54 protein-coding genes, 1 rRNA gene and 3 pseudogenes (2 of these 58 running past the window's edge) are annotated in these 57671 nt (G+C 32.4%); 18 read left to right on the top strand and 40 right to left on the bottom strand.

What is annotated here, in order from left to right; genetic code table 11:
- The 3 genes from EAG11_RS19990 to EAG11_RS19980 form a co-directional block, all read right to left on the bottom strand.
- Positions 1 to 1497, bottom strand: a 16S ribosomal RNA gene (locus EAG11_RS19990) (it extends 17 nt beyond the left edge of the window).
- Positions 1498 to 2244: 747 nt separating this feature from the next.
- Positions 2245 to 3480: an ABC transporter permease gene (locus EAG11_RS19985; protein ID WP_129540732.1), complete on the bottom strand. Its 1236-nt coding sequence runs from the start codon at positions 3478 to 3480 to the stop codon at positions 2245 to 2247.
- A 104-nt stretch (positions 3481 to 3584) separates the two neighbouring features.
- A complete protein-coding gene (locus EAG11_RS19980; protein ID WP_129540731.1) occupies positions 3585 to 4079 on the bottom strand; it encodes a YkgJ family cysteine cluster protein in 495 nt (164 codons plus the stop codon).
- 74 nt (positions 4080 to 4153) lie between these two features.
- On the opposite strand from EAG11_RS19980, the pseudogene EAG11_RS19975 reads away from it, so the two are divergent.
- Both EAG11_RS19975 and EAG11_RS19970 read left to right on the top strand, forming a co-directional pair.
- Positions 4154 to 4860 (top strand): annotated as a pseudogene (locus EAG11_RS19975) (class I SAM-dependent methyltransferase).
- A gap of 17 nt (positions 4861 to 4877) precedes the next feature.
- Positions 4878 to 5420 carry a YfiT family bacillithiol transferase gene (locus EAG11_RS19970; RefSeq protein ID WP_129540730.1) on the top strand — a complete coding sequence of 181 codons (543 nt, stop codon included), beginning with the start codon at positions 4878 to 4880 and terminating at the stop codon, positions 5418 to 5420.
- A 156-nt stretch (positions 5421 to 5576) separates the two neighbouring features.
- On the opposite strand, the gene EAG11_RS19965 is transcribed toward EAG11_RS19970, so the two are convergent.
- The 8 genes from EAG11_RS19965 to EAG11_RS19930 form a co-directional block, all read right to left on the bottom strand.
- Positions 5577 to 6209 (bottom strand): 7-carboxy-7-deazaguanine synthase QueE, encoded by a 633-nt coding sequence (locus EAG11_RS19965; RefSeq protein ID WP_129540729.1) that lies wholly within the window; start codon positions 6207 to 6209, stop codon positions 5577 to 5579.
- 101 nt (positions 6210 to 6310) lie between these two features.
- A complete protein-coding gene (locus EAG11_RS19960) occupies positions 6311 to 7978 on the bottom strand; it encodes a tetratricopeptide repeat protein (RefSeq protein WP_129540728.1) in 1668 nt (555 codons plus the stop codon).
- Positions 7979 to 7994: 16 nt separating this feature from the next.
- On the bottom strand, positions 7995 to 8915 hold the full coding sequence (locus EAG11_RS19955) for a PstS family phosphate ABC transporter substrate-binding protein (protein ID WP_129540727.1): 921 nt from the start codon (positions 8913 to 8915) through the stop codon (positions 7995 to 7997).
- A gap of 2 nt (positions 8916 to 8917) precedes the next feature.
- Positions 8918 to 9148, bottom strand: coding sequence for a hypothetical protein (locus EAG11_RS19950; protein WP_129540726.1), 231 nt, complete (start codon positions 9146 to 9148; stop codon positions 8918 to 8920).
- Positions 9148 to 9942 (bottom strand): energy transducer TonB, encoded by a 795-nt coding sequence (locus tag EAG11_RS19945; RefSeq protein ID WP_129540725.1) that lies wholly within the window; start codon positions 9940 to 9942, stop codon positions 9148 to 9150. Before EAG11_RS19945 ends, EAG11_RS19950 begins: the two co-directional genes overlap by 1 nt.
- A 39-nt stretch (positions 9943 to 9981) precedes the next feature.
- Positions 9982 to 10536, bottom strand: coding sequence for a biopolymer transporter ExbD (locus tag EAG11_RS19940; RefSeq protein WP_129540724.1), 555 nt, complete (start codon positions 10534 to 10536; stop codon positions 9982 to 9984).
- Positions 10537 to 10555: 19 nt separating this feature from the next.
- Positions 10556 to 11167, bottom strand: coding sequence for a biopolymer transporter ExbD (locus EAG11_RS19935; protein WP_129540723.1), 612 nt, complete (start codon positions 11165 to 11167; stop codon positions 10556 to 10558).
- Between the two features lie 45 nt (positions 11168 to 11212).
- Positions 11213 to 12034, bottom strand: a complete 822-nt coding sequence (locus EAG11_RS19930; protein WP_129540722.1) for a MotA/TolQ/ExbB proton channel family protein — start codon at positions 12032 to 12034, stop codon at positions 11213 to 11215.
- Positions 12035 to 12413: 379 nt separating this feature from the next.
- Here EAG11_RS19930 and EAG11_RS19925 point away from each other — a divergent pair, with 379 nt between their 5' ends.
- On the top strand, positions 12414 to 13928 hold the full coding sequence (locus EAG11_RS19925; protein ID WP_129540721.1) for a helicase HerA-like domain-containing protein: 1515 nt from the start codon (positions 12414 to 12416) through the stop codon (positions 13926 to 13928).
- 93 nt (positions 13929 to 14021) lie between these two features.
- On the opposite strand, the gene EAG11_RS19920 is transcribed toward EAG11_RS19925, so the two are convergent.
- On the bottom strand, positions 14022 to 15362 hold the full coding sequence (locus EAG11_RS19920) for an NAD(P)/FAD-dependent oxidoreductase (RefSeq protein ID WP_129540720.1): 1341 nt from the start codon (positions 15360 to 15362) through the stop codon (positions 14022 to 14024).
- A gap of 262 nt (positions 15363 to 15624) precedes the next feature.
- Positions 15625 to 18012 (bottom strand): penicillin acylase family protein, encoded by a 2388-nt coding sequence (locus tag EAG11_RS19915; protein WP_129540719.1) that lies wholly within the window; start codon positions 18010 to 18012, stop codon positions 15625 to 15627.
- 122 nt (positions 18013 to 18134) lie between these two features.
- On the opposite strand from EAG11_RS19915, the gene EAG11_RS19910 reads away from it, so the two are divergent.
- Both EAG11_RS19910 and EAG11_RS19905 read left to right on the top strand, forming a co-directional pair.
- Positions 18135 to 19697 (top strand): hypothetical protein, encoded by a 1563-nt coding sequence (locus EAG11_RS19910; RefSeq protein ID WP_129540718.1) that lies wholly within the window; start codon positions 18135 to 18137, stop codon positions 19695 to 19697.
- Between the two features lie 108 nt (positions 19698 to 19805).
- On the top strand, positions 19806 to 21605 hold the full coding sequence (locus EAG11_RS19905) for a hypothetical protein (RefSeq protein WP_129540717.1): 1800 nt from the start codon (positions 19806 to 19808) through the stop codon (positions 21603 to 21605).
- A 107-nt stretch (positions 21606 to 21712) separates the two neighbouring features.
- On the opposite strand, the gene EAG11_RS19900 is transcribed toward EAG11_RS19905, so the two are convergent.
- The 19 genes from EAG11_RS19900 to EAG11_RS19815 all read right to left on the bottom strand — a co-directional run bounded on the left by EAG11_RS19900 (position 21713) and on the right by EAG11_RS19815 (position 42610).
- Complete coding sequence (locus tag EAG11_RS19900) at positions 21713 to 22147, bottom strand: glycine zipper family protein (protein ID WP_129540716.1); 435 nt, start codon at positions 22145 to 22147, stop codon at positions 21713 to 21715.
- A gap of 170 nt (positions 22148 to 22317) precedes the next feature.
- On the bottom strand, positions 22318 to 23592 hold the full coding sequence (gene kynU / locus EAG11_RS19895) for a kynureninase (RefSeq protein ID WP_129540715.1): 1275 nt from the start codon (positions 23590 to 23592) through the stop codon (positions 22318 to 22320).
- Between the two features lie 140 nt (positions 23593 to 23732).
- A complete protein-coding gene (gene queA, locus EAG11_RS19890; RefSeq protein WP_129540714.1) occupies positions 23733 to 24782 on the bottom strand; it encodes a tRNA preQ1(34) S-adenosylmethionine ribosyltransferase-isomerase QueA in 1050 nt (349 codons plus the stop codon).
- A 129-nt stretch (positions 24783 to 24911) separates the two neighbouring features.
- Positions 24912 to 26141, bottom strand: a complete 1230-nt coding sequence (locus EAG11_RS19885) for a 3-phosphoshikimate 1-carboxyvinyltransferase (RefSeq protein ID WP_129540713.1) — start codon at positions 26139 to 26141, stop codon at positions 24912 to 24914.
- Between the two features lie 81 nt (positions 26142 to 26222).
- Entirely contained in the window at positions 26223 to 26549 is a 327-nt protein-coding gene (locus tag EAG11_RS19880; RefSeq protein WP_041518431.1) for a nucleotide pyrophosphohydrolase, read from the bottom strand.
- Positions 26550 to 26552: 3 nt separating this feature from the next.
- Positions 26553 to 28580, bottom strand: coding sequence for a DUF3857 domain-containing protein (locus tag EAG11_RS19875; RefSeq protein WP_129540712.1), 2028 nt, complete (start codon positions 28578 to 28580; stop codon positions 26553 to 26555).
- A gap of 3 nt (positions 28581 to 28583) precedes the next feature.
- Positions 28584 to 29924 carry a DUF3857 domain-containing protein gene (locus EAG11_RS19870; protein ID WP_242499209.1) on the bottom strand — a complete coding sequence of 447 codons (1341 nt, stop codon included), beginning with the start codon at positions 29922 to 29924 and terminating at the stop codon, positions 28584 to 28586.
- Positions 29906 to 30490 (bottom strand): DUF3857 domain-containing protein, encoded by a 585-nt coding sequence (locus tag EAG11_RS22500; RefSeq protein ID WP_242499208.1) that lies wholly within the window; start codon positions 30488 to 30490, stop codon positions 29906 to 29908. The genes EAG11_RS19870 and EAG11_RS22500 overlap by 19 nt, the downstream gene beginning before the upstream one ends.
- A 63-nt stretch (positions 30491 to 30553) precedes the next feature.
- Entirely contained in the window at positions 30554 to 31006 is a 453-nt protein-coding gene (dtd, locus tag EAG11_RS19865; protein WP_129540711.1) for a D-aminoacyl-tRNA deacylase, read from the bottom strand.
- Between the two features lie 111 nt (positions 31007 to 31117).
- Entirely contained in the window at positions 31118 to 32095 is a 978-nt protein-coding gene (gene rsgA, locus EAG11_RS19860; protein WP_129540710.1) for a ribosome small subunit-dependent GTPase A, read from the bottom strand.
- 263 nt (positions 32096 to 32358) lie between these two features.
- On the bottom strand, positions 32359 to 33441 hold the full coding sequence (locus EAG11_RS19855) for a bifunctional 3-deoxy-7-phosphoheptulonate synthase/chorismate mutase type II (RefSeq protein WP_129540709.1): 1083 nt from the start codon (positions 33439 to 33441) through the stop codon (positions 32359 to 32361).
- A 12-nt stretch (positions 33442 to 33453) separates the two neighbouring features.
- Positions 33454 to 34311: a prephenate dehydrogenase gene (locus EAG11_RS19850; RefSeq protein ID WP_129540708.1), complete on the bottom strand. Its 858-nt coding sequence runs from the start codon at positions 34309 to 34311 to the stop codon at positions 33454 to 33456.
- 222 nt (positions 34312 to 34533) lie between these two features.
- On the bottom strand, positions 34534 to 35679 hold the full coding sequence (locus EAG11_RS19845; RefSeq protein WP_129540707.1) for a pyridoxal phosphate-dependent aminotransferase: 1146 nt from the start codon (positions 35677 to 35679) through the stop codon (positions 34534 to 34536).
- 88 nt (positions 35680 to 35767) lie between these two features.
- Complete coding sequence (locus EAG11_RS19840; protein WP_129540706.1) at positions 35768 to 36607, bottom strand: prephenate dehydratase; 840 nt, start codon at positions 36605 to 36607, stop codon at positions 35768 to 35770.
- Positions 36608 to 36922: 315 nt separating this feature from the next.
- Positions 36923 to 37321, bottom strand: a complete 399-nt coding sequence (locus EAG11_RS19835; RefSeq protein WP_230728089.1) for a hypothetical protein — start codon at positions 37319 to 37321, stop codon at positions 36923 to 36925.
- Positions 37322 to 37768, bottom strand: a complete 447-nt coding sequence (locus tag EAG11_RS19830; protein ID WP_129540705.1) for a Panacea domain-containing protein — start codon at positions 37766 to 37768, stop codon at positions 37322 to 37324.
- Positions 37769 to 38015: 247 nt separating this feature from the next.
- Complete coding sequence (locus EAG11_RS19825) at positions 38016 to 40430, bottom strand: ribonucleoside-diphosphate reductase subunit alpha (protein ID WP_129540704.1); 2415 nt, start codon at positions 40428 to 40430, stop codon at positions 38016 to 38018.
- A gap of 278 nt (positions 40431 to 40708) precedes the next feature.
- On the bottom strand, positions 40709 to 41698 hold the full coding sequence (locus EAG11_RS19820) for a ribonucleotide-diphosphate reductase subunit beta (protein WP_129540703.1): 990 nt from the start codon (positions 41696 to 41698) through the stop codon (positions 40709 to 40711).
- 342 nt (positions 41699 to 42040) lie between these two features.
- Positions 42041 to 42610 carry a DUF3109 family protein gene (locus tag EAG11_RS19815; RefSeq protein WP_129540702.1) on the bottom strand — a complete coding sequence of 190 codons (570 nt, stop codon included), beginning with the start codon at positions 42608 to 42610 and terminating at the stop codon, positions 42041 to 42043.
- 256 nt (positions 42611 to 42866) lie between these two features.
- Between EAG11_RS19815 and EAG11_RS19810 the strand changes: the two genes are divergently transcribed.
- From EAG11_RS19810 to EAG11_RS19800, 3 genes are all read left to right on the top strand, one after another.
- A complete protein-coding gene (locus tag EAG11_RS19810; RefSeq protein WP_129540701.1) occupies positions 42867 to 43445 on the top strand; it encodes a MarC family protein in 579 nt (192 codons plus the stop codon).
- Positions 43446 to 43573: 128 nt separating this feature from the next.
- Complete coding sequence (locus EAG11_RS19805; protein WP_129540700.1) at positions 43574 to 43777, top strand: hypothetical protein; 204 nt, start codon at positions 43574 to 43576, stop codon at positions 43775 to 43777.
- Position 43778: 1 nt separating this feature from the next.
- Positions 43779 to 44384 carry an FAD-dependent oxidoreductase gene (locus EAG11_RS19800; protein ID WP_129540699.1) on the top strand — a complete coding sequence of 202 codons (606 nt, stop codon included), beginning with the start codon at positions 43779 to 43781 and terminating at the stop codon, positions 44382 to 44384.
- 120 nt (positions 44385 to 44504) lie between these two features.
- Here EAG11_RS19800 and EAG11_RS19795 read toward each other — a convergent pair whose 3' ends face one another.
- The 5 genes and pseudogenes from EAG11_RS19795 to EAG11_RS19775 form a co-directional block, all read right to left on the bottom strand.
- A complete protein-coding gene (locus EAG11_RS19795) occupies positions 44505 to 44816 on the bottom strand; it encodes a hypothetical protein (protein ID WP_129540698.1) in 312 nt (103 codons plus the stop codon).
- A gap of 33 nt (positions 44817 to 44849) precedes the next feature.
- Positions 44850 to 45215, bottom strand: a complete 366-nt coding sequence (locus EAG11_RS19790) for a nuclear transport factor 2 family protein (RefSeq protein ID WP_129540697.1) — start codon at positions 45213 to 45215, stop codon at positions 44850 to 44852.
- 16 nt (positions 45216 to 45231) lie between these two features.
- Positions 45232 to 46809 (bottom strand): S41 family peptidase, encoded by a 1578-nt coding sequence (locus EAG11_RS19785; protein WP_129540696.1) that lies wholly within the window; start codon positions 46807 to 46809, stop codon positions 45232 to 45234.
- Positions 46810 to 46890: 81 nt separating this feature from the next.
- A complete protein-coding gene (locus tag EAG11_RS19780) occupies positions 46891 to 47322 on the bottom strand; it encodes a dCMP deaminase family protein (RefSeq protein WP_129540695.1) in 432 nt (143 codons plus the stop codon).
- Positions 47323 to 47324: 2 nt separating this feature from the next.
- Positions 47325 to 47917 (bottom strand): annotated as a pseudogene (locus EAG11_RS19775) (HupE/UreJ family protein).
- A 192-nt stretch (positions 47918 to 48109) separates the two neighbouring features.
- Here EAG11_RS19775 and EAG11_RS19770 point away from each other — a divergent pair.
- A complete protein-coding gene (locus EAG11_RS19770; RefSeq protein WP_129540694.1) occupies positions 48110 to 48541 on the top strand; it encodes a TerB family tellurite resistance protein in 432 nt (143 codons plus the stop codon).
- A gap of 101 nt (positions 48542 to 48642) precedes the next feature.
- On the opposite strand, the gene fbp is transcribed toward EAG11_RS19770, so the two are convergent.
- Entirely contained in the window at positions 48643 to 49653 is a 1011-nt protein-coding gene (gene fbp / locus EAG11_RS19765; protein ID WP_129540693.1) for a class 1 fructose-bisphosphatase, read from the bottom strand.
- Positions 49654 to 49829: 176 nt separating this feature from the next.
- Here fbp and EAG11_RS19760 point away from each other — a divergent pair, with 176 nt between their 5' ends.
- Together EAG11_RS19760 and EAG11_RS19755 are read left to right on the top strand one after the other, a co-directional pair.
- The gene (locus EAG11_RS19760) at positions 49830 to 50303 is read left to right on the top strand and encodes a GNAT family N-acetyltransferase (protein ID WP_129540692.1); all 474 of its coding nucleotides are present in this window, start codon (positions 49830 to 49832) and stop codon (positions 50301 to 50303) included.
- Positions 50304 to 50334: 31 nt separating this feature from the next.
- The gene (locus EAG11_RS19755) at positions 50335 to 51594 is read left to right on the top strand and encodes an aspartate kinase (protein WP_129540691.1); all 1260 of its coding nucleotides are present in this window, start codon (positions 50335 to 50337) and stop codon (positions 51592 to 51594) included.
- Positions 51595 to 51670: 76 nt separating this feature from the next.
- On the opposite strand, the gene EAG11_RS19750 is transcribed toward EAG11_RS19755, so the two are convergent.
- Positions 51671 to 52018, bottom strand: coding sequence for a helix-turn-helix transcriptional regulator (locus EAG11_RS19750; protein WP_129540690.1), 348 nt, complete (start codon positions 52016 to 52018; stop codon positions 51671 to 51673).
- A gap of 153 nt (positions 52019 to 52171) precedes the next feature.
- Here EAG11_RS19750 and EAG11_RS19745 point away from each other — a divergent pair, with 153 nt between their 5' ends.
- The 3 genes and pseudogenes from EAG11_RS19745 to EAG11_RS22950 form a co-directional block, all read left to right on the top strand.
- Positions 52172 to 52369 (top strand): hypothetical protein, encoded by a 198-nt coding sequence (locus tag EAG11_RS19745; protein WP_129540689.1) that lies wholly within the window; start codon positions 52172 to 52174, stop codon positions 52367 to 52369.
- A 102-nt stretch (positions 52370 to 52471) separates the two neighbouring features.
- Positions 52472 to 52849 carry a hypothetical protein gene (locus tag EAG11_RS19740; protein ID WP_129540688.1) on the top strand — a complete coding sequence of 126 codons (378 nt, stop codon included), beginning with the start codon at positions 52472 to 52474 and terminating at the stop codon, positions 52847 to 52849.
- A 231-nt stretch (positions 52850 to 53080) separates the two neighbouring features.
- A pseudogene (locus tag EAG11_RS22950) lies at positions 53081 to 53271 on the top strand (aspartate kinase); the annotation flags it as partial.
- Between the two features lie 74 nt (positions 53272 to 53345).
- Here EAG11_RS22950 and EAG11_RS19730 read toward each other — a convergent pair.
- On the bottom strand, positions 53346 to 53585 hold the full coding sequence (locus EAG11_RS19730; protein ID WP_242499207.1) for a hypothetical protein: 240 nt from the start codon (positions 53583 to 53585) through the stop codon (positions 53346 to 53348).
- Positions 53586 to 54432: 847 nt separating this feature from the next.
- Between EAG11_RS19730 and EAG11_RS19725 the strand changes: the two genes are divergently transcribed.
- The 4 genes from EAG11_RS19725 to EAG11_RS19710 form a co-directional block, all read left to right on the top strand.
- Positions 54433 to 54585, top strand: a complete 153-nt coding sequence (locus tag EAG11_RS19725) for a twin-arginine translocase TatA/TatE family subunit (protein ID WP_129540686.1) — start codon at positions 54433 to 54435, stop codon at positions 54583 to 54585.
- 145 nt (positions 54586 to 54730) lie between these two features.
- A complete protein-coding gene (locus EAG11_RS19720; protein WP_129540685.1) occupies positions 54731 to 55363 on the top strand; it encodes a hypothetical protein in 633 nt (210 codons plus the stop codon).
- A gap of 163 nt (positions 55364 to 55526) precedes the next feature.
- Complete coding sequence (locus EAG11_RS19715) at positions 55527 to 56048, top strand: redoxin domain-containing protein (protein WP_129540684.1); 522 nt, start codon at positions 55527 to 55529, stop codon at positions 56046 to 56048.
- A 7-nt stretch (positions 56049 to 56055) separates the two neighbouring features.
- On the top strand, positions 56056 to 57671 hold the 5' portion of the coding sequence (locus tag EAG11_RS19710) for a peptidase domain-containing ABC transporter (protein WP_129540683.1). It continues 538 nt past the right edge of the window; only the first 1616 of its 2154 coding nucleotides appear in the window; its start codon is at positions 56056 to 56058; the stop codon falls past the right edge of the window.

Genomic DNA, 57671 nt, shown 5'->3' with positions numbered 1-57671 from the left:
CGCACCTTCCGGTACGGCTACCTTGTTACGACTTAGCCCTAGTTACCAGTTTTACCCTAGGCAGCTCCTTGCGGTCACCGACTTCAGGCACCCCCAGCTTCCATGGCTTGACGGGCGGTGTGTACAAGGCCCGGGAACGTATTCACCGGATCATGGCTGATATCCGATTACTAGCGATTCCAGCTTCACGGAGTCGAGTTGCAGACTCCGATCCGAACTGTGACCGGTTTTATAGATTCGCTCCTGGTCGCCCAGTGGCTGCTCTCTGTACCGGCCATTGTAGCACGTGTGTAGCCCAAGGCGTAAGGGCCGTGATGATTTGACGTCATCCCCACCTTCCTCACAGTTTGCACTGGCAGTCTTGTTAGAGTTCCCGACATGACTCGCTGGCAACTAACAACAGGGGTTGCGCTCGTTATAGGACTTAACCTGACACCTCACGGCACGAGCTGACGACAACCATGCAGCACCTTGTAATTTGTCTTGCGAAAAATCTGTTTCCAAATCGGTCAAACTACATTTAAGCCTTGGTAAGGTTCCTCGCGTATCATCGAATTAAACCACATGCTCCACCGCTTGTGCGGGCCCCCGTCAATTCCTTTGAGTTTCATTCTTGCGAACGTACTCCCCAGGTGGGATACTTATCACTTTCGCTTAGCCACTGAGATTGCTCCCAACAGCTAGTATCCATCGTTTACGGCGTGGACTACCAGGGTATCTAATCCTGTTCGCTACCCACGCTTTCGTCCATCAGCGTCAATCAATTAGTAGTAACCTGCCTTCGCAATTGGTATTCCATGTAATCTCTAAGCATTTCACCGCTACACTACATATTCTAGTTACTTCCTAATAATTCAAGTTTAACAGTATCAATGGCCGTTCCACCGTTGAGCGATGGGCTTTCACCACTGACTTATTAAACCGCCTACGGACCCTTTAAACCCAATGATTCCGGATAACGCTTGGATCCTCCGTATTACCGCGGCTGCTGGCACGGAGTTAGCCGATCCTTATTCTTACAGTACCGTCAAGCTGGTTCACGAACCAGGGTTTCTTCCTGTATAAAAGCAGTTTACAATCCATAGGACCGTCATCCTGCACGCGGCATGGCTGGATCAGGCTTGCGCCCATTGTCCAATATTCCTCACTGCTGCCTCCCGTAGGAGTCTGGTCCGTGTCTCAGTACCAGTGTGGGGGATCTCCCTCTCAGGACCCCTACCCATCGTAGCCTTGGTAAGCCGTTACCTTACCAACTAGCTAATGGGACGCATGCTCATCTTTTACCGTTGTGACTTTAATTATAAAATGATGCCATTCTATAATACTATGAGGTATTAATCCAAATTTCTCTGGGCTATCCCTCTGTAAAAGGTAGATTGCATACGCGTTACGCACCCGTGCGCCGGTCTCTACTTCCGAAGAAGCATACCCCTCGACTTGCATGTGTTAAGCCTGCCGCTAGCGTTCATCCTGAGCCAGGATCAAACTCTTCATCGTATATTTTTTATATTATATTGCGACTTCAGATTCTATCGGTTATATTCAAATCTTGCGATTCTATTACTCTTTATTCTTTGTTTCGAAATCTCTCTCGAAACGGCTGTCAATTCAATATGTCTAAGAACTTGTCTACTTATTTTGTTCGCTTGTTTCTCAAAGCGGGTGCAAAAGTAATGAACTCCTTTTTAACTGGCAAGATTTTTTTGAAGTTTTTTTAGAAACTTTCGCTTCCGTTTTCTTCGTTTTTCTTAGCAGTATTTCAAGGAACTTCCGTTGTTTTGCGGGGTGCAAATGTAACTTTCGTTTTCCAAACTCACAAGCTTTTTTTAATCTTTTTTTTAGAAACTTTCGTTTCTAAATCCGATTGTTTTGCTTGCCAGTGTATCAGTGAACGTCTTGTTTGTTGCGGGTGCAAAACTACCACCTTTTTATAGATAAACAATACTTTTCGATTGCATTTTTGGGTTTATTTTACGTTTATTTCTTAACACATTGATAACTTTGACTTTACAACTTGTTCCTTTTTGTGTTTTGTAAGTATTTCCAATAGTCATTTCATTGCAATGCCCATTTTTAGCGGGTTTCCGTTTTTGCAGGTAGTTTGTTTTTGCACATCTAGCCCTGATAGAAGCGTAAATCCTTTCCCTTTTCTCTTTAAAAAGGGAAAGATTGAAGCAAATAGCAGGTAAAAGCTTCTGAAAAATCAATCAGAATCCTAGAAATCGAAATGAGAACTAATAAAGACTAATCAAATCGTATTGCTTTTACCGGAGAAATCTTCGTTATTATATAGGAAGGAATCAATAACACCAGAAAACAAACTGTTATGGTTAGCAGGTTTAGTAATAATACATATCCCCAGTTAAGATAAACCGGTGCTTGATTGACATAATAGTTTTCTGGATTAAGTTGGATTATTCCAAAATGTTGTTGAATTAACAAAAGTGAAATCCCAATAAGGTTCCCCCAAAACAGTCCTCTTAATATAAGGTAAAACGCATTATAAAGGAATATTTTACGAATGACCCAGTTGTTAGCACCTAATGCCTTTAAAATCCCTATCATTTGTGTACGTTCTAATATTAAAACCAACAATGCAACTACCATATTTATTGTCGCAACAATAATCATGATACCTAAGATAACTAGTATATTAAAATCGAAGAGCTCTAACCAATCAAAAATATAACTATATTTCTCAATGATGGTTTTTGTATCAAGTGTTGATGATGTTTGCTGGTAAATTTTATCCCCTGTTGTTTTTATACTTCCAAAGTCTTTCAAGAAAACCTCAAATGCCCCTACCTGATCTGGAGTCCATTTATTAATACGCTGTATATGGCGAATATCACCTATTATATAGGTAGCATCGAAATCTTGAAATCCTGAATTGAATATTCCTGCAATTTTCAACCTACGCACATTTGGCAATTTATTCTGATCTTCTTTTATAAAGAATGTATTGAACGCATCTCCTACTTTTAAATTTAGTCTGTCGGCAAGAAAGCGAGATAACAAAACTTCTTCATTAATAGCTTTAGTAAAATCTGGAAGCTTTCCTTCAACTAGATACTCCTTTATATTATTCCAATCATAATCGGCACCAACTCCTTTAAATATAATCCCCTCAAAAGCTGCTTCCGTTCTTATTATCCCTGCTTTGCTTGCTATTGCCTGAATATGGCTTACTTCTGGAATTGAAGTAAACTTAGGATAAAAATCTTGTTTTATGGAAATTGGACTGATTGTCACCTCCGACTGATTGTTGTCGTAATTGGAAATAATTACCTGCCCATTAAAAGCTGATACTTTTTCTCGAATTTTTTTTTGCAATCCAATTCCAGTTGCTACCGAAACCAACATCATTATTATTCCAATAGCAATGGCTGAGATTGCAATTTTTATAATTGGTGCAGAGATACTACTTTTATGATCTTTGGCAGTAATGAGTCTTTTGGCTATAAAATATTCTAGATTCAATTTAATTGGGTGTCTTTTTTTATAAGTTCAAAAATACGGTTTAATAAGTAAACTTAAATTACTCGTAAAAACAATTACGAAATATTTAAGGCAGAAGTCTTCCTTTATAGAGGCAGGCGTTTTTTCATTGCTTCTACAATATTAAATGCTGCTGGGCACATTGCAACATTTTTAAGAGTTAAATCAGAAATTTGCTGGAACTTTTTGCGATCTGTATGCGGGAATTCACGACATGCTTTAGGTCGCACATCATAAATCATACAATAGTTTTCATTATCTAAGAAAGTACATGGGACACTTTGCAAAACATAATCCTTGTCTTCATCTATACGAAGGTATTGTTCAATAAACTGTTGTGGCTTTTGTCGTAAATGTTTCGAGATACGCTCGATATCCGCATCCGTAAATAACGGCCCTGTTGTTTTGCAACAGTTAGCACATTTTAAGCAATCTGTTTTCCTAAATTCAGCATCATGCAATTCCTGCATTACATAATCTAAATTCTTAGGTTGTTTCTTTTTAAGCTTATCGAAATACTTTTTGTTTTCGATATGCTTATCTTTGGCCAACTTATTTAAGTTGTTTAAAATTTCTTTCAAGTTTAAGATTTAAAGTTGAACTGCAAAATTAAACAACTTTAAACTCGAAACCTTAAACTTTGAACTAAAATACGATGAAAGACCTTTTTGGGAAAGCAATACTGGATTTCCAGACCAACAATTCGCCAGAGGATTTAATTACCGAAACTACAATTTCTGAAGCAGACGAAATGAGTGTTGCTTATTTATTTCGCTCCTATAATGAAATGCCTAAACTGGAACAAAAAGCATTGGAACTTGCCAAAGGAAAAATACTTGATGTAGGTTGCGGTGCGGGAAGCCACAGTTTATACTTACAGAACGAAAAGAAACTTGATGTAACTTCGATAGACATTTCTGAAAAAGCCATCGAAACTTGTAAACTTCGTGGTATAAAAAATGCGAGAGTACAAGATGTACTAACTCTTGAAGTGGAAAAATACGACACAATTATATCACTAATGAATGGCGTGGGGATTTTTGGAAAACTACAAAATTGTAATAAATTTTTATCGAAGCTAAAATCTCTCTTGAATCCTGGGGACAAATCTTACTTGATAGTTCTGACATAATATATATGTTTGATGAAGATGAAGATGGCGGAAAATGGATTCCATCAGATACTGAATATTATGGAGAAGTTATTTTTAACATCTCTTATAAAGGAGAAAAAGAATCTGCTTTTGAATGGCTATACTTAGATTACAACACACTTCAAAATGCCGCTATAGCAAACGGGTTTAAGTGCGAACTGGTTTTAGAAGGAGAGCATTATGATTATTTAGCTAGACTTACTGTTTAAAAATAAAACATAAAAAAATGGAAAATTTAGATTTAGAGAAACTAAAATACCCAATTGGAAAATTTATAACACCTGACACGTATTCTCCTGATTATATTTCAATCAAAATCGAAGAGATTTCCACTTTTCCGGAAAGATTAAAAAAGGAAGTCATTAATTTATCCGACGAACAACTTAACACCGCATACCGACCAGAAGGCTGGACTGTAAGACAACTCATTCATCATTGCGCAGAAAGTCATATGAATTGTTTTATAAGAATAAAATGGGCCTTGACTGAAGACAATCCAATAATAAAAGCCTATCACGAAGATCTATGGGCTGAGTTACCTGACAATCTAACAATGCCAATACAACCTACTTTGTCTTTACTAGAAGGTTTACATTTTCGTTTAGGCTACATCATGAAAAACTTATCTAAAGCTGATTTGGAGAAAACTTTTATTCATCCCGAAAACAATTCAATAGTCTCTCTTAAACAGATAATCGGAACTTATGCATGGCATGGAAATCACCATCTGGCTCATATTACTGGTTTAAAGAAACAAAAAGGATGGTAATCCAGAAAGGCATCACGAACTAAATACAAACTGAAACTATTTTACTCAATATGTATAATTTTTACCCCTATTGTCTTTTCACATAGCATCACAAAAAAAACAAAAGCCTTTTCGTACATGAAAAGGCTTTTGTTTTTTTTATAAACATCACTTTTGTTAAGGAATATTCAAATATTTATGTGTCTGAAGCGATACTCTCCATTTTGGATTGTTCATTACATACTCAACAATAAGTGGTGTCATCTCTTCTTTCTTACTCCATTCTGGCTGAAGAAATAATATTGCATTCCCATTTACCAATTCAGCTTGTTCTTCGGCAAAAATAAAATCATGCTTATTATAAATGATCACCTTTAGCTCATGGGCATTATCATAAACTGTTTGTGTAGGTAATTTGTTCTTTTTTGGTGAAAGGCAGATCCAATCCCACGTTCCTGTTAACGGGTAAGCCCCTGAGGTTTCAATGTGGACTTTCAAATTTTTATTTTTCAATTCCTTCGTCAGTATAGTCATGTCCCATGTTAACGGCTCACCACCTGTAACAACAACTGTATCAGCTGATTTACTAGCATTACTCACAATTAAGTCAACACTTGTTGGTGGATGCAATTCTGCATTCCAACTTTCTTTAACATCACACCAATGGCAACCAACATCACACCCACCAATACGGATAAAATAAGCTGCTGTTCCTGTATGAAATCCTTCTCCTTGAATCGTATAAAACTCTTCCATCAAGGGTAACATTGCACCTTTATTTACTTCTAATTGTATTTCTTTTGATAACATTACTAAATTTTAAAGTGCAAAGATAGTCAATAAAAAATGGAACAATAAAAAAACCGACAACTCATAGAGTTATCGGTTTCAAAAATAGTATAATCTTTAAATTATTTTAAAGTATTCAAAGACTGTGTTGCATATGCATTTGTAGGATCTAATGCTAAAGTTTTATTGAAATATTCAATTGCTTTTGCCTTATCTGTATTTGCATAACTAGCTGCAATATTATTGTAAGCTTCTATGAATTTAGTCTTAACTGCTGGTTTAGCAAGTTCTTCATCTCCTTTTTCAGTAGTTTTCGCAACATAATCCTCATAGTTCTTAGTCATCACTTCGTCATTCTCAAGTAATCTATTTGTTCTTGCTCTATACAAGTAAGCTTCTTGATAAGTTGGTGAAGCAGTAAGTACATTTACAAATGCAGCATCTGCTTTTTGTAAAGCAATAGGATCTGGCTTAACATTAGCTTTATTATTATCATAGAATATAGATAATCCGTAATAAACATTATCATCTAAGTAAGTTGCAGACTCCGGAACTTTAGTACCAAATTCAAAAAGCGCGGCAGCTTCTTTATATAGTTTTTTACCAAACAATGCTTTTCCAAGATCACCTAAATCTTGAACTGCCAAAGGTTCCATCGCTACAGCTTTTCTAATTTCAACTAAACCTGCTTCGAATGCAGCTGGGTCAATTGAAGCACCATCAGCACTTGTTCCTTTTTTAATTTTTGCAAAACCTAAATACAAATAATCTTTAGCAATAATTTTGTTTGAAGGATTTTTTACATAATCTTCTAATGACTTAATAGCTACATCTACGTTACCATTTTCATAAGCAGCATACCCTAAATATCTAAAAATTCTAGGATTTACTTTATCTAACTTAATCATTTCATTCGCTTCTTTCTCTAAAGCTTTATAGTCTTCAACTAAAATTAAGAAATCTGCATGACGCATTCTAGAATGAATAGAGTAATCTGTAAGAGTTAGATATTTCTCGTAATTAGTAATCGCTTTTTTATAATTAACTTCTCTTGTAGAAGGCTTATTTCTTGCCCATTTGTAATATGTTTCAGCTAATTCTCTATAAACAGGACCATAATTAGCATCTAAAGCAATAACTTCGTTGAATGCTTTAATAGCTTCATCGTAAGATTTTGCACCTTTTAACAATACCCCAAGCTGCATTTTTGCTCTCAACAAAGTTGGATCAGCTTGAAATGCATTACGGTATGATTTATAAGCTTCATTTTGGTTATTATCTCCATAATATGCGTCACCAAGTGCTAAAAGTACTTGAGCATTTTGTGGATCTATAGCTAATGCACGGTTTAAAGTAGTAATGGCACTTTTGTAATCTGGGTTAACAGAATTCATGTATGCTCTACCAATGTAGACAAACTCTTCTACATCTTTTCTTTTCATTGGCTTTATAGCAGAAGCAAAATTTGCTTGAGCGGCCGTTGTATTTTTGTTATCTAAATCTAATTGACCTAAACCAATATAACCAAGATTAGCACGACTAGAAGCAGCCACACTATTTAGATAATATATCTTAGCTGAGTCAGCAACTTGTTGACTTAAGTAAACATTACCCAATATAAATGGAGCCTCACCATCTGTTGGTTTTGCTTTAATAATTGATTGTAGAACTGTTTTTGCTTTTTCAAATTGCTCAGCATCGATAGCTTTTTTAGCTTGACTTATATCTTGCGCATAAGCTCCGGCAGCTGTCGCCATTAATGCAACACTAAAAATTTTAAATTTATTCATCTCTATTATAATTAATTTATTCTTTTTCTTTAATAATTTCATTTCTAATATTGAGCTTTCTTCCTGGAACTCGTATTGGCAATAATCCTGATTTTAAGACTATTCTTTGTCCAATATCTCCTCCAACAAAAGAAGCAAACCCTATACCTAATCCAGAGTAACCTTGACAATTTATAATATACAAATCACGTGCCAAAGGATAAGTCTCTTCTGCAATGTTGTTTTGAGTTGGGGCTATAAATTTATCACTTTTAAGACCTTTTACACTCAACACATTTACTTTAGCCACATATTTTTTTAATTCAGGAGAAGGTTGTGATAACCAATTTACTCCAACAACTCCAATCATTCCCTTATTTTCGGATACGAATTTAATCACTTCTTCATTCGTTTTAAATGAAAAAACACCTTCTTTAGGGACATCTTTAATTTCTGCTAAAGTTTTTAAATATCGTAATGTACTCGAATTTGGATTATCAAAGACTAATCCTTTAATATTTGCTTCAGGTTTTCCTTGCATAAAATTAATTACACTTTTCAACGCAATTAAAGTATCATTATTGTCTTTGTTTGAAATAAATGCAATTGCATCTATAGCAACTGGCGTTACTTTAGGTACTATTTTCTTTTTATTAAAAACGTCTCTCTCTTCTTTAGTTAAATCACGTGCAGTAAAAGCAACAGAAGTTTTTTGATTCAATAAATCATTAATAATTTCAGCTTCAGATTTAGGCTTGATAGTAATTTTTGCATCATAAGTTCCTTCAAAAACAGCTACCTGATCTTCAACAATGGGAACCAATGTTTCATCTACAGCAATATCCATACTGCCTTTAAGTATAGTTTCTTTTTCATTTTTACCCTTCTCTTTCTGATTACAAGTAACAAACAAGAAACCCAATACTACTAATAACAAAACTTTACTATTCTTAAACATGTCTAGTCTGTATTTGAATTAAAAAATCTAACAAATCTAATAAACGAATATACAATTAATAATACACCAAAAGCAACTCTATACTTATATTCCATTGCAATTGGCAAAGTTTTCCAAAAAATGATGGCTAAACCTATCACGAAATACATTAGGAAGAAGAACATTCCTAAAACAAGAAGAAATCGCTCTTTTAGCGATTTCTTCTTAATATTATCAAGCAGTTGTTTCAACATTACTCTGCAGTTTGGATAGTAATAGGAAGAGAGTATAATACTCTAACTTTTTTACCATTTTGTTCTCCAGGGTTCCATTTTGGACACTTCTTTAAAACTCTAATAGCCTCTGGTCCCGTTCCGTAACCTATATCTCTTAAAACTTTAATGTCTGTTAATGATCCGTCTTTTTCAACTACGAAAGTAACGTAAACTTTACCTTTTAAACCTTCTTCTTCTGGAGTTCTATAATTATTAGCTACAAATTTGTAGAATTTTTCAATTCCTCCAGGGAATTCTGGTTTAACTTCGATACCTGCAGTGTTATACACTTGGTTATCTTCTTCAACTACTGCAGCAGTTCCTGTACCTACTGGTTCTACAGTTAATACTGCATCTGGATCTCCTTTAATAGTTTCAGCACCAATTTTTTTCTCTTTAAGCTCCACTAATTTTGGTGGCTCTTCAGTTACTTCATTAGCTTTTGCTACAACAGGCTTCACAAACTTCACTTGATCCACTTTTGGAGGTGGCGGTGGTGGAGGCGGAAGATTAGGTTTAATTTCCTCTTTCTTAGGAGGTAATTTTACAGTGGTAATCTTAATATCCTTAGGACCATCTTCTGTTTTAGAATCTGGCAAAAGGTTCGCGATAACTGGAGCAGCAATAAGAAGTGAAAAAATAATAGACCCTATGATAAGCGCTCTTACCGTAGTTTTCTGATTAGATTTTCTTAGCTCATATGCACCATATATCTTATTACGCCCTTCGAATACGATATCAAGCCACTGGTTTTTTATAATATCTAATTTCATTTTTATTGATTATTAGGGTGTTAAAAGATAAGATTGCTCTTATTTTTTATCTACCAATTTTGCTTCCTCTGGTGAAAACTCATTAACAATTGCATAGGTTTCTACACCAGTAATAGCCATTTCATCCAAGATATCAACCAAATTTTTGTAGGTAGATTTTTTAGTCGGTTTAATGATCACAATAATACCGTTTTTTGGTTTCCCAATTCCAGCAGAATATTCTAATACAGATTTTTTTCTGCTTAACAATTCTTTACGAATCCCGTCTTTACCGTAAGCAATTTCTTTAGGTCCAGCGATAGGAGTTTCAAGCAATCCCATATAATAAGTTAACTTATTATCAGCACCTAACATTAGAGTCATAGTACGATTCTCATCAACTTTAATTTTTTGATCTATCTTTGTATCCTCTTTATCTGGCAACCCCAAGCTCATCGATTGAGGCTTTGACAACGTTGTGGTAAGCATAAAGAATGTGATCAATAAGAAAGCTAAATCCACCATCGCAGTTAAATCTACTTTTGCGTTTTGCTTTTTACTTCTTACTTTACCACCTTTCCCGCCTCCACCGTCGCCGGTATTTAATTCAGCCATTTTAGTGTATGTTTTTTAATTAAAAGTCTTTTCCTCTCAAACCAGTAACCAAGTTAAAGGTATTGATTTTTTGATCTTGCAGGATATCCATCACTTTACGAATTGCAGGATATTCTTCCTTTGCATCACCTTTTATAGCGAATTGTAATTCTTTATCAGCAATTTCAATATTTGCAATACGCGCATTGTAAATCCATTCTTTTAACTGATTATCTAAAGAATCTTTAGGAATACCAGGTTGACCAGCTTTACTTCTATCAGCCGCTTTCATTTCTATGATTTCTTTCAGATTTGTAATCGGAACTCCAAATCCTTCCATCAAAGAGAATTCAGTTTTATCATCATCAGTAAAAGCAACACCATATTTTTCTGACATAAGCTCCAAAGTTCTTTTACGAACTTCTCTTCCTTTTAAATCAAAAAATACTTTTCCTTTTCCTATTGTAATAGTCGCTAAATCCGTTTCAGGTAATTTAGTTTGCACAGTAGATGAAGGCGTGTCTACAGGAAGTGCCTCAGGCACTTTTGCAGTAGCAGTCAAAATAAAGAATGTCAACAAAAGAAACGCAACATCACACATGGCAGTCATGTCCGTAGACATTGACTTTTTTTTCATTTTTATTTTTGCCATTATCTTTTATTTTTAAATTTAGCAATAATCATGCTAAAAAATTATTTATTGTCTTAAACTTCCTCTGAAATGTCTGTAAGTATTAACGATAGTAGTACCTGCCTCATCGATAGAGTAAGTTAAATCGTCAATTTTAGATGTAAAGAAGTTGTAAGCAATAATTGCAAAGATAGAAGTACTAATACCAGTTGCAGTATTTACAAGTGCTTCAGAAATACCATTTGCAAGTGCAGCTTGATCAGGAGTACCTGTAGAAGCTAACGCGCTAAATGCTTTAATCATACCAGATACTGTTCCTAACAATCCTCCTAATGTACCTAAAGATACTAAAGCTGAGATAATTGTCATGTTTTTCTCTAACATTGGCATTTCTAATGAAGTTACCTCTTCGATTTCTTTGTGAATAGTTTCTGAAGCTTCTTCACTATTGAATCCTTCTTTTTTAACTTCTTGGTATTTAATTAAAGCTGATTTAATTGCATTTGCAACTGAACCTTGTTGTTTGTCACATGAAGCGATAGCTGCATCAATGTTTCCTTCTTTAATACTTCCTTGAACACTTTTCATAAATTTATCCAAGTTTACTTTTCCAGCTGCTTTAGTGATAACTGTATATCTTTCGATAGAAAACACAAGAACCATTAATAACATACCTAACAAAATTGGAACGATAATACCTCCATGGTAAACCATACCTAATATATTTAATGGATGCCCTTCAACAGTACCACCTTCAAAATTCGAAGGAGATCCCATTAGGAAATTCCAAATACACCAACCCACAAAAATACATGCTGCAATAATCAATCCAGACACCATTCCTCCGCCATTTGAAGTACTTTCTTTTTTAACTTTAACGTTTGCCATTTTTTTTAATTTTAATAGTTTTAAATAATTTTTATTTTTTAGTTATAATAAACTTGTAGTGGAGCAAATTTATATTTTTAGTTTAAATAAAAAAACTTTTTTCAGTTTTATTCCAATTAATTTAACCTAAACATAAAAAATATCGAACCCCCTTAATTGTATTTTAGATAAAATCGAAGTTAAAAAATAATTATTTATGATAAAATTTACAACGTTTTAGTAAAAAGAAACACAATCTGCCAAAATCTTCATTATATGTTAAGAAAATATTTTTTATTTTTATTTTTAACAAAAACAGATTTTTTTTACGCTAACATCTCTAAATTAAACGATTTAAGAAAAAAACAATATCTTGCAACTGAATTAATGTTACACAAATATGAGCCAAAAAGACGAATTTATTCAAAATATAAATGATGGTTACCAAACCAAGGGAGAAAGTATTATTCTTGGCGGAGCAATCTATGATGGTGAACCTCTAAATGTACATGTTAAAATACCTTTAAAGACTTTAAATCGTCACGGATTAATCGCTGGTGCTACAGGAACTGGAAAAACAAAGACAATCCAGGTACTATCCGAACAACTTTCTCTTGCTGGAATCCCCGTTTTGATGATGGATATTAAGGGAGATTTTAGTGGTATTGCAAAAGAAGGGGAAGAAAAACCTTTTATTACTGAACGCCATGCTAAAATTGATATCCCATATAAAACATCTCAATTTCCTGTAGAATTAATGAGTCTTTCTGAACAAAGTGGGGTGAGATTACGCGCTACTGTTTCGGAGTTTGGGCCTGTTTTATTTTCTAGAATCCTAGGATTAAACGATACGCAATCGGGTGTTATTTCAGTTATTTTTAAATATTGTGATGATAACAAAATGCCTTTATTAGACTTAAAAGACATTAAAAAGGTCATTAACTATATTACTGAGGAAGGTAAAGATGAAATCGCAGCCAGTTACGGTAAGATATCTACTGCTACAACTGGAACAATCTTAAGAAAGATAATCGAACTTGAACAACAAGGAGCGGATATCTTTTTTGGCGAGTTATCATTCGAAATTGACGACTTGATGCGCATTGACGAAAATGGAAAGGGATATGTAAATATCATTCGTTTAACGGATATTCAGGATAAACCCAAGTTATTCTCGACTTTTATGTTAAGCTTACTTGCTGAGATATACCAACAAATGCCAGAAAAGGGAGATGTCGACCAGCCTGAATTAGTCATTTTTATAGATGAAGCTCATTTAATCTTTAACGAAGCCAGCAAAGTATTACTGGAACAAATTGAGACTATTGTAAAACTTATCCGATCTAAAGGTGTTGGGGTTTATTTTGTAACTCAAAACCCAATGGATGTTCCAAGTGGTGTTTTGGCTCAATTGGGATTAAAAATTCAGCATGCCTTAAGAGCTTTTACTGCTAACGACAGACAGGCCATCAAAAAAACAGCCGACAACTACCCTACCTCTAAATATTATAAAACAGATGAACTACTTACTAGTTTAGGTATAGGAGAAGCTCTTGTTACTGCATTAAACGAAAAAGGGGTTCCAACACCATTGGTAGCAACTATGATGAGAGCTCCTATGAGCAGAATGGACGTACTGACTGAAAGTGAAATCCAGGAAATCAATCAGAAATCTAAATTAGTTAAAAAATATAGTGAAGTAATCGACCGCGAAAGTGCTTACGAAATACTAACCAAAAAAATTAGTGATGCTGAACAAGCAGCAAGCTCACAAGAAGAAGAAAAATCTTCAAAGAAGGCAAGTAGTGAGCCAAGTACTGCAAGTGTCGTTGGTAAATCAGTACTAAAAGTAGTAACAAGTGCTACCTTTATAAGAGGTGTATTTGGTGTTTTATCAAAAATGTTTAAGAAGTAAGAAACAATTACAATATCAAGTCAAAAATCAATTACAATTTTAAATTGCAAATACTATTGATTTTTGACTTGATATTGATTTTTGATATTGTAGTTATTTTTGCAACAACTCCAGAATCTTATTTTCGATTTCGGGTGTGTTCCAGATATTTTCGATATTATCGGTTCTTAAAACTTCTTCCATAATTGTATTTTGGAAATCTCCAATTGCCAATGCTTCAGCATAAGGACGTTCACTAAAAGTAACACGGCTATAAAGTGGAATCCATTTATCTGGGTGCTTATCCGAAAAAGCTTTTTCTATCTTCTTTTGCAACAAGAATTTTTCATCGGCAGTTTTAGTGCTCATTTCCATAAAATTTCGATAGGAAAGCTCTGCTATTGCATCTGCATTTGGCTTACGTGAAATTTCATATTCAGAGAAAACTGTCTTCCAATCGTCTCCATATTTAAGCATCATTTCATATAGAACTGTTATATCTTCAAAACCAGCATTCATTCCCTGTCCATAAAAAGGTACAATAGCATGACATGCATCACCTATTAAGGCGATTTTATCGTTGTAAGTCCAAGGAAAACATTTCATTGTCACCAATGTACTTGTTGGGTTATTAAAGAAATCTTCAGCTAATTTTGGTATTACCTCTATAGAATCTGGGAAGTTTTTTTCAAAAAAGTCTTCTACTTGTTTTCTATCCGTTAACGATGCAAAAGAATTTTCTCCCTCAAAAGGCATAAACAATGTACATGTAAAGCTACCATCTAAGTTAGGCAATGCAATAAGCATATATTCTCCACGTGGCCAGATATGAAAAGAGTTTTTATCTAGTTTATGTGTTGCATCTGGATTTGCAGGAATATTTAATTCTTTATACCCCATATTCAAAAACTCTTGCGAATAATTAAACATGCTTTGGCGTTGCATACGATGACGAATTCTCGAGAAAGCACCATCGGCTCCAAAAACCATATCGTATTTTTTTTCTTCCCACTCCCCTCTTTCCGTTTCTCCAATATGTAATGTAGCATCGTTTAAAGTTACATCCCATATTTTTTGTTCAAAGAAAAATTTAGCTCCTGCATTTTCTGCTAAATCAATCATCTTACGATTTAAGGTTCCTCTAGAAATCGAATAAATACTTTCGCCTTCTTGTCCGTAATTCTGAAAATTAAGCTTATCGACTAAATGTATGGCTCGTTTATCCATCGGAATTGCAATTTCACGAACTGCATCTCCAACACCAACGCCATCTAACGCTTTCCATCCTCGATTGGACATCGCTAAATTTATCGATCGCCCTGAAAAATTAATTTTACGAATATCTGGACTTCGATCATAAACATGAACTTCATGTCCTTCCTTTTTAAGGTAAATTGCCAACAATGAGCCAACTAATCCAGAACCTACAACAGCAATTTTAAGTGGAGTTTGCATTAAAAAAAAAATGTAATTATACGAATCGTAAAAATAAGTATATAATCTATAGAATAGGCTATAAATCAAATAAATGTTTAGTCATGCCTCTTCCAAAAAGATCCGTTCGACATTTTCTTTGCAAATGACATTTACTAGACTCTTATAAAGAGTAACTCATGTAGTATTTTTTTATCTCCAAAAAAAAAGGTTTTCTTTTTTAATCCTCCATGCAACCAATTACATAATAAAATAATCCCGAATGTAAACTCTTCCTTTTTTATTATTTAGGTTTAAAAATTAACTTGGTAGATGTTTTTATAATTTCTTCTTTATTTAATTTCATTTTTCGAAACTTTCCTGCATTATAAAGTTCTGCTTGATCTGTATAATGTTTACTAAACGGATTTCCAGATTGTCCTGTTGGCAAAATACTCCAACTATTCTCTATATCCGAAAAATCAACAACTCTTCTTGTCGATGGACCGCCCTTTATATCATAAATCCCTTTGTCTGTAAAATCAAAAAACTGATTATTAATTACCTCTGACGATCCCGAAACCGCAAAAGGCCCTGCATTAAAAATTCCTCGCAAAGCAGCCACTTGTCCTAATGGATGGTGATACTCTACTGTATGTACCTTTTCCCATTTCCAATCTTGAACATTAGTCCCTAATTGTTTTTCAAGTCCTGTTATTGCTTCATGAAATGATTTTATTAAAACATCTTTCTTCGTTTCTTTTACATTTTTAGTCAATATATTATCCCACCAAACTGAATTTTCATTTTGTATTTGTTTTGCTATAATTTGTTTTACAAGATGGGTCTCCAATAAATTTTTAAAATTTTCTTCTCCCAATTCATCCTCAAAAGTATTTTTCAAATACACATACACCCATTTATTATAAATCGTAGGCGCTACATCTTGTACATTATTAGTTCCTTCCCAATCTTTAAGAATAGAAAGCACCTGTTTTTCATTTGCTGTAAGCGATTCATTTTTAACATTCAAAATTAAATTCTCGACTACCGTTGGAGCAACTATTGTAGTATTATCAAAAATCATTTTACTAACCGCTTCTTTATCCCAATCCGATTTTGCATCGAGCAATTGTGTAATTCTTTTAGCACGATCTTCGGGTAAATAATATCCTGGATATAAAAATCCATCGATGGCTTCTGGTTGGTTATTTGCCGAATACACATAACCCCATTTTGGATTCTCTGCTGATGGATTTTTAGAAAAATCTAAATATTCAGCAATATCCTCTTTACCACTTGCTCCATCTAGAATAAAATTAGGATTTACTCCTTTATTATGTTTGTATAACGTTCCTGTTGCCCACCAGCCTACATTCCCTTTTGCATCTCCATACATCACATTTAATCCAGGCGCAGCAATAAGACTGACTGCCTTCTTAAAATCATTTTTATTTTTAGCATGCGAAATCCCATAAACAGCATCTAGAATTTTTATTGGCTGTTGTGTGTATACCCAAGACATCGCTATTGGCTTAGTGCTACTCTTTAAATCTTCTATTAATCCATTCATAATAGGCCCATGTCGGCTTATCTTGACATCTACAACAACATCTGATGAATCTTTTACTTTTATAATTTTCTTTCTGGTCTCATATTTTTCATAACCCTTTGGTGTCTTATACTCATTAGAATCTCCCTGCTTATCTTCTTCTTGATAAAAGTCAATATCATCGTTTTCAAACATTGTTAATCCATAAGCATAATCTCTATTATGCCCTAATAAAGGATATGGTGTTCCTGCCAAATAACAGCCATACAGTTCAAAATCTGGGGTTACTATATGAGCCTCGTACCATGTTCCTGGCTGTGAAAACCCAATATGGGGATCATTAGCAAAAATAACTTTACCATTTTTTGTTCTCTGTGGAGCTATTACCCAACTATTACTTCCTATAAATGGTGGAATTGGAGATTTTTCAAGAAGCGAAGCAACCGATTTTGAAATTACAGCATACTCTTCTTGATTTTCTTTTGCATTTCTTATTTGTGTAGTATTCAATTCGCCATTTAAACCAAAATCTTTTAAATATTCATTTCCATATTTATTACGAATATCAGTCATTAAGGGATCTGTCTTTTGAGCAATTGCAAAACTAAATGACATATATCCGAAAATATTGTACACATCTTTTATAGTGAATTTTTGTTTTTTCACGCCAACCAATTGAAACTCTATTGGCGTTACTCCTTCATCCATATATTGGTTAATTCCATCCAGATAAGCCATTGTCAATTGATAACTCTGACTATTTTTATCTAATTGTGCGATTGCTTTCTCTGATGCTTCTTCTATTCCCAAACTAGAAAAGAACTTATCATTTTTTAGCATTACAGAACCAAAAATTTCTGACAATCGTCCTGATGCTATGCGACGCATTAGCTCCATTTGCCACAACCGATCCTGAGCGTGCACATACCCTAAAACCGTCATAGCCTCTTTTTGAGAATTAGCATAAATATGCGGTACTCCAAAATCATCAAAATATACCGTAGTCTCTTTTTGAATGTTTTTCAGTTTTACTTCTCCCTCATACTTTGGTTTTAAGTGAAAAATATAAGTACACAAACCTATTCCTAAAACAACAAGCAGTAAGAACAAAACAAACAGTATTTTTTTGATTTTTTTCATGTTTCTAAATTGTATAAATAAATATTTTAACGAAATGTATTATTATCAAAATCACAATTGTATCTAAAAGTTATTCCTTTTAAGTCTTTAAATTTATATATTTAAAATAAAATATGCACTAGATGTCTTTAAATAAAAAAATAATTATAGGAATTCTTTCGCTTATAGCCCTCTTGTTTTTAATAAACTCAGGATTAAATTTTTGGGTAAAAAAACAACTTCCTAAAATCATTCAGGACAATAACAAAACGCCTTATCAAATTACTTACGAAGATATAAAAATTGACCTTTGGTCGGCAGACATCTATGCATTTAACATTGTTGTCAATCCTAAAAATGCTTCTAAAGATAATGCTGTCAAAATTGGAATTTATTCTAAAATCGAGACAGTTGCTATAAACGATTTTAGTATTTGGAATCTTGTATTTAATGATGTTTTACGCGCCAAAAGTATCACGATTGATCGTGCTCGGGTAATATTATACAAAAAAGATGAAAAAGCAATCGACAATAGCAATAGCATCCGCACACAAATAATCGAGCCTTTTCAAAAAATCATTGTTGTTTCTAATATTTATCTCAATAAAGCGAGTTTAGATATTATGTCTACCAAAACAAACAAACCCATTTTATACACACGAAATATTGCCCTTGTGTTAGAAGGAATTCTTATTAATGAAGAAACACTTAAACAGAAAATCCCCTTTTCGTATCAAAAATATGCTCTAAATTGTGATAGCACATATTACAAACCCAACTCGTTTTACACTATTAATGCTTCGAAAATAGCAACTAATAATCATTCATTAAAAGTAAAAAACTTCAGTTATATCCCTTTATATTCTCGTCATCAATTTGTACAGAAAATAACTAAAGAAAAAGATCTTTTCACCGTAACAGCAACGGACATTAATATCAATTCGATGAATTGGGGTTTCCAAAATGATGTGTTTTTCTTTAATGCAAATTCTATTGTTTTTGATGACTTAGACGCAAATATCTATCGTAATAAAATACCCGAAGATGATGTAAGTAAAAAACCACTCTACAACACTTTGCTTAGAAAAATTCCGTTCCCTTTAAAAATTGACACGCTCTCTATCCAAAATTCAAAACTAGTTTATGAAGAAGAAATCAATTTTCAGAAAGGCCCTGCGATATTAACTTTCAGCCGTTTTAATTTGAATGCTACAAATCTTCAGAGTGGTTTTGGTTTAAAAAAAGTAGCCGACTTAGACATTAAAGTCAATTGTCTTTTTATGAAAAACTCTCCTTTAAATGTACATTGGACATTAAACGTTCTGGATAAAAACGATGGTTTTCGTATAAAAGGAAGCATTGCAAAATTTGATGTTCAGGCAATGTATGCGTTTACAAAACCATATACTAATACTTCGTTTAAAGGTACTTTTGATGATTACCATTTTGACATTACTGGAAATGATAAAAAAGCCACAGGAAATGCAAGTTTAAAATACAAGGACTTAAAAGTTACTTTATACAAAAAGAAAAACCCCGAAAAAGAAGCAAAATTAAAAAGTTCTTTAGCCAATTTAATTCTTAAAAAGGACTCTGATAATGAAGCTAAAAAAACTAAAATAGAACTGGAACGAATCCAAGAAAAGTCCTTTTATAATTTTTTATGGAGAAGTATAGCTGCATCTTTTAAGAAGATTTTAATTTAATCACTCTAAAAAAACGAACTTAATCCGCTATAAACATGATATATATCAGTTTTTAAATAAAATGATTTTACAACATTTGTCATTTATTAAATTTTATAATAATAGCAAATGACAAAAACCCCTATACACTCTTTTCATATTCCTGTAATGGGACTCGCTTATACTATTGACAGCCCAATTCGAGTAGCTAAATATGGTATTTCATCCGTAATTTCGATTGCAGATGATGAGTTAATTGAAAAGATGACCGCTTTTTATTCTGAAAAGTTCAATTCTTCTTATCAGGAAATAAGTCAAAAAATTCACGATTACAGAGCCAAGCGCATTACAACCTACTTAAATTTAGTAGACAAAATCGTAAAACAAAAATTTGAAAGTTTCAAAACCGAATTATCTGAAAGCAGACAAGCTCTAGAGAATTATATCTCGATGTTACCTAATAGTTCTGAGATAAAAAAAGGGATTCTAAACTTAATGGAAGATGGTATTTCTTTTAAAGAAAACATCCAAAACTATATTGAATCACATCTTTCTACAGGTGCTATCGATGTAAACATCATGACTAAACTGGATAAAGATAACTTTATCAAAGACGAACAATTACCTATTGAATTTAATGATGCTCATGCAGCACTTCGCGGTTTTGCTAACAGTAATTTAGAATCTTCTTTAGTTCTTTCTGCAGGTATGAATCCTAGATTATATAGCTACTTCGAGAATTTTCCAGATTTTTTCCCAGATAGCAATAACGAGCTTAAAAAGAAAATTATTCTTAAAGTAAGCGACTTTAGATCTGCTATGATTCAAGGTAATTTTTTGGCTAAAAAAGGGCTATGGGTTTCTGAATATCGTATTGAGTCTGGATTAAATTGTGGTGGGCATGCATTTGCCACCGAAGGTTTATTATTAGGTCCTATCTTAGAAGAATTCAAACAGAAAAAAGACCAATTGATTCAATCTGCTCATGACTTGATGGTAAAAGCGTTACAGCAAAAACAATTTCTAGTTCCCGAAAATACTTTACCCCTTAAAATTACCGTACAAGGAGGTGTAGGAACTGCCGAAGAACACGAATTTTTACTAGATAATTATAATGTAGATTCTGTGGGTTGGGGAACTCCTTTTTTACTAGTTCCTGAAGCTACATCTGTTGATCAGCCTACTCGCAACTTATTAATGAAAGCCCAAGAGGAGGATTTATATTTAAGTCATATTTCTCCTTTAGGCGTACCTTTTAACACCTTAAGAGGAACATCCAATGAAGTTCTTAAACAAAAGCGTATTCACGATAATAAAGCAGGTAGCTCTTGTCCAAAGAAATTTTTGGCTTTAAGCAAAGAATATGACCCAAAAGGAACTTGCTCTGCTTCTAAAAAATTTCAGGATTTAAAATTAGCTGAATTAGAAACTATAAAAGACACTCTTTCTCCAGCATCTTATGAAAAATCTAAAGCTGCTATTACTGAGAAATCATGTTTATGTGTAGGACTAGCGAATGCTTCTTATATTGAGAATGATATCAAGATCAAAGGGCAAGCTCAAGGTGTTGTTATCTGTCCTGGTCCAAATATGGCCTATTTTGACCAAGAAGTATCTTTATCTGACATGGTACAACACATTTATGGAAATAAGTCGGTTATACGTGTCGATAATCGTCCAAATCTATTCGTAAAGGAATTAAAAATGTACTTGGATTATTTTAAGAAAGATATTGAAAATATTACGGCAGAAATAACAGCCGCACAAACTAAAAAATTACAAGCTTTTAAAGACAATCTCTTAAGTGGAATTGCCTATTATGAAAATCTTCTTTCATCTTCTCCTTACTTCAAAAATGAGAAGACAAGAATTCAAGATCAATTTAATGATTACAGAACCAAGCTAATTGCTATAGCCATTCCAACATAACAATTAATTTTTTTCTTTATTGTGCAAAAAACCACCTCTAAAATTAATTTGAGGTGGTTTTTCTATTTGAATATAACTAACATTTATTCGAAGAATAGTAGTCTCTTCTATTCTTTTTTCTTTTTCCCATCTATAATTGCTCCAGTTCCTGCTCCAACTCCTGCACCTGCTAATCCTCCTATTATTGCACCTTCCCCTTTTTTCTTACTGATAATTGCTCCAGTAACAGCTCCTACTCCAGCTCCAATTACAGCTCCTTTTGCAGTCGAACTCCATCCTTTTTTCTTTGGCGCGGCAGCAACAGCTGGTGCTTGTTGATTAACCACTACTACCTTTTGTGGTACTGCTTCTATCTGAGCTTTCTCCTTCTCTTCCTGAACTTTTGCCATCTCTGTTTTCATTGAATCAATAACTTTTTGCTTATTAATTTCAACTTTCATAGAGTCAATACTCGCTTGTTTAGCTTTCTGAATATCTATCTTCCCTTGATTCTGACACGAGATAATCGCAAAAGAGAATAGTATTAAATATAATGTTTTCATGATTGTAATTTTTAGGTTCTTACTAACATAGCAAAGTAAAGCCTAAACTTTTTGTATGTGATTACATAATTTCAAGAGATCGTTATAAAATTAAACGATGCAAAAAAGTCAGCCAACTCATAACATTTGAATTAACTGACTTTAAAATATTTTATTTATTTAAATTTAGATTATTCTAAAATTCCTCTTTTTAAAACTTGTCCAAATTCATACATATCTTCAAAAGAACAATACAACGGAACTGGAGCTAAACGAATAACGTTAGGTTCACGCCAATCAGTAATAGCACCATTTTTCATTAAATAATCAAATAAACTGCGTCCTTCTCCATGCAAAAACACAGATAGTTGTGATGCTCTTTCCTTAGGGTTAGCAGGAGTAATAACTTCAAAGTTACCTTTTACTTCTTTATCTATTTCATGTAGAATAAACTCTAAATAAGCTGTTATGGTGTCTCTTTTTGCAATTAGAGCATCCATTCCTACTTCATCAAACATTTCTACTGATGCTAGGTAAGGTGCTAAAGATAATACTGGTAAATTACTTATCTGCCAACCATCTGCTCCATGAACTGGATCAAAATTGGGTTCCATTTTAAAACGTCGCTCTTTATTATGTCCCCACCAACCTGCAAAACGTGGCAAATCTGGATTGTTGTGATGTTTTTCGTGCACAAAGCAACCAGATGCATTTCCTGGCCCTGAGTTCATATATTTGTAACTACACCAAGCGGCGAAATCAACATTCCAATCGTGCAATTCTAATTTTATATTTCCTGCTGCATGTGCTAAATCCCAACCTACTTTGGCTCCTACTTTTTGCCCAGCTGCAGTAATCGTTTTCATATCAAAAACTTGCCCTGTGTAATAATTCACTCCTCCAATTAATACCAAAGCCAATTCATCTCCTACTTCTTCAATTTTTGCCAAAATATCTTCTAATCGGATATTGTGCTCTCCTTCACGACGCTTAATTTCTACAATAGTATCTTCTGTTTTATAGCCATGAAAATGTACCTGACTTTGAAACATATATTGATCTGATGGAAATGCTTTTTCTTCACAAATAATCTTATATCTTGTTGCTGTTGGTCTATAAAAAGAAACCATCAATAAGTGAAGGTTAACTGTTAATGTATTCATCACAGTAACTTCACTTGGCAAAGCTCCTACAATTTTACTAAGTGGCTTAGCAAAACGTTCCTGATAATCCCACCAAGGTTTTTCAGCATAAAAATGGCCTTCAACGGCTAGATTTGCCCAATCAGACATTACTTCATCAACGTAAGATTTTGTACGTTTAGGTTGCAATCCTAAAGAATTTCCAGTAAAATAAATAACCTTTTTATTATTCACTTCAGGAAAAATAAATTCATCCTGATATTTATTTAATATATCTTGTGAATCAAGCTTTTGAGCAAATTCGCGGGTGTTTTCGAAAGTCATTGTTTGAATTTTGTTTGGTAAATGTAGAAAAAAAAGACCTAACACAAAAAAAGAAAGCTATAAGCCTGTGTTAAAGATTAGTCAAAAAAAAATCTCGCTATTACTAGCGAGACTTATGAATTAACCTTATTGTATATTTCTTAGATAATAAGCATTGCATCACCATAAGAGTAGAATTTATATCCTTCTTTTATAGCTTCATCATATGCTCTTTTCATTAAATCATGTCCACAAAATGCAGAAATCATCATTAATAATGTTGATTTTGGTGTATGGAAATTTGTAATCATACAATTTGCAATACTAAAATCATGAGGAGGGAAAATAAATTTATTTGTCCACCCTTCAAAAGGATTTAATGTATTTTGTGATGAAACAGAACTTTCAATAGCACGCATTGAAGTTGTTCCTACAGCACAAATACGTTTTTTCTTTGCTTTTGCATTATTAACAATTTCACAAGCTTCTGGAGTAATAATTAACTCTTCTGAATCCATTTTGTGTTTTGATAAATCTTCAACCTCAACAGGATTAAAAGTTCCTAAACCTACGTGAAGTGTTACTTCTGCAAATTTTATTCCTTTAATTTCTAGTTTTTTCAAAAGGTGTTTTGAGAAATGCAGTCCAGCAGTTGGTGCTGCAACAGCTCCTTCTTCTTTAGCGTATATCGTTTGATATCTTTCAGCATCTTCTGGAGTTACGTCTCTACTGATATATTTAGGAATTGGAGTTTCTCCAAGTTCTGTTAATTTATTTCTGAATTCTTCGTAAGAACCATCATAAAGGAAACGTAATGTTCTACCACGAGAAGTAGTATTATCGATTACCTCAGCAACCAACGAATCGTCATCACCAAAGTATAATTTATTTCCGATACGGATTTTACGAGCTGGATCAACCAAAACATCCCAAAGGCGTTGCTCTGAATTAAGTTCTCTTAATAAGAAAACTTCAATTCTTGCTCCAGTTTTTTCTTTGTTCCCGTACAGACGAGCAGGAAAAACTTTGGTATTATTTAAAATAAGAACATCACCATCATCAAAGTAATTGATTACATCTTTGAACATTTTGTGCTCTATAGTTTGTTTTTTACGATCAATTACCATCAAACGAGATTCATCTCTGTTTTCAGCTGGAAATTCAGCTAAAAGTTCTTTTGGTAAATTAAATTGAAAATGAGATAATTTCATGTAGTCTATTTATTTAGAGTGCAAATATACGACTGTGAGATAGGCGTTGTCAAGTCTTTTGGCTTTTATTTAGTTTAAAAATTACAAACTTCAAAGTTTATTCCTGTTTTTAGCCGTAAACATTGATTATTACGCAACTATTTCTGCTGTCTCAAATCCTAAATTTGTTAAATCTTTCCAAAAATCTGGATACGATTTAGAAACCACCCCTGCTTCTTCTATAATTATTGGCACTTTTAATGCTAGTGGAGCAAATGCCATCGCCATACGATGGTCATTATAAGTAGCGATTTTTACATTTGGATTAATCTCATTTGTAGCAATAAGTGTTAAACTATCATTGGTAACCGAAATAGCTGCTCCCAATTTAGTTAGTTCTATTCTTAACGCTTCAAGTCTGTCTGTTTCTTTAATTTTTAAAGTATGTAAACCCGTTAAATGACAACCTATCCCTAAACCTAAACAAGTAACTACAATAGTTTGCGCAATGTCTGGAGTATTGTTTAGCTCGAAATTTACAGTTTCAAATTTAAAATCAGTCTGTTTTACCAAAGTCATTTTATTATCCTGAAATGTAGTTTGAACTCCCATTTTCTCGTAAATCGATGTCAATGCAGAATCTCCTTGCAAGCTATCTTCTTTGTAACTACTAAGGGTGATCGAGGCTGTATCAGCAAGAGCAACCAAACTAAAAAAGTATGAAGCTGAACTCCAATCTGACTCAACAACCATTTCTTTTGTAACCACCTCTGCTTTTGGATATACTTTAATTACATTTCCTTCAAAACTAGTCTGAATTTCTAAATCATTAAGCAGAGCCAAAGTCATTTTAATATAAGGTATAGAAGTAATCTCTCCTTCTAAAGTCAATTCTAAACCATTTTCTAATTTAGGTGCTACAAGCAATAATGCTGATATATACTGACTACTTACGTTGGCAGCTAAAGTAACTTTTGAGGCTGTTATTCTCTTTCCTTTAATTCGAATTGGAGGATATCCTTCGTCTTTTAAGTATGAAATCTCTACGCCTAACTGAGCCAAAGCTTCAACAAGAATCTTAATCGGGCGTTCCTGCATTCTGCTTGAGCCTGTCATTACAACTTCTCTACCTTCATTAACTGCAAAATATGCCGTTAAAAAACGCATTGCTGTTCCTGCATGATGAATATCTACTATTTCCTCATTACCAACTAATGCTTTTTGCATTACTTCGCTATCATCAGAATTTGATGTATTTGCTAAACTAATATTGGGAAACAAAGCCTGCAACAACAACAATCGATTTGTTTCGCTTTTGGAGCCAGTTACTGCAATTTGTCCTTGTAAATTAGCTTGAGATGTTTTTAATAGTAAATTCATTGTAGGGTGATTGTTTTTATGCGTTTTGGCAAATTTATTTTAAAAAAAGGATACTCCAAAGCTTTACCTTAACTTATCACATTATTTTAATTTATCGTTGTTTTTATGACGGTCTTTATCACGAATAGACTTTAAATCCATTTTTTTATCAAAAGCAGCCTGCAAATCAATTCCTGTTTGATTTGCTAAACATAAAACTACAAAAACTACATCGGCTAATTCTTCACCAAGATCTTTGTTCTTATCGCTTTCTTTTTCTGATTGCTCACCATATCGACGTGCAATAATCCTAGCCACTTCCCCTACTTCCTCAGTAAGCTGCGCCATATTGGTTAGCTCATTAAAATATCTAACTCCGTGTTCCTTTATCCAAGTGTCAACATCTAGTTGCGCGTTTTTTAAATCCATTTTTTATATTCTTTTTAAAACTATTTTTTCGTTCACTTTATCAACCATTCCTTTGTAATATCCTTGCAACATCGAATAATATTCTGCTGGTATAATGGCTGCATTTATCTGATGTGTAACTACCAATTGTAAAGTATTCTGACTGACAGCAGCCATAAATTTAAAAGTCCCTAGATTCTCTTCCATAGCTATTGCAACTGGCTCAGGAAGTGACTCTACCATATAACCATCAGGAATTTGAATTGTTATATTATATTTATCAGATGAAGGAAAACCATAATCTACAGGATATTCTCTCTTTTCTTGCTTAAATGGGTTTTCCTTTTGAGTATAAAATAACATTGGACTTATATAAATTTTCCCACCTATAACTTCACATAAATTAGAACCTGTAAATGAAAAATTTTCGACAGTAGGCAACTCAAATTCTTTTTCGTTTAATCTATTATATTCACTTATTTCAATTTTGTCATTCTCATTTTCTAACTTTTCTAAGTAAGAATCCTCTTTAACATTATCAACATTATTTCTAAATATCATTGCATTATAATCCGTGTACTGTCTTCTTGTCTTACCTACGACACCTCCCTCTGGAGTCACACTATAATTAATCGCGATATTATCAAATGACTGTTTATTAGGCATTAAATCAACTTCCTCAGAAGTTCCGTCTTTACGTATTAATCTTCCCATCCAATTTAAAGCTCTAAAAGGCAAAATATTAGGAGTAGAAAATTTACTTGACCCATCTAACAAAATAACACCTTTATCCGTTTCTACAGCTGCAATTACATAATTAAAAGCCGTTCGATTAGGAAACATTGCAATTCCGTTAGAGCGAGTACTCACTAAAACTGGGTTTGCTTTTAATCCTGAAAAACGCAACATAGCAGTCAACATAAGATTTATATCTGCTATATTACCTGTTTTCTCCTTATAAGCTTTTTTAACTCCATTATCGCATCCGTAATCAGAATATCCGTTCCAGTTAACTCTCGATTTTACAAAGTTAAGTATAGCCTTAATTTTCTCATCTTGAGTATTTACATTTGTTAGTAACACTTTTAAATCATCTTCAAAATATCCTGTTTTATTTAATTCTGGCCCAAAACTATCATAATTATATATTGTTTTGACAACTGAATTCCAATCTGCAGAAAATAATTCAACAGGTTTATTTGGGAATTTCTTCACAGACAATTCATGCTCTATAGCCGAAGTATAGTTGTATATATTATTAACATAACCTTCTTCTTTCATCGCTGGTAAATTCTTAGCAATATAAGTAGTTTTAGTTTCTACATAATCTACTTTTTCATTTGAAAAAGTAGTTTTCATTGCATATCCAAATCCCCCTGGCTCGGATCTTTCTTTATTTACAAACACAATAGAAGCCGTTTCTTTATCAACTGTAACTACTGGAAAAATATATCCTTTTTGCTTAGCATTAAAAACATAATACTCTGGAATACGTGTTGTGAATTCTGAATAATTTACAGGTATAGAGGTTTGAAAATACCAATCTCTCATTGATCCTATACTTGGAGATTTTATAGTGTATTTATACTCAATAACAGATCCTTCTTTTACATTAGGCATTGTTATTTTTTTCTGATTACGATATTTATCTACATTCTCATCAAATACACCATCACTTTTTAATTTTACTTTTTCTATCTTACCAGCAACCAAATTATAAGTTACGGCATCCGAAAAAGTAACACTTTCTCTCGACATTTTATCTCCTACATAATAGGATACATTTTGATTTGCCCAATTGTACCCTTCTTTTTTATAAATTTTAATTCGACATTCAACATTAGTCATCATTACAAACCCCTCATTCGTGCTATATTCAACACGAGAAACTCCCTTTCTATATAAGATTGCTGCAACAGCTGAAGTGTCTTTAGCATGTGCTTTTTCTTCTAATTCTGCGACGGATACTTTTCCTAATTTAAATTCTTGTGCTGTGATTTTCGAAAAAGAAAATACAACGAAAAAGACGATAGTTAATTGGTTAATTTTCATAGGTTAATTCTTGGTTAGTATAATTTTGGCATTATCATTTTTGTTAATCTGCTCTATAAAAAGGCGATATTCATCGTATTCTTTATTAGAATATTTCCCGTTATTGAGAAGCATCTTCCTTTTATATATTAGTTTATTGTTGTCCGTTTTAATGATTTCTGTTTTATATTCTCCGAACTTACCTTTTAATTCAAAAGTTGAAGGTAAAAATTCAATAGCAAAACCAGCAGGAAGGTTAATCTCAATTTCATTAGCAAACAAATAACCCCGCTGCAACTGAAATGGTGTTTTCCTATTTCTGATACGATTGACACTTCCATTATATCTATTAAAAGGATTTATCGGAAATATCATTTTGTCATTAGTAATCCTTCCATAATTTATTGCGCTTAGCTGAATACCTTCAGTGAAACGAATATTTTCCTTATCATTACTTAAGTTTATTTTTACTAATTTCAGATTATCAATATTACTCCAATATTCTTTATAATACGCCTCTTTTTCGTTGGGTAGCAAAGTCTCAACTCTTGCTTTAGAGCCGTATCTAGCTCCTTCTGAAGCAATTGATATAGAACCTAAAAAATCACCTTTCTCATCAATAGTATAAACTCCTTTAGCTATTTGAGTATTACCTTTATCTTCATAAATCTTAGTTCTAACAATTTCCCCTCCTTCTGGCTTAATTATTAAGACATTCCTATCATCTGTAAAAGTACCTTGATACCCAAAAGGATCAACTTGACTTGTGCATTCAAGCCAAATATACTTGTCTCCATTAGGAATTGATAACATCATATGATTTCCTTGCATAGAAACAAAGTCTGAATCTATATCAGTTTTAGAACTATCTCCATATAAAATTGTATTATAAGAAGGAACATCAACCACCTCTAAAAGCGCCTTTGTATAGTTTGTTAATGCTTTGCAATCTCCATAACCTAAACGATCCACATCATTAGCCAACATTGGTTTCCATCCACCGATACCAATGGCAATATTTACATATCTTGATTTTTTTTGTACATAGTCATAAACAATTTTTGCTTTTTTCACTGGATCTTTTTCATCACCTACCAATTCCTTTATTTTAGTTTTGGTTGCATCTGGCAAAATTGTTGTGCCTAATAAAATTTTATCCGCATACCATTTCCCAAAAGCTTGCCATGTGGTTGCATTTCCATCTACTCCTTCGAGATGAAAGCTTTCAAGCCCCATCATGACATAAGGATAAATTTCATTAAATGAAGGACTATAATCTTCATTTTTTTGAGCTAATATATTAGTAGCTACGTAAGATATCTGAGTATTTGTATCTGTAGTCTTTTTTATATCAAATCCTGACAATTGAAATTCTTTTTTTTGAATCCCAAATTATTAGGATAGGTCACATTCAAGATGCTTTTTTCTACACTTGTATTATAATTGTCAATAGGATACCATTTAGGGAGAAAAGCAGTTGCCGAAGTTTCAACTTCACTTTCGTATACTAAAGTAAAAGGATATTGAATTGGTGTGTAATCTAAATAAATATAACGACTATCAGAGAAAATAGTTCCTCCACTTATTACACTTTCATCACTAAAATCCCTACGTTTTATCTTCTTTAATTCTTTGCCTTGCGCATCATACACAGTAGCTTCGATATTTTTAACCGTAGTAGATTTATCATAATACTCAATGGCATCAATAGCATTTAAACCTTTTCCGTTAAAAACAGTTATAACTCTTTTTTGTATCGTTTTCATACTTCTTTGAGAAGCAATCACGATGTCTATCTGATTTAAACGGATAACAGCATTTGCATTTTCCCTAAGACTATCAGAAATACCAATAGCGTTATATTCAACCTTTTGAGCAATAGAAGAAAATGAAAATAAAACAAGAAATAAAAAACGGAGAATCAATTTCATTTAATAAGTAATTTCGCCAAATATATATCATTTTTAGAGATATTTAACAAATACTTACTCTTTTTACTCCCTGTTTTTACTATCTATAATTATTGTCACAGGGCCGTCATTTAACAGACTGATTTTCATATCTGCACCAAAAATTCCTGTCTGAATTTTACTTCCAAATTCCTTCTTTAAAGTAGCCACAAAATTTTCATAAAGTGGAATTGCAATGTCGGGTTTAGAAGCTTTTATGTATGAAGGACGATTCCCTTTTTTTGTTCCAGCATGAAGTGTAAACTGGCTAACAACTATAATTTCGCCATTGATATCCTGAACAGAACAGTTCATGACATCATTTTCGTCGTTAAAGATTCTGATTTTGATTATTTTTCCAGCCAACCAATCAATATCTTCTTGTGTATCGGCATCTTCAATACCTACAAAAACAAGTAACCCATTTTGGATATCGGCTACTTTATTATCATCAACCACTACCGAAGCTGAAGAAACTCTTTGAAGAACAACTCTCAAAATACTGGTGAATTATAAATTATAAATTGTGAATTCATTTCGTAGAAATAATTATAATAAACTTAAAGTTCAGATAAAATGAACTTTAAGACATCGGACATTAAACCATTTTTACTTTCTTGTTTCGTCACTGGCAGCGCGATCTTCATTATGAATATCTGTACGATAATGTTCGTCTTCGCCTTCTAAAATTTTAAGATAACTATTATAACGTGACCAAGCAATTTCATCTCTTTCCAAAGCAGCTTTTATAGCACAATGAGGTTCATCTTTATGTAAGCAGTTATTAAATTTACACTGATCTTTTAATTTAAAAAATTCAGGAAAATAACCACTCACTTCTTCTTTTTCCATATCAACAATCCCAAAACCTTTAATACCTGGTGTATCAATGATACGTGCACCAAAAGACAGGTCAAACATTTCTGCAAATGTTGTTGTATGCTGTCCTTGTTTACTCGCTGTCGAAATCGTTTTTGTTTTAAGATGCAAACTAGGTTCCATAGCATTTACAAGAGTTGACTTACCAACCCCTGAATGCCCAGAGAACATTGTTACCTTACCAATCATCATTCCTTTTAACTCTTCAACACCTTTTCCTTCTGTTGATGAAATACGCAAACATTTGTACCCTATTTGCTCGTATACATATTGCATATACAATTGTTCATCAAGCGTGGCTTCATCAAACGTATCAATTTTATTAAAAATCAAAATAGTTTCGATACCATATGCCTCAGCTGTAACCAAGAAACGGTCGATAAAATTAAATGTTGTTGGTGGATTATTAATTGTTACTAATAAAAATACACAATCAATATTAGATGCAATAATATGCATCTGATGAGATAAATTCACGGATTTACGAACAATATAATTCTTTCTTTCGTGAATATTATGAATCGTTCCTGTTACAGTATCTGAACTTTCTTCGAGTTCATAATCCACAACGTCGCCTACAGCTATAGGATTGGTACTCTTAATACCTTTCATCCTAAACTTTCCTTTCATTCTACACTCTATAAAATCGCCACTTTCGGATTTTACGGTGTACCAACTCCCTGTAGATTTGTAAACGGTTCCTGTCATTTTTTAATTTTAGATATTCTGATTTTAGTTTTTAGATTCAAAACCAAAATCTTTGCAAAGATAAATGATTGTTTTTCGTTTAAAGTTTAAAGTTCAAAGTTTTTAACCTCAAGTATAAATTAAAAAATCCCCACCACTTTCTTAAAAGCGATGGAGATTCTGTTTTCGAGAATTATTTACCATTCAATTAATATAAAAACATTTAAGTTTAATGCTTACAAATCCTTATATGAACTTATACCTCTTATATGGTTTAAAACAGATTATGCGTTAAGAATTCTCTCTTGGTGACTAATACTTTCTTGGTGAATTGCTTTGAACATTTTAAGTACAAATTCTTCTGACAATCCTTTTTTCTCCCCTTCAAGAATCATTTTTCCTAAAATTTCATTCCAACGGTTGTTTTGAAGAATAGCAACGTTTGCATCTTTTTTCACCTGACCAATTTCGTCAGCAACTTTCATACGTTTTCCTAATAAATCTAATAAATTAGCATCTAAGACATCGATATTAGCTCTTAATTTCGACATTTTTTGGCTATATTCATCTGTTTTATCATCCGTTTTTCTTACTCTCAAATCTTTGAAAATTTGTTTCAAAGCATCTGGTGTAACTTGTTGTGCAGCATCACTCCAAGCATTATCCGGATCAGTATGAGTTTCGATAATCATACCATCATAATTTAAATCTAAAGCTTCTTGCGTCACTTCAAGAATCATTTTACGATCTCCTGTAATATGAGATGGATCAATAATTAAAGGTAAATCAGGGAATTTATTTTGTAATTCGATAGCAATCTGCCATTCTGGAATGTTTCTGTATTTTGTTTTTTCATAAGTCGAAAACCCTCTGTGTATTACACCTAGTTTTTCGATTCCAGCCATATGTAAACGCTCTACACCACCTAACCACAAAGATAAATCTGGGTTAACAGGATTTTTAATCAAAACTATTTTATCTGTTCCTTTTAGCGTATCTGCAATTTCCTGAACTGCAAATGGGTTTGCTGTTGTACGAGCTCCAACCCATAAAACATCAATATCATGCTCTAAAGCCAATTTACAATGTGCTGCAGTTGCAACTTCAGTTCCCATTAATAAACCAGTTTCAGCTTTAGCTTTTTGTAACCATTTCAATCCAATTTCTCCTACACCCTCAAATCCTCCTGGACGTGTTCTTGGTTTCCAGATTCCAGCTCTGAATATACTCACATCAGAATCTTTTAATTCATGTGCAATTTTTAACACTTGCTCTTCAGTTTCAGCACTACAAGGTCCTGCTATTACTAGCGGATGATCTAATTTGAATGCCTCTAACCAATTTCTCATTTCTTTCTTATTTTCCATCTTTTCTTTAGTTTATTTTTTAGTAGTAATTCCGTTTAATATTTCTTTTATTTTGTTCACACTTTCCATTTCCTCATAAATGGCATTATAATCATCTGCAACCAGTAAGTCTTTAAACTGGGTAAGATTTAGTATATATTCTTCCAGGGTTTCGATTACCTGTTTTTTATTTTGTTTAAAAATTGGCGTCCACATTGCTGGTGAACTTTTTGCCAAACGAACGGTACTTTCAAATCCACTTCCCGCCATATCAAAAATATCTTGTTCGTCTTTCTCCTTATTAATGACTGTCTTTCCTAGCATAAATGAACTTATATGAGACAAATGCGACACATAAGCAATATGTTTATCATGCGATGTTGGATCCATATATCGTATGCGCATTCCTATTGCTGTAAAAAGCTGTAAAGCCTTTTCCTGTAATTTAAAAGTGGTTTTCTCCACCTCGCAAATAATATTCGTTTTACCTTTAAAAAGCCCTTTTATTGCTGCGGAAGGTCCGGAGAACTCTGTTCCTGCAATCGGATGAGTAGCAATAAAGTTTCTTCTTCTCGGATGATTCGCAACTGCCTCACAAATTGGTTTTTTAGTAGAACCTACTTCAAAAACAATTGTATTCTCTCCAATTACATCCAGAACTTTAGGCAAAACGGTAAGCGCAACATCTACAGGAACTGAAACAATCACAAAATCAGCAGTTCCCAAATCATCGAAAGTCGACGCTTTATCGATAACTCCTAACGCAATTGCTTCTTGCAGATGCGCTTCGTTATTATCAATTCCGTAAATAGTAGCATTTGGATATAATTCTTTGATATCTAAAACCATTGAACCTCCTATTAACCCTATTCCTATTACGTGTATATTCATTTTTTATTTTTTATTTGAAGCTTCCCGATAGCTATCGGGGCCTGCTGTCCGGCTCTATCTTTTTCTAGCTAAAGAAGCTATAAAAAGGATACCGCTCCCATCAGGGCTAAATTTTTCATTTTTTCAAGATCTTTTCGTGCTAGATTTAAAATTCTGTCATCCTGAGCGGAGTCGAAGGCTTATGAAAACCAAAAGGGTTTCGACTCCGCTCAACCTGGCAATCTAAAATCTATCTATTGCCTCTTGTACTTTTTCTTCTTTCACACACAACGAGAATCTGATATATCCTTCACCATTGCTACCAAAAATTGTTCCTGGCGTTATGAAAATATGTTTCTCATATAATATTTGGTCAATGAACTTTTCTGATGATTCAATTCCTTCCGGAAGTTTTGCCCAAACAAAAAGTCCAACTCCTTCTTTATAAACTTTGCAGTCTAACTTTTCTGCTAACTTTTCTGTTAATTCACGACGGCGTCTGTAAATCTTATTTTGATCTTCAAACCATGATTCATCACAATTTAACGCTGCAATTGCTCCTTTCTGGATTCCGTAAAACATACCGCTGTCCATATTACTTTTTACTTTCAAGACAGCATCTATAATTTCAGGATTTCCTAAAACCATCCCAACTCTCCATCCTGCCATATTAAAGGTCTTACTCAGTGAATTCAGTTCTAATGCTACATCCTTTGCTCCTTCAACTTGTAATAAACTCATTGGTTTATCATTTAAAACAAAACTATACGGATTATCATTAATCAATAAAATGTTATGTTTTTTAGCAAAAGCAATCAATTTTTCAAATAACTCTAAACTTCCTCTTGCCCCAGTAGGCATATGAGGGTAGCCCAACCACATAATCTTTACTTTCGAAAGATCTAATTTTTCTAAAGCTTCAAAATCTGGCTCCCAATTAGTGTTCTCTTTTAAGTCATAATAAACTGGAACTGCTCCAACCAAATTGGTTACCGAAGTATATGTTGGATATCCTGGATTCGGAATTAAAACATGATCTCCTTCATTCAGGAAAGCCAATGAAATATGCATGATCCCTTCTTTAGATCCCATCAATGGTAAAATTTCATTAGTTGGGTTTAAAGCAACATTGTAATTATTCTGATAAAAATCGGCCATTCCTTTTCTCAATTCTGGCAATCCCTGATAACTTTGATATTGATGTGCATTCTCATCTTGCATTGCCGAAACTATTGCTTCGATAACTGCTTTAGAAGGATTTAAATCTGGACTTCCAATTCCCATATTGATAATTGGCTTGCCTTCTGATTGTAGTTGTCTTACTTCTCTAAGCTTTGAAGAAAAGTAGTACTCTTCTACGACATCTAATCTTTTTGCTGTTGTAATCATGGTTCAATTTTATATTTTATTAGCTTTGGGCTTTGAGCCGAAAGCTTTATACTTTTCTTTTGACTTTCTAACTTTCGATTTTCTGAGCTTATGACCCGCTTAAAGGTTTTGTGTTTTTATACTCACCTAAAACTTTAAAGTACTCAGCCATAATTTGAATTAGTGATTTTGCCTTTGCATAATCTTCGTAATCTTCAAAAGTTACATCTACGAAAAATGAATATTTCCAAGGTGTCTCTATTTTTGGCAACGATTGAATTTTTGTTAAATTCAGTTTGCAATCGCTCATTACATTCAAAACCGCTGCTAAACTGCCACGTTTATGATTTAATTCGAATTTAATCGATGCTCTGTTGATCTCATTTTTTGGTAAAAAAGAATTTTCTTTCTTAATGATTACAAAACGAGTCATGTTGTTTTTGATTGTCTGAATTTCTGGTGCCAAAATTTCTAAATCATACATAATTGAAGCCGTTTTACTTGCAATTGCTGCGATTCCAGTTAATTGTTTTTCCTGAATTCTTCTTGCAGTTTCAGCAGTATCTTTATCCTCTACCAATTTAACATTTGGATATTTTTTCAAGAAATCCATACATTGTAATAATGCCATCGGATGCGAATGAACCTCTGTAATATCCTCTATTTTTTGACCTTTTAACCCCATTAAATTCTGAGAAATATTTAAATAATGCTCCCCAATTATGTGTAAATTATTCTTATCTATCAAAGCATAATTCGGAATAATTGGTCCCGCAATTGAATTTTCGATAGCCATTACAGCCTGATCTGATTTTCCAGAAAGTACGCTATCAATTAATTCCTCGAATGACAAACACTCGTCAATATCCACGTTTTCAACGAAATACTCATTCACTACTTGATGGTGAAATGAACCTTTAATACCTTGTATTGCAATTTTTGTTGTCATATACTCAAAAAAAAATCCTGATTTGCATCAGGATTGTATATTAGTTTTATTTGTCTTTTAAATTTTCTCAAATAACCATAGCACAATCCTCACTTCTACTAAAGAAGAAATAAAAAGAGTTGCTAAAATAAAAACGGTTGCTTGACATTTTGTTTGTGTTTTTCAATAAATTCTCTGCGAATGTATAAATTATTTTTACCGCACCAAAAAAATAATGCTTTTTATGAAACAAAAAAGGATTTCTTAACAAATAAGCTCAATTTTGTAAGATATTTAAATAAATCGGTCTTAAAATGCGATTTAAGTAATTGCTAATTAGTGATTGTAGATGTCTCCAAACTTCTCTTCCAAGAATATTATATGAAAAACATTCTGATTTCTTAATCCTAAAAAAGGTCTATTATCTCCATTTGCTCTAAAAACCGTTAAATCTGTTACATCTGGTGAAACAAATTTAGGCAAGTCTGGCTTTATTTGTCTAACAGGTATTTTTTCGGTTCCAAAGCCATGCTTTTGCGCTACATTTATCTGATTCCAAGTTAGATTAGACAACTTTTTTAATCTCTCAATAAAATCAGCATAAAACTTAAAATCCTTATTAGGCTCTGTCTGCAAATACTTGAAGCAAAAAATTGGATAGTTTAATTCAGTATTATTTTGAGTAGGAACTGTTATTTTACTTTCCCTAATATCTCTCTTTTTAATTTTTCCCATCTACTCGATGATTTGAGTTTTAAAATACTCTCTCAGCAAGTCATAAGAGATTTCTCCTTGGGGGTTTTCATGAAAAATTTTCTTCCATGGCAATTCTGCATGTGTCATTTCCATCAACTTTATGGCAGAAAATTGCCCAAATTCAGTCATTACTTCCTTAAACAATTCATTTTCTTCCTCAGTCAATTCAATAATTTGCACATCTTCATTTAGAGTGATGGCTCCTGAACCAAAATCTTTAAAATGGTCAAACATATCCCTCACAACAGGACCATATTGCCAAGCTTCAAATTCTTCTTCAAATAATTTCTTATCATATACAGCTATAAAAAAACCCTGCATATAATACAGTATTTTTTGCAGTTTTAAATTAGAAATAATCTCTCCCTGACTAGCGTCTGTATGTGCAATAATTTTATGTGCAATTTGTAAAACCGGATAACTCATTACTATTCTTTTTTACAAATTTAAACAATTATTTTCTTCCATTCATCAAGCGCAATTATTTCATTAATTTTCACTTCAAAACAATTTCCGATGAAAAAACTTTCAAACAACACTTCACACAATCTTTAATATTACAAAAATGACAGATGCAGTAAAAAACAAAAGCAGCTACCTTACGATAACTGCTTTCTATTAACCAAGAATAAATCTTTCCTCTTTATTCTATTTTTTTTCTTCTAAAAAATCATTACGATCCACACATTTCACAATCATCTGGACCTGCTGCTTGAGCTTTTAATAGCATTGCTTTATAATCCTCTACGTTTATTGGCTCAACTTCTGGAGCTAAAACTGCAACCGGTGCTTTAGCAACTGGTGCAATTTCTTCTTTTTTATCGTTGTTTAATGTAAATTTAATTGCATCTACAGCCGATTTTGTTCTCAAGTAATACATTCCTGTTTTTAAACCTGATTGCCATGCATAGAAATGCATCGATGTAAGTTTAGAATAGTTTGCATCTTGCATAAACAAGTTTAATGATTGCGACTGGTCAATAAAATAACCTCTTTGACGCGACATATCTAAAATATCTTTCATAGACATTTCCCAAACTGTTTTATACAATTCTTTAAGATCAACTGGAATTCCATCAATATTTTGAACTGATCCATTATGACGCATAATCTCTTGCTTCAATGTTTCGTTCCACAAACCTCTTTCTACTAAATCATGGAGTAAATGTTTATTTACTACAATGAATTCTCCAGAAAGCGTTCTTCTTGTATAGATATTTGATGTATATGGCTCAAAAGCTTCGTTATTCCCTAAAATCTGAGAAGTAGATGCAGTAGGCATTGGCGCAACTAATAAAGAGTTACGAACACCGTGCTCAACAACTTCCTTACGCAATGAAGCCCAGTCCCAACGTCCTGACAATTCTTCGTCTTTCATTCCCCACATATTGTATTGGAATTCTCCTTTTGACATTGGAGACCCTTTAAATGTAGAATATGCGCCTTCAACTTTAGCCAATTCCATAGATGCAGTTACAGCAGCAAAATATAATGTTTCAAAAATTTCTTGATTCAATTGTTTTGCATCATCGCTTGTAAATGGCATTCTTAACATAATAAAAGCATCCGCAAGTCCTTGAACTCCTAAACCAATCGGTCTATGACGAACGTTAGAATTCTCTGCTTCTTTTACTGGATAATAGTTTCTGTCAATTACCTTATTTAAGTTGAATGTTACACGTTTAGTAACATCATATAATTTTTGATGATCAAATTTTCCATTCTCAACAAACATTGGTAATGAAATCGAAGCTAGGTTACAAACTGCAACTTCATCCGGAGATGTGTACTCAATAATTTCCGTACATAAATTCGATGAACGGATTGTTCCTAAATTCTTTTGGTTTGATTTACGATTTGCTGCATCTTTATACAACATATACGGAAGTCCAGTTTCTACTTGAGATTCAAGAATTTTTTCCCAAATTTCTCTTGCTTTGATTGTTTTTCTTCCTTTTCCAGCTGCTTCATAACTTAAATACAAAGCGTCGAATTCTTCGCTGTGTACATCTGATAATCCTGGACATTCATTAGGACACATTAATGTCCAAGTCGTATCTTCTTGAACTCTCTTCATGAATAAATCTGGAATCCACATTCCAAGAAATAAATCACGTGTTCTCATTTCTTCCTTACCGTGGTTTTTTCTCAAATCTAAGAAATCAAAAATATCAGCATGCCAAGGCTCAATGTACATAGCAAAACTTCCTTTACGTTTTCCTCCACCTTGATCAACATAACGAGCTGTCATATCATACACACGTAGCATTGGAACAATACCATTAGAAGTTCCATTAGTTCCACTGATATAAGATCCAGTTGCTCTTACATTATGTATTGCTAAACCAATACCTCCTGCAGATTGTGAAATCTTAGCTGTTTGTTTTAACGTATCGTAGATTCCATCAATACTATCATCTTTCATTGTTAATAAGAAACAAGATGACATTTGTGGTTTTGGCGTTCCTGAATTAAATAATGTTGGCGTAGCGTGAGTAAAGAATTTTTTAGACATTAATTCATACGTTTCAATCGCAGACTCAATATCATCTTTATGGATCCCTATAGAAACACGCATCAACATATGTTGTGGTCTCTCTACAATTTTCCCGTTTATTTTTAATAAATAAGAACGTTCTAAAGTTTTAAATCCAAAATAATCGTAATTAAAATCACGGTTATAAATAATTGTTGAATCTAGAACCTGTGAGTTTTTCTTAATTACTTCGTAAACATCATCTGCTAACAAAGGAGCTTCTTTTCCTGTTCTTGGATTAACATAATTATACATATCCGTCATCGTCTCTGAGAAAGATTTTGTCGTATTAGAATGTAAATTAGAAACAGCGATACGAGCAGCTAATTGAGCATAATCTGGATGCGCAATAGTCATAGAAGCCGCAGTTTCGGCAGCAAGATTATCCAGCTCTGAAGTCGAAACTCCATCATACAATCCCTCAATAACGCGCATGGCTACCTTAACAGGATCTACAAGTTCATTTAACCCGTAACACAATTTTTTGATTCTGTCTGTAATCTTATCAAACATTACTGGCTCCTTACGACCATCTCTCTTTATTACGTACATAAGCTTACTTTTTTATTGTTATTGAAAAAATGAAAGACACAGAAATAATGAATTCCCGCACTTAAACATTGTGTGTTTTATAATTAATTTAGGAGTTAGTAGCTTCCCAATAGTTTGCCTGTTCTTAATCTAAAAATATAGATCAAAAATTAGTCAGTAATACCATTTGAATCTTCGATTTGGGAAAAGAGATCCAACCTTTAAATTGTTTAGTTATAGAAACCCTCGTTTCTTAATTTTTTTATCTTAGTGCGTGGTTCACTAAAATCTACAGTCGTCTAAAAATCTGCATCAAAGCTAATTTTTTGCGAATCGCTATCTCCAGCTGAGCTGCTATTCATCACTCCTGCTTTTTGATATTCTGAAACTCTTTTTTCAAAGAAATTAGTTTTTCCTTGAAGTGAGATCATGTCCATAAAGTCAAACGGATTTGATGAGCCATAAACTCGGTCGCAACCTAGCTCAACAAGTAATCTATCCGCAACAAATTCTAAATATTGCGTCATTAAAACTGCATTCATACCAATTAAACTTACAGGAAGAGATTCTGTTACAAATTCTCTCTCGATATCTAAAGCATCAACAATAATTTCTTTGATTCTATCTTTTGGAACTTTGTTTATTAAGTGGTGATTGTGTAAATGCACTGCAAAATCACAATGAACTCCTTCATCACGAGAAATTAATTCGTTTGAGAATGTCAAACCTGGCATTAAACCGCGTTTTTTCAACCAGAAAATAGAACAGAAAGCACCTGAGAAGAATATCCCTTCTACCGCTGCAAAAGCAATTAAACGCTCCGCAAACGAATCAGACTCGATCCATTTTAGTGCCCAATTTGCTTTCTTTGCAATTGCAGGAAAAACATCTAGCGCATTAAACAACTGATCTTTTTCAGCTTCATCTTTTACATAAGTATCAATAAGAAGTGAATACGTTTCGCTATGAATATTTTCCATCATGATTTGAAAACCATAGAAAAATTTAGCCTCTGCATATTGTACTTCGTTTACAAAGTTCTCAGCAAGGTTTTCATTTACGATTCCGTCTGATGCAGCAAAGAATGCTAATATGTGCTTAACGAAATATCTTTCATCATCTGACAACTTGTTATTCCAATCATTCAAGTCTTGATGTAAATCAATTTCCTCAGCAGTCCAAAAACTCGCTTCCATCTTCTTATACCAATCCCAAATGTCATGGTGTTTGATTGGAAAAATTACGAAACGGTTCTTATTTTCTTGTAAAATTGGTTCGACTTGTGACATTGTTGTTGTGTTTTATTTTAAAAAAAATCAATGAATTTTCATCCATTTCTGTAGACTACAAAGATTGTCATTTGTTGGCTAAAATAAAAGCCAAACTTATTCACAATCGGCTCTAGTTTTTAACAAAGCGCTAAAAACAGAATAATTTTCATACAATTATTAACTTACTGAAAATGAAATAGTTAAATCTTGCCAAATTCACATTAACAACCGTAAAATATAGGATTTTTAAAATAAAATGCAAGACTTATTTATAAAATTTTAAAATCTATTTTTAAAATAATTTGCAATTCTTTTTATTGTAATCCTAGGCTTATTTAATTATGGAAAATAAGTTAAATCTTAAGAGCGCTTTAGGTCATGTGCAACTTTTTCAAGCTCCGCATACCAATCTTCACCAAACTTGCGAATTAAAGCTTCTTTAACAAATTTATAAACAGGAACCTCAAGCTCTTTACCTAAAGAACAGGCTGCGTCGCAAATATCCCATTTATCATAATTTACTGCTGCAAACTCGGTAAAATCTTTTACTCTAATTGGATACAAATGACATGAAACTGGCTTTTTCCAGCTTACGATTCCTTGATTATATGCTTGTTCGATACCACAAAGCGCAGTTTTTCCATCGAAAATCACATATGCACAATCTTTATTATCAATCAATGGTGTTTCAAGATCACCATCAGTACCTTTAATCCAAGCTCCTTGTGCTTCGATAGCAGCAATTCCTTCTTTACGTAAAAACGGCTTTACTTTTGGATAAATTTCCTCCAAAATCTTCGTCTCTTCTTCGCTTAACGGAGCCCCAGCGTCGCCATCGACACAGCAAGCACCTTTGCAAGCAGATAAATTACAAACAAATTCTTTTTCAAGAATATCCTCAGAAATGATAGTTTTTCCTAATTGAAACATGATATATAGTGTACTGAATTATAAAATGCAAAGGTAATCAATCTATCTCGATGCCGGTAAGATAAAATGAACCAAAAAAAAGCGTTTCAATTCTTACTACCTAATTAACGAAACAAAACCGCATCTTGTTACAAAGATCACACAGGAGCCATGAAAACGCATTTTTATAACAAAAAATAACAGATTGAAGCTAATTTGTTAAAAAAATCCATTTATTTTTTACCTTTGCCCATGTTTAACTCTTAAATAAAAACAAATGCTAGAAATAGACTTAAAAGAAATAATTACTGTCGGAATGGTACTCTTTGCTGTAATTGATATTGTTGGTTCTATTCCTATTATTGTTAACCTAAGGTCAAAAGTTGGACATATAGAATCCGAAAAAGCATCAATAGTTGCTGGTTTAATAATGATCATCTTCCTTTTTATTGGAGAAGGATTCTTAAAAATAATCGGTATCGATGTACATTCTTTTGCTGTAGCAGGATCTTTTGTCTTGTTTTTTCTTGCTTTAGAAATGATATTAGGAATCCATATATATCGTGATGAAGAAGCTAGTTCCGCATCTATTGTTCCGCTAGCCTTTCCTTTAATCGCAGGAGCCGGAACGATGACCACGCTACTTTCATTACGTTCACAGTTTCACACTATAAATATTGTAATCGCAATTATACTTAATATAACTCTTGTATATATTGTTTTAAAATCATCTTCAAAAATCGAAAAAATGCTAGGAAAAAACGGACTTGGCGTGGTTCGTAAGACATTTGGAGTCGTACTTTTGGCTATTGCTGTTAAATTATTCGCAGCTAATGTTAAAGGTTTGTTTGTCTAAAATTAATTTTCATAAATTTACCCTCTAGAAATACTTAAAAATAGAAATTCTCGTTTGCGGAAACTCCAAAACAATATTTTCGACTTTTAAATACTTCTTTTAATCATTTAGAAATAAATAGTTATACTATGAAAATTTTTACTTCCATATTAGTGCTTTTAGCATTAGCCTTGATTATTTTCAATATTACTTTGCTGGATTTTCAAAATCCCCTACAAGGAGACAGCATGGTAGCTTTTATTGGAATCGCTGCTTCATTTTGTGCCGTACTAATTCTTTTGATTTTTAGAATTTCTAAAAAAATAGAAGAAAAAATGAACGATCAACAGTAATATGTTTGACGTTTTAATTATTGGCGGTGGCGTATCAAGTATGTCCTGTGCACTTGTTTTAGGATCTGCACAAAACAAACCTTTTGCCATTGATAAAAAAATTGGGGTTTTTACGCATCAAAAAAGCTCTTCTCTCCAAGATGCTCTTTTCAACAATGCTTACGGTATTCCACCTGGAAAATTAGGTTCTGAATTATTATCTGAAAGTACTGAGCATCTAAATCAGGAATACCCACATATTACACAAATACCAAATGAAAAAGTAATAAAAATCGAAGGTGAATATCCTGAGTTTTTAATTACCACCAACAAAAGCACATACAAAACTAAAATAATAGTTGTTGGAATTGGTTCTGCAAATACTTTTGCTATCGAAGGTTTAACTCAATATATTGAACCCCACAAAAAAGCACTTCCCGAAAAACAACGAATTCAGTTAAAAAACATTGATCACAAAGTTACTGAAGGAGTCTATGTTATTGGTACTCTGGCTGGCTGGAGAAGCCAACTATCTATTGCCGCAGGAAGTGGTGCTGCCGTTGCTACCGACATCTTAACGCTATGGAATAACGGTGTACAGACTCATGCGCACGATAGTACGCGATAATCTTTTAAAACATCAGTTTTTTTTATTTTAACCATTAAGAGATTAAGAAAGATTAAACTTTAGGCGCTTTATAAACTTAATCTCTTAATGATTCAAAATTTTTAATGTTTTAGTGCTAACTTATTTTACAGAAACAATTTCTTTTACTTTTATATGTTTCTCCGTATCGGTTTTCCAAATATCTCCTTTTAAGAAAACCTCATCTCCTTCTTTTAATTTCTTGTAGTTTTCTGGACCGCCAAGATTTACAATACTTATTGTAGCATAATAAATTTCATTTTTATCTGACTTAATCTTAGCAGTATATCCATCTTTACCAAACTCAATAGATTCAACTTTCCCTGAAATAGTATCCTTGTCTTTCATAGTAGCACAAGAAATTACAAAAGCCATTAAGACCAACAGGAAACTTATTTTTTTGGCATTTCTCATCTTTTATATTTTACCATTGAACTATTACTAATTCTACTTCAATTGCACACAGCTACCAGCAATAACTCTTACATTCTCATCAAATTGTTTCCAAACTCTACCGTATCTAAAAATTCCATCTAAGGGCTTATCATCATATTTCCCTCTTAATAAAACAGTGACTCCTACAACAGCAGTATCACCAATTACACTAATAATTTGATCTGATGCTTCTAGTACTTCGATTTCCATTTTACCTGAACGATATGAATCTAAATCGATCTCCTTAGTGATTGTTTGTCCATCTGGTAAATTAAACAACAAATCATCGTGAAGAAATTTTTCCAGAGCCAAAACATCTGCATTTTTAACAGCAGTTAATAGCTCGATTTCAGCATTTACAATAGTATTTATTTCCATTTTAAAAAAATTAGAATTATTTTTTCTGATTCAAAACAGCCTTAATCATTGCATCATTTTTAAGAATGACATCGTAGTAATAAATCTCACCATACAATTGTCTGGCAAATTCGGCCGTAATATAACGATTAATTATTGCTTTGTTTTTTTCTAATTTTAAATTCAATCCATTTTTAAGAAGATACTTCTGGAAAGAATTAAAATATTCATCTGTTGACTTCATTTTCACAACAAATTCTTGGTAATTCAATCCCGAAAATGCTTTTCTATTTTTATCCAATTGTTCAAAAACAAAATGTCCAACAATTCCAGTTTGCAATAAATAAGCAGCACCTTCAGTGCCATGTTCTATTTCGATAGGCACAAAAACATCTGGCACAATACCGCCACCACCATAAACAATTTTACCTTTTGGCGTTTTATATTTTAACGAATCGACAACCTTAATACTGTCCTTACTATATAATTCTCCATTACTAAAACGAGAATCGGATTCTTTAAAATAATCTTCATTTCCATGGTCATATGGTTTTTGTATAGAACGTCCAGTTGGGGTGTAATATCTTGCAACTGTTAATCGAACTGCCGATCCATCATTAAAATCCATTTCGCGTTGTACCAATCCTTTTCCAAACGAACGACGGCCTATTATATTTCCTCTGTCGTTATCCTGAATTGCCCCTGCTAAAATTTCACTGGCCGAAGCACTGTTTTCATTAATCAATACTGATACTTTACCATTTTCAAAACTACCCTTTCCTGTAGCATATGTCTTTTCTATATCTCCATTCTTATTTTTAGTAAAAACGATAAGCTGTTTGTCTTTCAAGAATTCATCAGCAATTGCAACGGCTTCTTCCATATAGCCTCCTCCGTTGTCACGAAGATCGATAATTAACGACTGAATCCCCTTTTTCTTTAGCTTGGTTAAGCCTGATTTAAATTCTGCGTAAGTTGTTTCAGCAAAACGGTTTATCTTTATATAACCCGTGTTTTTATCCAATAAAATAGACACATCAACACTCTTTATAGGAATAATATCTCTTTTTATTTTAACTTTTAATTTCTTTTGTTCTGATTTTCGATAAACCGTAAGTTCTATCTCTGTTCCTTTTTTTCCTTTTAATTTAGCAAATAAACTATCTGACGGAAGTTTTCGCCCGAATAATTTAGTTTTTCCAACATATAAAATCCTATCTCCAGCCAGAATTCCTGCTTTTGCCGAAGGTCCATTTTCTATTGGTTTTATTATTGCCACAGAATCTCTGTACATATAAAAATTCACACCAATTCCAACAAAATCACCTTTCATACTCTCAGCAACTTCTGCTAATTCACTTGGTGGAATATAAACGGAATGAGGATCTAATTTTGACAGAATATTATCGACTGTAAGATTAACAATAGAATCTGTATTTACACTATCAACATACTCATTATTAATGAAATCAATTAATTTATTCAGCTTATTCTTTGAGTTGTTTTTAGCCAAAAATTGATCCTGTGCTGGTGTGCTTAATAAGCTTCCAAGTACAGTTCCTAGAGCCAAAGCTGCTCCAATAACTATTGGTAAATATTTAGTATTGAATTTCATATGTAGCTAATATTTGTTTTATGAGAACAAACTAATGTATTCTTCATAAGTAATCCTGCCTTCTTAAATTACAGCAACCTTCTACTCTTCTAATACAGGAATATGCTCTACTTCTACACCTGCTTTTATTAAAAACTCGATTCCGGCATCATCACGATATCCGTTTTGGTAGACTACTCTTTTTATTCCCGATTGATGAATCAACTTACTACATTCTTTACAAGGCGAAAGCGTTATGTACAACGTTGCTCCTTCGCAAGATTGAGTTGATCGCGCTACTTTTAAAATAGCATTAGCTTCAGCATGCAAAACATCCCAGCGCGTTAACCCCTCTTCGTCCTCGCAACAATTCCCAAATCCAGATGGTGTACCATTGTAACCATCTGAGATAATCATTCGGTCTTTTACGATAATTGCACCAACTTGCTTGCGTTTGCAATATGACAACAGACTCCATTCTTTTGCTATTCGCAAATATGCTTTGTCGTATCTATTTAATTTTTCTTTTTCCATTTTTATCTATTCCATATTTCGCTCTCAATAACCATCGGAATTACAACTCCTATTATAAAAGCCGACATAGCTAAAGTCCAATCACGTTTTGAAAAACGAAAAATTGTTTGAACAATATATGAGATTATTAAAACTACAAAAACTACAATAATTTGAGCTGCCTCAATCCCCAATGCAAATTCTCCCAAAGGCAACAATTTTGATATTGGACTTCCTCCTAATATTGTTTTAAAATAATTAGAGAATCCTAATCCATGAATTATTCCAAAGAAAAGTGTTATAAAAAATACTAAATTAATACTTTCTGTTTTAGATGATTTCCCTGCTGTAAAAAATTAAAAAAGGCTGTTATTAAAATCGTTATCGGAATTAAAAATTCGATAATATTTACTTTGATAGTAATAACTCCATAAACTGAAAGTAATAATGCTAATGTGTGACCAACAGTAAAAACGGTTACAAGCAATAAAATTCTTTTCCAATCCTTAAACGAATAAGGAATAGTTAAAGCCATTAAAAACATTACGTGATCGTATGCATGAATATCTAGAACGTGTTTTAATCCTATTTGAAAATAAATCCAAAAATCTGACATGAGTATTTTAATTTTAATTGATAAAGGGTCTGTAAACTTACGATTAATTTTGAAAATGGTAGATTGCTACTCCAAAATGATTAAATAAAAATAAGTTAAAATTGCAGTTTTTCGAATTGTAAAAATTATAAAAAATTAAAATTAATAATTTAAAAATAGATTTATCTTTGTGATACAAAAAACCAATTAATTATGTCATTTTCAGATTTATTTGATAGCGAATTTAAACTAAGAAATAAAGGTCACTTTTCGGCTATTGTTCGCGTAGCCCTTGCTGATGGAAAAACAAACCAAGAAGAAAAAGCCTTTTTAGACAAGTTAGCTTCTCGATTAGAAATTTCAGACGAAGAATACAAAGAGATTCTTGCTGACCCAATGAAACACCCAATAAACGCACCTTATTTGTATTCTCAACGTTTAGAGCGTTTATACGATTTGGCTCGTATGGTACACGTAGATCACCAAATGGGGGACAGTCAAGAAATTATGCTAAGAAGATTTGGATTAGCACTAGGATTTACTCCTGGAAACGTAAACTACATCATTGCAAAAGCACTTTCATTAGTAGATAAAAAAGTAGATTTAGATACTTTTACTTTCGAAATGCAGAATATGAATAAATAAAAGTATTCAGTAACGGTGTTCCGTACCAAAACTGGTACTAAAAACTGAGACTGGTATTAAAAAACAAAACCCGACTATTAACTAGTCGGGTTTTGTTTTTATTACTTAGCTGCTTTAAGCATAAACTCTTCTGCTTTTTCGACCATATTGTAGCTTCCACAAAAGAATGGAACACGTTGGTGTAATTCAGTCGGATTAACCTCCATAATTCTATTAAAACCATCAGATGCTTTCCCTCCTGCTTGCTCTGCTATAAATGCCATCGGATTACATTCGTACAATAAACGAAGCTTTCCTTTTGGCGCTTTGCTACTTGTTGGGTACAAATAAATTCCTCCTTTAATCATGTTTCGATGAAAATCAGAAACTAAACTTCCGATATATCTCGAAGTATAAGGCCTGTCGTCTTCTTCATGTTGACAATACTTAATATAATCTTTTACTCCTTGTGGAAAATGAACGTAGTTCCCTTCATTAACAGAGTAAATTTTTCCATCTTTTGAATATTTCATATTTGGATGTGACAAATAGAATGTTCCAATTGCAGGATTTAACGTAAATCCATTTACTCCATGTCCAGTTGTGTAAACCAACATTGTTGAAGTTCCGTAAATTACATACCCTGCTGCAACTTGATTAACTCCTGGTTGCAAAAAATCTTCAAGTGTAACTGGTGTCCCTATTGGTGTAATTCTTCTGTAAACTGAAAAAATAGTTCCCACAGAAACATTTACATCAATATTAGAAGATCCATCAAGCGGATCCATCAAAACCACATATTTATTATTATGACTGTTATCACTCCCCTGAACAGTAATAAAATCATCATTCTCTTCTGAAGCAATTCCGCAAACAATCTCACGATTGATTAAAGTTTGAATAAAAACTTCATTTGCATACACATCCAATTTTTGCTGATCTTCTCCTTGTATGTTTTGCTCTCCAGCTGCGCCAACGATGTCAACTAAACCAGCTTTGTTTACTTTATAATTAACGACTTTGGCCGCCAATCGTATAGAGTTGATAATTCGGGAAAGCTCTCCCGACGAATACTGAAATGCTTTTTGGTTCTCAATAATAAACTCTCCTAGTGTTTTATTGCGTTCTTCCATTATACTATATCGTTGTAGATTTTTTTTTTTGAAGTCACAAATATCGCCTTTTTTGTGAAATTGATTTAAAAATTATTTAGTTAGTTTGTCCGTATTGTATATTTGTTAATCAAAAGCAACAATCAAGTTCGAAAAAACCATTATTTTAGATATAAATACATTAATAATAAGAATTTATGAATATTAGAAAAGGAAACCCTGATGACATGAAAGCTGTTTTAGGCTTAATTCAGGAACTAGCCATATTCGAAAATGAACCAGATGCAGTTTTGGTTACAGAGAGCGATTTAGTTCGTGATGGTTTTGGAGAAAATCCTCTTTTTCATGTATTTGTAGCCGAGGTCGATGCCGAAATAGTTGGAATTGCCTTATACTATTACCGATTTTCAACCTGGAAAGGCAAAACAATACATTTAGAAGATTTAATTGTTAAAGACAAAATGCGTGGATCTGGTTTAGGAATGGCATTATATTCCAAAATAATGGAGCAGGCAAAAAAAGACAAAGTAAGAAGAGTCGAATGGAATGTACTAGATTGGAATACTCCTGCAGTTAAATTCTATGAAAACTCTGGAGCCAAAGTCTTCGAAGAATGGCGTGTTGTTCAAATGGATGAAACTGGAATCGATACTTTTTTAGAAAAAAAATAAAAATTTAAGACACAATATATAATAATAAATAATGAGAGTATTCAAATTTGGTGGTGCCTCAGTGAAAGATGCTGAAGGAATTAAAAACGTATATGACGTTTTGCAAAAAGTAGGTTACGAAGATGTATTGCTTGTGGTTTCGGCTATGGGAAAAACCACAAACGCTCTAGAAGTTGTAATAAAGAATTATTTTGAGAAATCAAGCGAGTTAAATGCATCTGTTCAAGAAGTAAAAAAATACCACAACCAAATATTGCTGGATTTATTCGAAAATGAAAAGCATGAAGTTTTTACTGCTGTAAATGCGTTCTTTTCAGAATTAGAATATTTTCTTGCCCATAATAAATCTCCTAATTATAACTTTGTCTATGATCAAATTGTAAGTTTTGGGGAGTTAATTTCGACTACTATTTTAAGTCATTTCATGAATTTCATGGGCGTTCAGACCCAATGGATTGATGTACGTAACTTCATAAAAACTAACGCAACTTACAGAGATGCTGAAGTAGATTGGGAATTAACTCAAAAAAATATTGGTAAAAATGTAAAGCGAAATATACTGAACATAACTCAAGGTTTCTTAGGTGCCGATGAAAACAACTTCACTACAACTTTGGGCCGTGAAGGTTCTGACTACACTGCCGCAATTTTTGCTTATTGCTTAAATGCCGAAAGTGTTACCATCTGGAAAGACGTTCCTGGAGTGATGAATGCTGACCCTCGTTATTTTGAAAATGCAAGTTTACTTAATCAAATTTCATATCGTGAGGCTATCGAATTGGCATTTTACGGAGCAACGGTTATTCATCCAAAAACATTACAGCCTTTACAAAAAAAAGAAATTCCACTATATGTAAAATCTTTTATCAACCCATTATTAAAAGGAACAAGCGTTTCTAAGGGTGTTGATTTAGAACCTTACTTACCTTGCTTCATTGTAAAGAGAAACCAACTTCTAATTTCTCTTTCATCAATAGATTTTTCTTTTATTATGGAAGAAAATATCAGTGAAATTTTTGCCTTATTCCATGAGTTTAAAATAAAAGTGAATTTAATTCAAAACTCAGCGATTAGTTTTTCTGTTTGTGTAGAAGATAAATTTGAAAATTTCAATGATTTGAATGCTATCCTTTCGAAAAAATTCAAAGTTGATTTCAGTGAGAATGTTACCCTATATACTATTCGTCATTTTGATGATAAAGCAGCAGAAACTGTTGAAGAAAACAAAGTAGTTTTACTAAAACAGGTGAGTCGTGAAACCATGCAAGTAGTAACAAAAGACATCGATTAATTTTCTTTAAAAAAGTTAATTACATAATTCCACAATAAATAATAAAGGCTTCTCTTTTTTAAGTGAAGCCTTTATTTTATGGTTTCCGTTTTCTTTTTAAATCTTTAATTGTTTTTTTCAACTCTTTAATTCGCGCTTCATATTGTTCTACGACTTTATCCGACAATTGATTTATAATAAGCGTTTCATTTAAATCATTAGTAGTTTCTTCATCTTGTCGTATATCATTTGTCACCAATTCTTCAGGGGTTATCTTGAAAAGCTCACATATTTTATTAGCATAACTTGCCCAAGAACTACTCTCTCCTCTCTCAATCCTAGCATAAGCCGATTGGGATAAGTGCAAATAATCTGCTACTTGCTCTTGCGACATATCCTTACTTTTACGCAACTTTTTAAGCTTATTTCCTATAATTACATTCATAATTTAACTTTTTGCAATAACAAACATAAGAAATAAACTATATTTAATTTGAAATAGGTTTGAAATAGTCAATTAACGCATAAGATTTATCTAAGATTCAGACATATATTTGTTTATACAATATATTATTACTAACCATTAAATTATCATATTATGAAAAAATTAGAATTAAATCAAATGGAGAAACTAGAAGGTGGATTAAAACATGCTGATGCTAGTTGTAAATCAATCGCTGATGGATTAGGTGGTGTGTCTATAATTTTTGGAGCTGCTTCTTGGTGGACTGGAGCTGGAGCTGGGTTTGCATTAGGGCTTGCAGCTGTCGCTTATGGAGTTTCGTTAGCATGCTAAATTAAATACATTTTGAGTCAAAATATTTGTTAAACCAAATACTTTGACTTTGTTAAACATATAAATTATGAAAAAATATCCCTGATTAGAGAAAACAATTATATGATAAACTTTAGAGCACTGAAAATATACGTTGACGATGTTTTTTATGATTATATTGAGCCCAAAGAGTTAGAAAAACAAATTGAAATTAAGATTGGAAAAGAACTTGAAATTAAGGTTAAAGTTGGCTGGTGTAGTTCTAATATTATAAAAATACTACCAGAAGATAACCTAAAAGCAATAAGAATTACTAGTCAAATACAAAATGGATTATTTCTTTTAATATTTTGTTCATTTTTCTTAGGTGGTATTTTGCGTATTGCAGATATAATTAATATTCATTTAGCTTTTGGTTTACAGATTCCATTAATAATAATCGTTTATTGGCAAACCCTAGGTAAAAATACTTTTTTAAGGCTAACAAAAAATCAAAATTAAAGTAGATGAGAAATAACTCCCTTTCATAAACAGTATCTAAATGAGGTTCCTTTTTATTATACTTATTAATTTTTTGTATCCTTTATTCTCAATTTTATAAATATACCTAAACGTTTTTTATAATTTTCTTATTCTTTCAATTACTTTAGTTCTAATTGGGGAGTTCACAAAAGTAACATTACGTTGATAAATTATTTTACAACTCAATAGCAGAAAACTTACCTCTCAATATTTGAAAATTTCAATGATTTGAATGCTATCCTTTCGAAAAAATTCAAAGTTGATTTCAGTGAGAAGTTACCCTATATACTATTCGTCATTTTGATGATAAAGTTGCTGAAACTGTTGAAGAAAACAAAGTAGTTTTACTAAAGCAGGTAAGTCGTGAAACCATGCAAGTAGTAACAAAAGACATCGATTAATTTTCTTTAAAAAAGTTAATTACATAATTCACAATAAATAACAAAGGCTTCACTTAAAAAGTGAAGCCTTTGTTTTATGGTTTCCGTTTTGTTTTTAAATCTTTAATTGTTTTTTTCAACTCTTTAATTCGCGCTTCATATTGTTCTATCACTTTATCTGACAATTGATTTATAATAAGTGTTTCATTTAAATCATTAGTAGTTCCTTTATCTTGTCGTATATCATTTGTCACCAATTCTTCAGGGGTTATCTTGAAGAGCTCACATATTATATTAGTATCACTTGCCCGAGAACTGCTCTCGCCTCTCTCCATCCTAGAATAAGCCGATTGCGATAAGTGCAAATAATCTGCTACTTGATCTTACGACATACCCTTACTTTTACGTAAAATTTTTAACTTATTTCCTACAGTTGCATCCATTATTTAACAATTTAAAACAACAAACATAAGAAATAAATTACATTTAATCAAAATCAGGTTTAAAATAGTTAATTAACGCATAACATTTATCTAAACTTCAGACATATATTTGTTTATACAATATATTATTACTAACCATTAAATTATCATATCATGAAAAAATTAGAATTAAATCAAATGGAGAAATTAGAAGGGGCTTAACTGCAAAACAATATTCTTGTGCAATGTCAGGTCTTGCTGCAGGAATTGGCGCAGGAATGAATCCCTTAGTTGGAGGTTTAGTAACCGCCGCTTGTTTTTTATATTAGTTAAAAGCATTAAAATAAAAAATAAGTAACAATCTAGTATTAGACTACTGAATGTTATATTTCATTCAGTAGTTCTTTTAAAAATTTAAAAGCATTATGGATAACGGTTATAAATTTATTGTAATACTAATAATAATTATTGGAGTTAGTCACCAATACCATTTGAGAAAAAACAAAAAGAAGTAAATCGAAACTTTTTAAGAAATCCTATTATCATTACTACAATAAAATAATTATTCCTTTATTAGGAAGCTAATCTTATTTTGGTTCATAAAAAATATTATGAATAATTCAGTATTAATTTTATCTCTTCTAGTTGTAATAATTGAGTTAGGATATCGATTTAATAAAAAAAGGACTAATAAGTAATTAATTTAAAAGCAGCCTTTTAACAAATTTTGTTTAAGGTCGCTTTTATTAAAACAAAACCTATGGGAAGATTAGGAACTACAGAAATAATACTTATAATCTTTGCAATAACTTTATTGTTTGGCGGAAAAAAAATCCCTGAATTAATGAAAGGAATTGGAAATGGGATAAAAGAATTCAAAAAATCATCTAAAGAAGAAGACAAAAAAACATAGCCTCATACTTATTTAATTAATTATATTAAGATCTATTTATCTGATAATTAATTACCGATGAGACTTCTGGCGATAAAACATCCAGAATTCTAATATTCTGTTACATACTAGAAGCATTTTAGCTATTTTAAAATTTATAATAACAATGAAGAGTCCTCTTGTAAAATGTATATTATTTTCTATTCTATTAATTCTAATTTCTGAAATTACAAAAATAGCTTTAGACATTGATAAATTACTTTACAATACAATAGCAGAAAAACTTACCACTCAACAATTGAATCATTTTTTCGAACTTCAGAATAAATGGAAGTGGATTTCTTATGTTTTTTTTCCAATATACATTGTAATCAAAACAAGTATAATTGCAACAGTATTGTATGTGGGTACTTATTTTTTCATTCAAAAAGAAGTAGGGTATAACTCTTTATGGAACATTGTAATTAAAGCTGAGTTTATATTTTTATTGGTAGCCACAACTAAAATTATTTGGTTTTATTTTTTTCAAACCAACTACGATTTAGAAGATATTCAATATTTCTACCCATTGTCAGCACTAAATATAGTTGGATATAGGGGATTAGAAACTTGGTTTATTTATCCTTTTCAAACTCTTAATTTATTTGAGTTGGCATACTGGCTTATTCTTGCTTATTTCATTGGCAAAGAAACTGATACGAATATGGACAAAGGACTTAAAATTGTAGCTTATAGTTATGTACCTGCTTTATTATTATGGGTAACAACAGTAATGTTTTTTACACTTAATTATTCTTAAAATATCTAAAACCAGAAAAATATTTCTTGTTATATGCTCTATCATGCTTATTTCGCATGTTGTTCGATATTTCTTTTATAATATACATTACTCAGACTTTTCTAGGTACCGTTACCATAATTTTAATTATTATCTCATTGATTCAAAATAAAGAACTACAAAAATGAAAAAATATCTAAAAATTACTCTTCTTATAGCATTTATGGGTATTTTACTTTTTTTAGGTCACAAAATAGTATCTAAAATAAATCAAAAAAAAGAAATTGCTCAAAACATAAAAAGCATTCCTGAATTTTTATATCAAGATATAAATGGAGGACTTTTTACCAAAAAAAATCTAAAAAAAGGAACTGCAACTATTTTTATTTATTTTAATACAGAATGCGAATTTTGCAATGAAGAAGCTAAAATGATTAAAGAAAACATGAAGTATTTAAATGATTTTCAATTAATTTTTGTCTCATTTGAAAAAAACGAAAGCATAAAAAAATTTGCTCAGGAATATCAACTAAATACGTATAACAACATTCATTTTCTATGTGATGACAAAGTTACTTTCGCTTCTACTTTTGACATAAATACATTACCTTATTTAATACTTTATGATAAGGAACAAAACTTAATAACTAAAATAAAAGGACAAATAAAAATCGAAACTTTGATCCAAAAAATGAATGCCAATTAAAATTATAATGAATTTAAAACACATACAACAAACGCACACCTCACAATTAGACCAATCCGATTGTGGTGTAGCCTGTTTATTGTCAATAATAAAATTATATAACGGAAACCAGTCTATCGAAAAACTTCGAGAAATAAGTGGCACAAACAAACAAGGTACTACGATACTGGGCTTATACCAAGCCGCCAATAAATTAGGATTTAATGTCGAAGGCTGTGAAGCAGATATCCAAGCTCTTATTGACCACAAACAGCCTGTAATTTTGCATGTTTTAATCGAAAACAAACTACAACATTATGTAGTTTGTTATGAATATAATGAAAACAAGGGCTTCTTGATTGGAGATCCTGCAAAAGGAATTTATAATTTACCTACAGAAGAATTAGAGAAAATTTGGATTTCAAAAACTTGTTTAACGCTAGAACCAAACGAGAATTTTACAACCGAAAAAGCAGAAAAAAACGCTCAGATAAAATGGTTTTTAAATCTACTAAAGGAAGATTATAAACTTATTTGGATATCTGTTTTATTAGGTGTATTTATTGCTGGTTTAGGAATGTCTATGGCTTTATTTTCTCAAAAATTAATAGATGATATTTTACCTTCACATAATATCAAAAAGTTAATCTCAGGAATTTCTTTATTACTTATCTTGCTCTTAGCCAGAGTTGTAATAACTGTTCTACAAGAGTACTTTTTATTGCAACAGTCTAAAGATTTTAATAATCGAATAAACAATTCATTTTTCTCCTCTCTATTACAATTACCAAAACCCTTTTTTGATACTCGAAAAATAGGGGAACTTGTGGCAAGATTAAACGATACACAGCGTGTACAAAATGTAATAAAAATGCTCACAAGTACTTTAGTCATAGATGTTTTAGTAGCTATCATTTCATTACTATTTTTGTTTAGTTATTCTTGGAAATTGGGTTTGATTTCCTTGCTAAGTTTACCAATTTATTTTTTTATAATTTATCGAAACAATAAAAAAATAATAGATTCCCAGAAAGATGTCATGCAAAGCTATGCCCTAAACGAAAGCAATTATATCAATAGCATTCAAGGAATTTCAACTATAAAAAACGACAATAAACAACCTGTCTTTAATAAACTAAATGAACAGATTTTTGCTAATTTTCAAGAAAAAAAATTCAATCTGGGAAAAATAAATATCTCTTTATCATGGCAATCTGGCTTAGCTAGTGTTGTCTTTTCAATTAGTATTTTGATTTACAATTCTATACAGGTTTTTAATAAAGAAATAAAAATTGGTGAATTAATGGCTATTTTAGGTATCATAAGTTCTTTGTTACCCTCTATCGCTAATCTAGCATTAATATCAATCCCAATAAATGAGGCTAAGATTGCTTTTAATAGAATGTACGAATTTGCATCGATAGAAAAAGAAAATGAAGAAGGTTTGGAAGTTTTTTCAATTGAAAAAATTTCAATCCAAAATCTTTCTTTTCGCTTTGCAGGAAGAAGTGAACTTTTTCATGATGTAAACATAGAAATGAAAAAAGGCGAGTTTATTGCTATTGTTGGAGAAAGTGGAAGCGGAAAAAGTACTTTAGGTCAAATACTACAGCGCTTTTATAATTTTGAAAACGGAAATATCAT

The organism is Flavobacterium sp. 140616W15 (assembly GCF_003668995.1).
GTDB lineage: Bacteria > Bacteroidota > Bacteroidia > Flavobacteriales > Flavobacteriaceae > Flavobacterium.
The sequence above is the reverse complement of the archived record's forward strand: the minus strand, read 5'-3'. Positions and strand labels throughout refer to the sequence as shown.

Bases quoted from the DNA above. Each gene is read 5' to 3' on its own strand.
- EAG11_RS19970 (WP_129540730.1), top strand. From the start codon at position 4,878: ATGGAAAATTTAGATTTAGAGAAACTAAAATACCCAATTGGAAAATTT.
- EAG11_RS19965 (WP_129540729.1), bottom strand. From the start codon at position 6,209: ATGTTATCAAAAGAAATACAATTAGAAGTAAATAAAGGTGCAATGTTA.
- EAG11_RS19960 (WP_129540728.1), bottom strand. From the start codon at position 7,978: ATGAATAAATTTAAAATTTTTAGTGTTGCATTAATGGCGACAGCTGCC.
- EAG11_RS19955 (WP_129540727.1), bottom strand. From the start codon at position 8,915: ATGTTTAAGAATAGTAAAGTTTTGTTATTAGTAGTATTGGGTTTCTTG.
- EAG11_RS19950 (WP_129540726.1), bottom strand. From the start codon at position 9,148: ATGTTGAAACAACTGCTTGATAATATTAAGAAGAAATCGCTAAAAGAG.
- EAG11_RS19945 (WP_129540725.1), bottom strand. From the start codon at position 9,942: ATGAAATTAGATATTATAAAAAACCAGTGGCTTGATATCGTATTCGAA.
- EAG11_RS19940 (WP_129540724.1), bottom strand. From the start codon at position 10,536: ATGGCTGAATTAAATACCGGCGACGGTGGAGGCGGGAAAGGTGGTAAA.
- EAG11_RS19935 (WP_129540723.1), bottom strand. From the start codon at position 11,167: ATGGCAAAAATAAAAATGAAAAAAAAGTCAATGTCTACGGACATGACT.
- EAG11_RS19930 (WP_129540722.1), bottom strand. From the start codon at position 12,034: ATGGCAAACGTTAAAGTTAAAAAAGAAAGTACTTCAAATGGCGGAGGA.
- EAG11_RS19925 (WP_129540721.1), top strand. From the start codon at position 12,414: ATGAGCCAAAAAGACGAATTTATTCAAAATATAAATGATGGTTACCAA.
- EAG11_RS19920 (WP_129540720.1), bottom strand. From the start codon at position 15,362: ATGCAAACTCCACTTAAAATTGCTGTTGTAGGTTCTGGATTAGTTGGC.
- EAG11_RS19915 (WP_129540719.1), bottom strand. From the start codon at position 18,012: ATGAAAAAAATCAAAAAAATACTGTTTGTTTTGTTCTTACTGCTTGTT.
- EAG11_RS19910 (WP_129540718.1), top strand. From the start codon at position 18,135: ATGTCTTTAAATAAAAAAATAATTATAGGAATTCTTTCGCTTATAGCC.
- EAG11_RS19905 (WP_129540717.1), top strand. From the start codon at position 19,806: ATGACAAAAACCCCTATACACTCTTTTCATATTCCTGTAATGGGACTC.
- EAG11_RS19900 (WP_129540716.1), bottom strand. From the start codon at position 22,147: ATGAAAACATTATATTTAATACTATTCTCTTTTGCGATTATCTCGTGT.
- kynU (WP_129540715.1), bottom strand. From the start codon at position 23,592: ATGACTTTCGAAAACACCCGCGAATTTGCTCAAAAGCTTGATTCACAA.
- queA (WP_129540714.1), bottom strand. From the start codon at position 24,782: ATGAAATTATCTCATTTTCAATTTAATTTACCAAAAGAACTTTTAGCT.
- EAG11_RS19885 (WP_129540713.1), bottom strand. From the start codon at position 26,141: ATGAATTTACTATTAAAAACATCTCAAGCTAATTTACAAGGACAAATT.
- EAG11_RS19880 (WP_041518431.1), bottom strand. From the start codon at position 26,549: ATGGATTTAAAAAACGCGCAACTAGATGTTGACACTTGGATAAAGGAA.
- EAG11_RS19875 (WP_129540712.1), bottom strand. From the start codon at position 28,580: ATGAAAATTAACCAATTAACTATCGTCTTTTTCGTTGTATTTTCTTTT.
- EAG11_RS22500 (WP_242499208.1), bottom strand. From the start codon at position 30,490: ATGAAATTGATTCTCCGTTTTTTATTTCTTGTTTTATTTTCATTTTCT.
- rsgA (WP_129540710.1), bottom strand. From the start codon at position 32,095: ATGACAGGAACCGTTTACAAATCTACAGGGAGTTGGTACACCGTAAAA.
- EAG11_RS19855 (WP_129540709.1), bottom strand. From the start codon at position 33,441: ATGGAAAATAAGAAAGAAATGAGAAATTGGTTAGAGGCATTCAAATTA.
- EAG11_RS19850 (WP_129540708.1), bottom strand. From the start codon at position 34,311: ATGAATATACACGTAATAGGAATAGGGTTAATAGGAGGTTCAATGGTT.
- EAG11_RS19845 (WP_129540707.1), bottom strand. From the start codon at position 35,679: ATGATTACAACAGCAAAAAGATTAGATGTCGTAGAAGAGTACTACTTT.
- EAG11_RS19840 (WP_129540706.1), bottom strand. From the start codon at position 36,607: ATGACAACAAAAATTGCAATACAAGGTATTAAAGGTTCATTTCACCAT.
- EAG11_RS19835 (WP_230728089.1), bottom strand. From the start codon at position 37,321: ATGGGAAAAATTAAAAAGAGAGATATTAGGGAAAGTAAAATAACAGTT.
- EAG11_RS19830 (WP_129540705.1), bottom strand. From the start codon at position 37,768: ATGAGTTATCCGGTTTTACAAATTGCACATAAAATTATTGCACATACA.
- EAG11_RS19825 (WP_129540704.1), bottom strand. From the start codon at position 40,430: ATGTACGTAATAAAGAGAGATGGTCGTAAGGAGCCAGTAATGTTTGAT.
- EAG11_RS19820 (WP_129540703.1), bottom strand. From the start codon at position 41,698: ATGTCACAAGTCGAACCAATTTTACAAGAAAATAAGAACCGTTTCGTA.
- EAG11_RS19815 (WP_129540702.1), bottom strand. From the start codon at position 42,610: ATGTTTCAATTAGGAAAAACTATCATTTCTGAGGATATTCTTGAAAAA.
- EAG11_RS19810 (WP_129540701.1), top strand. From the start codon at position 42,867: ATGCTAGAAATAGACTTAAAAGAAATAATTACTGTCGGAATGGTACTC.
- EAG11_RS19805 (WP_129540700.1), top strand. From the start codon at position 43,574: ATGAAAATTTTTACTTCCATATTAGTGCTTTTAGCATTAGCCTTGATT.
- EAG11_RS19800 (WP_129540699.1), top strand. From the start codon at position 43,779: ATGTTTGACGTTTTAATTATTGGCGGTGGCGTATCAAGTATGTCCTGT.
- EAG11_RS19795 (WP_129540698.1), bottom strand. From the start codon at position 44,816: ATGAGAAATGCCAAAAAAATAAGTTTCCTGTTGGTCTTAATGGCTTTT.
- EAG11_RS19790 (WP_129540697.1), bottom strand. From the start codon at position 45,215: ATGGAAATAAATACTATTGTAAATGCTGAAATCGAGCTATTAACTGCT.
- EAG11_RS19785 (WP_129540696.1), bottom strand. From the start codon at position 46,809: ATGAAATTCAATACTAAATATTTACCAATAGTTATTGGAGCAGCTTTG.
- EAG11_RS19780 (WP_129540695.1), bottom strand. From the start codon at position 47,322: ATGGAAAAAGAAAAATTAAATAGATACGACAAAGCATATTTGCGAATA.
- EAG11_RS19770 (WP_129540694.1), top strand. From the start codon at position 48,110: ATGTCATTTTCAGATTTATTTGATAGCGAATTTAAACTAAGAAATAAA.
- fbp (WP_129540693.1), bottom strand. From the start codon at position 49,653: ATGGAAGAACGCAATAAAACACTAGGAGAGTTTATTATTGAGAACCAA.
- EAG11_RS19760 (WP_129540692.1), top strand. From the start codon at position 49,830: ATGAATATTAGAAAAGGAAACCCTGATGACATGAAAGCTGTTTTAGGC.
- EAG11_RS19755 (WP_129540691.1), top strand. From the start codon at position 50,335: ATGAGAGTATTCAAATTTGGTGGTGCCTCAGTGAAAGATGCTGAAGGA.
- EAG11_RS19750 (WP_129540690.1), bottom strand. From the start codon at position 52,018: ATGAATGTAATTATAGGAAATAAGCTTAAAAAGTTGCGTAAAAGTAAG.
- EAG11_RS19745 (WP_129540689.1), top strand. From the start codon at position 52,172: ATGAAAAAATTAGAATTAAATCAAATGGAGAAACTAGAAGGTGGATTA.
- EAG11_RS19740 (WP_129540688.1), top strand. From the start codon at position 52,472: ATGATAAACTTTAGAGCACTGAAAATATACGTTGACGATGTTTTTTAT.
- EAG11_RS19730 (WP_242499207.1), bottom strand. From the start codon at position 53,585: ATGGAGAGAGGCGAGAGCAGTTCTCGGGCAAGTGATACTAATATAATA.
- EAG11_RS19725 (WP_129540686.1), top strand. From the start codon at position 54,433: ATGGGAAGATTAGGAACTACAGAAATAATACTTATAATCTTTGCAATA.
- EAG11_RS19720 (WP_129540685.1), top strand. From the start codon at position 54,731: ATGAAGAGTCCTCTTGTAAAATGTATATTATTTTCTATTCTATTAATT.
- EAG11_RS19715 (WP_129540684.1), top strand. From the start codon at position 55,527: ATGAAAAAATATCTAAAAATTACTCTTCTTATAGCATTTATGGGTATT.